At 74.6% G+C, this 56580-nt stretch carries 50 protein-coding genes and 1 riboswitch (2 of these 51 cut by a window edge); of the genes, 27 read left to right on the forward strand and 23 right to left on the reverse strand.

Annotated elements, in window-relative coordinates:
• Both K1Y72_RS06935 and K1Y72_RS06940 read left to right on the forward strand, forming a co-directional pair.
• On the forward strand, positions 1-556 hold the 3' portion of the coding sequence (locus tag K1Y72_RS06935; protein WP_220164339.1) for a hypothetical protein. 533 nt of this gene lie to the left of the window's left edge; 556 of the gene's 1089 nt are visible here — the last part of the coding sequence; its start codon lies beyond the left edge, outside the window; it ends in the stop codon at positions 554-556.
• Positions 553-1362, forward strand: a complete 810-nt coding sequence (locus tag K1Y72_RS06940; RefSeq protein ID WP_220164341.1) for an alpha/beta fold hydrolase — start codon at positions 553-555, stop codon at positions 1360-1362. The genes K1Y72_RS06935 and K1Y72_RS06940 overlap by 4 nt, the downstream gene beginning before the upstream one ends.
• On the opposite strand, the gene K1Y72_RS06945 is transcribed toward K1Y72_RS06940, so the two are convergent.
• Entirely contained in the window at positions 1287-1688 is a 402-nt protein-coding gene (locus K1Y72_RS06945) for a VOC family protein (protein ID WP_220164343.1), read from the reverse strand. The genes K1Y72_RS06940 and K1Y72_RS06945 overlap by 76 nt on opposite strands.
• 167 nt (positions 1689-1855) lie before the next feature.
• Here K1Y72_RS06945 and K1Y72_RS06950 point away from each other — a divergent pair, with 167 nt between their 5' ends.
• On the forward strand, positions 1856-2557 hold the full coding sequence (locus tag K1Y72_RS06950; RefSeq protein WP_220164345.1) for a hypothetical protein: 702 nt from the start codon (positions 1856-1858) through the stop codon (positions 2555-2557).
• A gap of 146 nt (positions 2558-2703) precedes the next feature.
• Entirely contained in the window at positions 2704-3201 is a 498-nt protein-coding gene (locus K1Y72_RS06955; RefSeq protein ID WP_220164347.1) for a tetratricopeptide repeat protein, read from the forward strand.
• On the opposite strand, the gene K1Y72_RS06960 is transcribed toward K1Y72_RS06955, so the two are convergent.
• Positions 3198-4082: a hypothetical protein gene (locus K1Y72_RS06960; RefSeq protein WP_220164349.1), complete on the reverse strand. Its 885-nt coding sequence runs from the start codon at positions 4080-4082 to the stop codon at positions 3198-3200. The two genes, K1Y72_RS06955 and K1Y72_RS06960, sit on opposite strands and share 4 nt — an antisense overlap.
• Positions 4083-4297: 215 nt before the next feature.
• On the opposite strand from K1Y72_RS06960, the gene K1Y72_RS06965 reads away from it, so the two are divergent.
• The 5 genes from K1Y72_RS06965 to K1Y72_RS06985 all read left to right on the forward strand — a co-directional run bounded on the left by K1Y72_RS06965 (position 4298) and on the right by K1Y72_RS06985 (position 10743).
• Entirely contained in the window at positions 4298-5332 is a 1035-nt protein-coding gene (locus K1Y72_RS06965) for a hypothetical protein (protein ID WP_220164351.1), read from the forward strand.
• Positions 5333-6129: 797 nt separating this feature from the next.
• Complete coding sequence (locus K1Y72_RS06970; RefSeq protein WP_220164353.1) at positions 6130-7446, forward strand: extracellular solute-binding protein; 1317 nt, start codon at positions 6130-6132, stop codon at positions 7444-7446.
• Between the two features lie 13 nt (positions 7447-7459).
• On the forward strand, positions 7460-8392 hold the full coding sequence (locus tag K1Y72_RS06975) for a carbohydrate ABC transporter permease (protein WP_220164355.1): 933 nt from the start codon (positions 7460-7462) through the stop codon (positions 8390-8392).
• Positions 8392-9222 (forward strand): carbohydrate ABC transporter permease, encoded by an 831-nt coding sequence (locus K1Y72_RS06980; protein ID WP_220164357.1) that lies wholly within the window; start codon positions 8392-8394, stop codon positions 9220-9222. Before K1Y72_RS06975 ends, K1Y72_RS06980 begins: the two co-directional genes overlap by 1 nt.
• Before the next feature lie 12 nt (positions 9223-9234).
• Positions 9235-10743, forward strand: coding sequence for an ABC transporter ATP-binding protein (locus K1Y72_RS06985; protein ID WP_220164358.1), 1509 nt, complete (start codon positions 9235-9237; stop codon positions 10741-10743).
• 73 nt (positions 10744-10816) lie between these two features.
• Here K1Y72_RS06985 and K1Y72_RS06990 read toward each other — a convergent pair whose 3' ends face one another.
• Positions 10817-11395 (reverse strand): TetR/AcrR family transcriptional regulator, encoded by a 579-nt coding sequence (locus tag K1Y72_RS06990; RefSeq protein WP_220164361.1) that lies wholly within the window; start codon positions 11393-11395, stop codon positions 10817-10819.
• 111 nt (positions 11396-11506) lie between these two features.
• Between K1Y72_RS06990 and K1Y72_RS06995 the strand changes: the two genes are divergently transcribed.
• Both K1Y72_RS06995 and K1Y72_RS07000 read left to right on the forward strand, forming a co-directional pair.
• Positions 11507-13090, forward strand: coding sequence for an MFS transporter (locus K1Y72_RS06995; RefSeq protein ID WP_504739482.1), 1584 nt, complete (start codon positions 11507-11509; stop codon positions 13088-13090).
• A 220-nt stretch (positions 13091-13310) separates the two neighbouring features.
• Positions 13311-13850 carry a GrpB family protein gene (locus tag K1Y72_RS07000; protein WP_220164362.1) on the forward strand — a complete coding sequence of 180 codons (540 nt, stop codon included), beginning with the start codon at positions 13311-13313 and terminating at the stop codon, positions 13848-13850.
• On the opposite strand, the gene K1Y72_RS07005 is transcribed toward K1Y72_RS07000, so the two are convergent.
• Positions 13837-14643 (reverse strand): PhzF family phenazine biosynthesis protein, encoded by an 807-nt coding sequence (locus tag K1Y72_RS07005; RefSeq protein ID WP_220164364.1) that lies wholly within the window; start codon positions 14641-14643, stop codon positions 13837-13839. The two genes, K1Y72_RS07000 and K1Y72_RS07005, sit on opposite strands and share 14 nt — an antisense overlap.
• Positions 14644-14776: 133 nt before the next feature.
• Entirely contained in the window at positions 14777-15709 is a 933-nt protein-coding gene (locus K1Y72_RS07010; protein ID WP_220164367.1) for a pyridoxamine 5'-phosphate oxidase family protein, read from the reverse strand.
• Between the two features lie 233 nt (positions 15710-15942).
• Here K1Y72_RS07010 and K1Y72_RS07015 point away from each other — a divergent pair, with 233 nt between their 5' ends.
• Complete coding sequence (locus K1Y72_RS07015) at positions 15943-17340, forward strand: DUF2079 domain-containing protein (RefSeq protein ID WP_220164369.1); 1398 nt, start codon at positions 15943-15945, stop codon at positions 17338-17340.
• 7 nt (positions 17341-17347) lie between these two features.
• On the opposite strand, the gene K1Y72_RS07020 is transcribed toward K1Y72_RS07015, so the two are convergent.
• A complete protein-coding gene (locus K1Y72_RS07020) occupies positions 17348-17686 on the reverse strand; it encodes a DUF488 domain-containing protein (RefSeq protein WP_258572001.1) in 339 nt (112 codons plus the stop codon).
• Positions 17687-17794: 108 nt separating this feature from the next.
• Here K1Y72_RS07020 and K1Y72_RS07025 point away from each other — a divergent pair, with 108 nt between their 5' ends.
• Positions 17795-19528, forward strand: coding sequence for a pyruvate dehydrogenase (locus K1Y72_RS07025; RefSeq protein ID WP_220164373.1), 1734 nt, complete (start codon positions 17795-17797; stop codon positions 19526-19528).
• Between the two features lie 52 nt (positions 19529-19580).
• Here the strand turns inward: K1Y72_RS07025 and K1Y72_RS07030 are convergent, their stop codons facing one another.
• The 3 genes from K1Y72_RS07030 to K1Y72_RS07040 all read right to left on the reverse strand — a co-directional run bounded on the left by K1Y72_RS07030 (position 19581) and on the right by K1Y72_RS07040 (position 22849).
• Positions 19581-19988, reverse strand: coding sequence for a DoxX family protein (locus K1Y72_RS07030; RefSeq protein WP_220164375.1), 408 nt, complete (start codon positions 19986-19988; stop codon positions 19581-19583).
• Between the two features lie 170 nt (positions 19989-20158).
• Complete coding sequence (locus K1Y72_RS07035; protein ID WP_220164377.1) at positions 20159-21538, reverse strand: carboxypeptidase-like regulatory domain-containing protein; 1380 nt, start codon at positions 21536-21538, stop codon at positions 20159-20161.
• Positions 21539-21628: 90 nt separating this feature from the next.
• On the reverse strand, positions 21629-22849 hold the full coding sequence (locus K1Y72_RS07040) for a PucR family transcriptional regulator (protein WP_220164379.1): 1221 nt from the start codon (positions 22847-22849) through the stop codon (positions 21629-21631).
• A gap of 726 nt (positions 22850-23575) precedes the next feature.
• Between K1Y72_RS07040 and K1Y72_RS07045 the strand changes: the two genes are divergently transcribed.
• The 7 genes from K1Y72_RS07045 to K1Y72_RS07075 all read left to right on the forward strand — a co-directional run bounded on the left by K1Y72_RS07045 (position 23576) and on the right by K1Y72_RS07075 (position 33593).
• Positions 23576-24835: a DUF6801 domain-containing protein gene (locus tag K1Y72_RS07045; RefSeq protein WP_308286937.1), complete on the forward strand. Its 1260-nt coding sequence runs from the start codon at positions 23576-23578 to the stop codon at positions 24833-24835.
• 70 nt (positions 24836-24905) lie between these two features.
• Positions 24906-27500, forward strand: coding sequence for a fibronectin type III domain-containing protein (locus K1Y72_RS37015; RefSeq protein WP_308286941.1), 2595 nt, complete (start codon positions 24906-24908; stop codon positions 27498-27500).
• Positions 27501-27563: 63 nt separating this feature from the next.
• Entirely contained in the window at positions 27564-28661 is a 1098-nt protein-coding gene (locus K1Y72_RS07055; RefSeq protein WP_220164383.1) for a DUF6801 domain-containing protein, read from the forward strand.
• Positions 28658-29857: a lipase family protein gene (locus K1Y72_RS07060; protein ID WP_220164385.1), complete on the forward strand. Its 1200-nt coding sequence runs from the start codon at positions 28658-28660 to the stop codon at positions 29855-29857. The genes K1Y72_RS07055 and K1Y72_RS07060 overlap by 4 nt, the downstream gene beginning before the upstream one ends.
• Before the next feature lie 11 nt (positions 29858-29868).
• Complete coding sequence (locus K1Y72_RS07065) at positions 29869-30411, forward strand: hypothetical protein (RefSeq protein WP_220164387.1); 543 nt, start codon at positions 29869-29871, stop codon at positions 30409-30411.
• Between the two features lie 256 nt (positions 30412-30667).
• A complete protein-coding gene (locus K1Y72_RS07070) occupies positions 30668-31867 on the forward strand; it encodes an RsbRD N-terminal domain-containing protein (protein ID WP_258572002.1) in 1200 nt (399 codons plus the stop codon).
• Between the two features lie 121 nt (positions 31868-31988).
• Positions 31989-33593 carry an AMP-binding protein gene (locus K1Y72_RS07075; RefSeq protein WP_220164391.1) on the forward strand — a complete coding sequence of 535 codons (1605 nt, stop codon included), beginning with the start codon at positions 31989-31991 and terminating at the stop codon, positions 33591-33593.
• Between the two features lie 96 nt (positions 33594-33689).
• Here K1Y72_RS07075 and K1Y72_RS07080 read toward each other — a convergent pair whose 3' ends face one another.
• Complete coding sequence (locus K1Y72_RS07080) at positions 33690-34085, reverse strand: ATP-binding protein (RefSeq protein WP_308286938.1); 396 nt, start codon at positions 34083-34085, stop codon at positions 33690-33692.
• 451 nt (positions 34086-34536) lie between these two features.
• Here K1Y72_RS07080 and K1Y72_RS07085 point away from each other — a divergent pair, with 451 nt between their 5' ends.
• Positions 34537-35619: a hypothetical protein gene (locus K1Y72_RS07085; RefSeq protein ID WP_220164393.1), complete on the forward strand. Its 1083-nt coding sequence runs from the start codon at positions 34537-34539 to the stop codon at positions 35617-35619.
• A gap of 4 nt (positions 35620-35623) precedes the next feature.
• Here the strand turns inward: K1Y72_RS07085 and K1Y72_RS07090 are convergent, their stop codons facing one another.
• Complete coding sequence (locus K1Y72_RS07090) at positions 35624-36244, reverse strand: hypothetical protein (protein ID WP_220164395.1); 621 nt, start codon at positions 36242-36244, stop codon at positions 35624-35626.
• Between the two features lie 51 nt (positions 36245-36295).
• Positions 36296-38893 carry a helix-turn-helix transcriptional regulator gene (locus K1Y72_RS37020; RefSeq protein WP_220164397.1) on the reverse strand — a complete coding sequence of 866 codons (2598 nt, stop codon included), beginning with the start codon at positions 38891-38893 and terminating at the stop codon, positions 36296-36298.
• Between the two features lie 434 nt (positions 38894-39327).
• Between K1Y72_RS37020 and K1Y72_RS07100 the strand changes: the two genes are divergently transcribed.
• Positions 39328-40482, forward strand: a complete 1155-nt coding sequence (locus tag K1Y72_RS07100; protein WP_220164399.1) for a PucR family transcriptional regulator — start codon at positions 39328-39330, stop codon at positions 40480-40482.
• Positions 40483-40640: 158 nt separating this feature from the next.
• Here K1Y72_RS07100 and K1Y72_RS07105 read toward each other — a convergent pair whose 3' ends face one another.
• Entirely contained in the window at positions 40641-42047 is a 1407-nt protein-coding gene (locus K1Y72_RS07105) for a VWA domain-containing protein (protein ID WP_220164401.1), read from the reverse strand.
• 16 nt (positions 42048-42063) lie between these two features.
• Positions 42064-42951: an alpha/beta hydrolase family protein gene (locus tag K1Y72_RS07110; protein WP_220164403.1), complete on the reverse strand. Its 888-nt coding sequence runs from the start codon at positions 42949-42951 to the stop codon at positions 42064-42066.
• A 269-nt stretch (positions 42952-43220) separates the two neighbouring features.
• Between K1Y72_RS07110 and K1Y72_RS07115 the strand changes: the two genes are divergently transcribed.
• Positions 43221-44378, forward strand: a complete 1158-nt coding sequence (locus K1Y72_RS07115) for an FAD-dependent monooxygenase (protein ID WP_220164405.1) — start codon at positions 43221-43223, stop codon at positions 44376-44378.
• A gap of 110 nt (positions 44379-44488) precedes the next feature.
• On the opposite strand, the gene K1Y72_RS07120 is transcribed toward K1Y72_RS07115, so the two are convergent.
• From K1Y72_RS07120 to K1Y72_RS07130, 3 genes are all read right to left on the reverse strand, one after another.
• Positions 44489-45007, reverse strand: a complete 519-nt coding sequence (locus K1Y72_RS07120) for an NUDIX hydrolase (RefSeq protein WP_220164407.1) — start codon at positions 45005-45007, stop codon at positions 44489-44491.
• A complete protein-coding gene (cobN, locus tag K1Y72_RS07125; protein ID WP_220164521.1) occupies positions 45004-48555 on the reverse strand; it encodes a cobaltochelatase subunit CobN in 3552 nt (1183 codons plus the stop codon). Before cobN ends, K1Y72_RS07120 begins: the two co-directional genes overlap by 4 nt.
• Positions 48556-48615: 60 nt before the next feature.
• Positions 48616-48733, reverse strand: a riboswitch (cobalamin riboswitch).
• A gap of 69 nt (positions 48734-48802) precedes the next feature.
• Positions 48803-49291, reverse strand: a complete 489-nt coding sequence (locus K1Y72_RS07130) for a MarR family winged helix-turn-helix transcriptional regulator (RefSeq protein ID WP_220164409.1) — start codon at positions 49289-49291, stop codon at positions 48803-48805.
• Positions 49292-49390: 99 nt separating this feature from the next.
• Here K1Y72_RS07130 and K1Y72_RS07135 point away from each other — a divergent pair, with 99 nt between their 5' ends.
• Positions 49391-51004, forward strand: a complete 1614-nt coding sequence (locus K1Y72_RS07135; RefSeq protein WP_220164412.1) for a DHA2 family efflux MFS transporter permease subunit — start codon at positions 49391-49393, stop codon at positions 51002-51004.
• Positions 51005-51634: 630 nt separating this feature from the next.
• Here the strand turns inward: K1Y72_RS07135 and K1Y72_RS07140 are convergent.
• The 4 genes from K1Y72_RS07140 to K1Y72_RS07155 all read right to left on the reverse strand — a co-directional run bounded on the left by K1Y72_RS07140 (position 51635) and on the right by K1Y72_RS07155 (position 53725).
• Positions 51635-52129, reverse strand: a complete 495-nt coding sequence (locus K1Y72_RS07140) for a hypothetical protein (protein ID WP_220164414.1) — start codon at positions 52127-52129, stop codon at positions 51635-51637.
• Positions 52130-52354: 225 nt separating this feature from the next.
• On the reverse strand, positions 52355-52564 hold the full coding sequence (locus K1Y72_RS07145) for a DUF397 domain-containing protein (RefSeq protein ID WP_220164416.1): 210 nt from the start codon (positions 52562-52564) through the stop codon (positions 52355-52357).
• Positions 52565-52616: 52 nt separating this feature from the next.
• Positions 52617-52907: a DUF397 domain-containing protein gene (locus K1Y72_RS07150; RefSeq protein ID WP_220164523.1), complete on the reverse strand. Its 291-nt coding sequence runs from the start codon at positions 52905-52907 to the stop codon at positions 52617-52619.
• 11 nt (positions 52908-52918) lie between these two features.
• The gene (locus K1Y72_RS07155; RefSeq protein WP_220164418.1) at positions 52919-53725 is read right to left on the reverse strand and encodes a helix-turn-helix domain-containing protein; all 807 of its coding nucleotides are present in this window, start codon (positions 53723-53725) and stop codon (positions 52919-52921) included.
• Between the two features lie 150 nt (positions 53726-53875).
• Here K1Y72_RS07155 and K1Y72_RS07160 point away from each other — a divergent pair, with 150 nt between their 5' ends.
• From K1Y72_RS07160 to K1Y72_RS07170, 3 genes are all read left to right on the forward strand, one after another.
• Entirely contained in the window at positions 53876-54115 is a 240-nt protein-coding gene (locus K1Y72_RS07160) for a hypothetical protein (RefSeq protein ID WP_220164421.1), read from the forward strand.
• 332 nt (positions 54116-54447) lie between these two features.
• On the forward strand, positions 54448-54639 hold the full coding sequence (locus tag K1Y72_RS07165; RefSeq protein ID WP_220164423.1) for a hypothetical protein: 192 nt from the start codon (positions 54448-54450) through the stop codon (positions 54637-54639).
• 228 nt (positions 54640-54867) lie between these two features.
• Positions 54868-55932, forward strand: a complete 1065-nt coding sequence (locus K1Y72_RS07170) for a serine hydrolase domain-containing protein (RefSeq protein WP_220164425.1) — start codon at positions 54868-54870, stop codon at positions 55930-55932.
• A gap of 55 nt (positions 55933-55987) precedes the next feature.
• On the opposite strand, the gene K1Y72_RS07175 is transcribed toward K1Y72_RS07170, so the two are convergent.
• Both K1Y72_RS07175 and K1Y72_RS07180 read right to left on the reverse strand, forming a co-directional pair.
• Positions 55988-56239 (reverse strand): hypothetical protein, encoded by a 252-nt coding sequence (locus K1Y72_RS07175; RefSeq protein ID WP_220164427.1) that lies wholly within the window; start codon positions 56237-56239, stop codon positions 55988-55990.
• Positions 56236-56580, reverse strand: the end of a protein-coding gene (locus K1Y72_RS07180) for a hypothetical protein (protein WP_220164429.1). Its footprint extends 507 nt past the window's final position; only the last 345 of its 852 coding nucleotides appear in the window; its start codon lies off the right edge, out of view — the gene reads right to left on this strand; it ends in the stop codon at positions 56236-56238. Before K1Y72_RS07180 ends, K1Y72_RS07175 begins: the two co-directional genes overlap by 4 nt.

Raw genomic sequence — 56580 nt, forward strand, 5'->3', positions numbered from 1 at the left:
CGGCCACCTGCGCCGCCTCGCCGCGACCCTCCAGGACTACGTGGACACCGACGTCGAGGCCGCCGAGGCGCCGCCGGGGCGGCTGCGCCGCTGGTCGCACGCCGTCGCGCACTGGGCGGGACGCTTCTTCACCGCCGCCCGGCTGCGCGTCCTGCTCACCCTCGGCACCGGCCTGCTCGGCGCCCTCGCCCTCGCCGACCTCCTCGCCGTCGCCTGGGTCCTGGCGGACTCCTGGGACGGCACGACCGGCACCCTCGCGCACGCCCTCCAGGACCTCGCGGGCATCGACGTGGACGGGCGCGGCGCCGTCATCGTCGTCCTCGTGCGGGGCGCCCTGGACGGCGTCGCCGGGGCGCTGCTGCTCGTCGCGGCGTTCCTGATCGGCACCGGCCGGACGGGGTTCGCGACGGCCCTCGCCGGCTACGCCCTGCTGTTCCTGATCAGCGTGGTGGACCTGCTGGTCTTCTACTCGGCCCAGTTCGCCGCCGCGGCCGCCGCGGCGGCCCAGTTCGTCCTGCTCGCCGGGGTGCGCAGGTACCGGAGGATCGCCGAATGACCGCCGAGATCGTCCAGCGCCGGATCGGCCGCCTGAACGTGCGCGAGACCGGGCCGCCGGACGCGCCGCCCGTCGTCCTCGTGCAGGGCCTCGGCCTGTCCGGCGCCTACCTGGTGCCGCTGGCGCGGCGCCTCGCCGCCGCGCACCGCGTCCTCGTCCCCGACCTGCCGGGCCTCGGCCGGACGCCGCGCCCGCCCCGCCCGATGGGCGTGACCGGGCTCGCGGGGGCGCTCGCCACCTGGCTGGACGCGGCGCGGCTGCACCGCGTCGCGCTCGTCGGGCACTCGATCGGCGCGCAGGTCGCGGCGGTCGTCGCGGCGAACGCGCCCGCCCGCGTGGACCGCCTCGTCCTCGCCGCCCCGAACGGCGACCCGGACGCCCGCGCGCCCTGGCACCAGGCGCTCGACCTGCTCCGCGACGCGCCGCGCGAGGCGCCGTCGCTCGTCCCGCTCGCCGTGGCCGACTACCTGCACGCCGGGCCGTGGCGCATGTGGCGGACGCTGCGGACGTCGGCCCGCCTCGACCTGGCCGGCTACCTGCGCCGGGTGCAGGCCCCGGCGCTGGCCGTGCGCGGCGAGCACGACCCGCTGGTGTCGGAGGAGTGGATTCGGACGATCGCCGGACTGCTCCCGGCGGGCGCCGCGCTCACCGTCCCCGGCGCCCCGCACGGCATCGCCTACACCGCCGCCGCCGACCTGGCGGCCCACCTGATCCCGTTCCTGCGCCAGGATCAGCCGGTGTGCCCGACCTCCTGGACGAGCCAGCCGTTGCCGTCGGGGTCGGTGAAGGACAGGAACGTCTCGTAGTCGCCGCGGCCGGGGGACGCACCGTCCGTCTGGCCGCCGCCCGCGTAGTGGTAGGGGCCGGTGACGTCGACGCCGCGCCCGGCGAGGTCGGCGCGGGCGGCCTCGGCGTCGGTCACGACCAGGTGGACGCCCTGGAGCGTCCCGGCCCGGTCCGGCTGCTCCAGGAGGGTGATGGAGCAGGCCGAGCCGGGCGGGGTGAGCTGCACCAGGCGCAGCGGTTCGCGGATGTCGACGTCGACGGCGAACCCGGCGCGGCCGGCGTAGAAGTCGCGGGAGGCGGTCACGTCGGTGACGGGCACGACGACGAGTTCCAGCTTGTAGTCCATGCTGCTTCGACCTGCGGCGGCGCCGGAACTCATCGCGCCGGGCAAGGGGTCCGCCAATTCCTGGCGATGAGTGGTCCGGGGGGCGGACGGGCGCCGGATGGGCGGGAACAATCCGCGGCACGGGCGCCGCGGCCGTCGGCGCCCGCGTCGACGGACGGGGGCGGGCGATGGGCGTGGGACGCGGCCTGGCGGCGGTGGCCGCCGCGCTGCTGGCGGTGGCCGGGGGGCCGGGGGCGGGCGCGGCGCGCGCCTCGGCGGAGCCGGCGGCGTCCAGCACGGGCGGGCGGGTGCGGATCACCGACATCCCGGCGCTCGGCCAGAACGGCTTCACCGGCCGGGGCGGCGCGGTCGCGGTCGGGGCCGAGGGCGGGGAGCGGCGGGCCGACTTCAACGACCTGACCGAGGGGACGGGCGACTACCTGAGCTTCACCGGCCCGACGGGCGCCGTCTACGGCGAGCCGCTCGGGCCTGTCCGGGAGGCGGTCAGCGATCCGGGCGCGGTCGCGGCCAAGCTCAACCCGAACGGGCGGGCGCTGGTCGTGCTGCCCGAGGTGTACACGCGGGCGCGGTGCGCGCCGCCGGAGGCGCCGCTGACGCGGAACGCCGTCGCCCGCGCGTCCGTCGCGGGCCACCGGGTCGGCGCGGGCACCACCCGCGTCCGGGCGGGCGCGGCCTATCTGGGCCTCGCCCGGGTCGCGCGCGGGGAGCTGAAGGTGCGGCTCGTCCAGGTCAGGCGGACGTCGCCGGGCGCCGCCGAGTCCCGCGTCGAGGTCACCGTCAGCGGCGCCCTCTACGACCGCAAGGGCAAGCGCCTCTACAAGGGCCCCCTCATGAAGCTGACCGCCGCCGACGTCCGCGTCCGCTGCTGACCCTCCGGTCACTGAAAGTTGAGATGCGGCGTGTTGGGCACTTTCGATCGTCGGAGTGCCCAACACGCCGCATCTCGACATTGCGCGACCACCTGGTCATGGGGTCGGCGATCGGGGGCCGGACGGCGTCCTGGCAGGGTGGGGGGATGGAACGGGAGATCCCGCAGGAATGGGAGCGGCGCTGCGCCGCGCTCTGGGACGCCTTCGACGACCACGAGCCGGACGCGTTCCGCGCCGCGATGGCGGGCCTCGCGGGCGAGCTGCCCGCCGGGCACCCCGCCGGGGTGTTCGAGCGGGCGTCCGCCGCCGATGCCACCGACCGCGAGGCGGAGGCCGTCGCCCTCTATCGGGAGGCCCTCGACGCGGGGCTGGACGGGGCGCGGCGCCGCCAGGCCGTCATCCAGCTCGCCAGCACGCTGCGGGCCGTCGGCGACGCCGCGGCCGCCGCCGCCCTGCTGGAGGAGGAGCGGGACCGCTGCTCGGACGCCCTGGACGGCGCCGTCCTCGCGTTCCTCGCGCTCGCCTACAGCGACCTCGGCCGCGAGCGCGAGGCCACCGCGCTCGCGCTCGGCGCCCTCGCCCCGCACCTGCCCGCCTACCGGAAGTCGGTGGCCCGCTACGCCGAGGCCCTCACCCGTCCCTAGCCGAGCAGGCCCCGCAGGGTCGCGCGGGCGGCCTGCCGGGCGGGGGACAGGACGTTGACGCGCGTCCACCGCCACGGCGCGACGACGAGCCCGCGCCAGGCCGGGCGGACGATCGTCACGTACAGCCAGCGCACCGGGACCACCACGAGCACCCGGCCCAGCCAGGCGAGGACGCGCCCCGCCAGCCGCCACACCGCCGCCAGGAAGCGCCCGGCCGGCGCCAGCACGTACCCGTACAGCGCGACGAGCGGCACGACGACGAGCGTCCGGAACAGCCAGGCGGCGCCGCGGCAGGCCGGCCACAGCAGGTACCGCCACGCCAGCTTCGCCGGCAGCACGACCAGCGTGCGCAGCGCCCACACCAGCCCGCGCCACAGGTGGACGAGCGGCTCCACGATCAGGTAGGCGAGCGTCCAGGCGAGGACGCGCCCGGCGAGGCGCCACGCGGCGGCCAGGAACCGGCCGACCGGCGCCAGCACGTACTCGAACAGGTACGCCAGCGGCACGAGCACCAGCACCCGCAGGACCCAGCCGACGGCGCGGCAGACCGGCCACAGCACGTACCGGCCGAGCAGCACGAACGGAATGGCCAGCAGCTTCAGCAGCGCGAGCAGCGCGCGGCCCGTCCAGCCGAGCGCACACCAGAGCGCGACCGCGACCGCGCGGACCGGCGTCCAGATCAGCGTCGTCCACACCCACGCGAGCGCGACGGCCAGCGGGTGCAGCACGTAGCGGCCGAGCAGGCGGCCCGCGAACGCGACGGCCTCCCACGCCAGCCGGAGCGGCAGGATCACGACCAGCGCGAGCGCCCGCAGCGGCGCGACGAGGCAGCCCGCAGCGGCGGGTTGCGGCGGTTCGGGACGGGCCGGGGTGATGCTCACGGTGCTTCTCGTTCCTCGTGCTCGGTGGCGCTGTGCTCGGTGGCGCTCCCCCTGTATGAGTGGCCCCCGGCCCCCCAGGTTCCCGCCGAACCCGACATTCGTGATCACCGGGGCGGTTGAACCCGCTCCCGCGGGCCCCGCGTACTGCTGCTCGATCCGGGAGGGCGGTGCGGCCGCTCCGCCTCGATCGACCGAGCAGCGAGAGAGGACACGAGATGGAATACCGACGCTGGGCGATCCCCGCCGTGGCCGCCCTGACCGCGACCGGGATCACGCTCACCGCCTGCGGCACCGAGAACGGCAGGCAGCGCAACACCGGGGCCGGATCCGCTGTCACCCCGGCCGCCGACCCGTCCGAGCAGCCGACCGCGAGCCCCGACAGCACGCCGGCGACGCTGGAGGTGGCCGCCGTCACCAAGATCGGGAAGGTGGTCACCGACGGCGAGGGCCGCACGCTCTACCGGTTCGACAACGACACCGCCCGGCCGCCCGCCTCCACCTGCGAGGACCAGTGCGCCACGACCTGGCCGCCGGTCTGGGCGTCGACCCAGGACGTGCGGGTGAAGGGCGTCGACAAGAACCTCGTCGGCAAGGTCAAGCGGCCCGACGGCAAGTGGCAGGTCACCCTCGGCGGCTGGCCGCTCTACACCTACGCCAAGGACGAGAGCCCCGGCGACGCGAAGGGGCAGGGCGTCGGCGGCACCTGGTACGCCGCCGCGCCCGACGGCAAGAAGGCCGGCGCGAAGAAGGCCGCCGCGCCCGCGCCCACCCCGACGACGCCGAGCACCGGCCGCTGGGCCGGATGGACCGTCATCAAAGCCCGCCAGGACCCCAAGCTGGGCCTCATCCTCACCGACGCGCGCGGCCGCACGATGTACCGCTTCGACAAGGACAAGGCCAAGCCGCCGACGTCCACCTGCTTCAAGGCGTGCAAGAAGGCGTGGCCGCCGGTCGTCTTCAACGGCTGGAAGCACCTGAAGCTCACCGGTGTGAAGCGCAGCGCGGTGAAGTTCATCGAGCGCACCGACGACGGCAAGTGCCAGCTCACCATCAACGGCTGGCCGATGTACTTCTACGCCAAGGACACGAAGGCGGGCGACACCAAGGGCCAGGGGGTCGGCGGCGTCTGGTTCGCCAGCACCCCCGAGGGCAAGAAGGCCAAGGCCGCCGCCGGCTCGGACGCGGGCGGCTCGGACGCGGGCGGCTCGGACGCGGGCGGCGCGGACGGCGGCTACGGCGGCGGCTACTGACCCCGGCGCCCCCGGCCTCCTCAGGCGCGGGGGCGCCCCCGGCCCCGGGCTCGGTCCGGGCGAAAGCGCGCGGAGCCAGTCCTCGATCATCCCGGCGGCCTCGCGGTAGGCCGTGGCCTCACCCCAGGAGAACTGCACCTCACCGCACGCCCCGCCCCCCGCGTTCCGCACGCCCCCCGCGTTCCGCACGCCCCGCGCATCCCGCGCGTCCCGCACCCCTGCCCCGCGCGTCCCGCGTGCGTGACGCGGGGTGTGCGGGGGTTTTCTTGTTGGAGGCGAGGGTCGTGCGCGGTCGCAAGGCGAGGAGGCGCGCTTGTGTGGGTGTCGCGGCCTGTTGCGGCCATCGGCCGGCGATCGTCGAGGGCGGTGGGGCGGTGGGGAGCGTCCAGAGACGGCGGCGGTCGGGGGCGCGGCGGTGGCTTGCAGGGTGACCGCCTGGTCGTTTGGCGTTGACTTGCGGCGTGTTGCCTGAATGAATCGTTTCAAAGGGGCAACACGCCGCAAGTCAACGAAGGGTGACCGGGTGGTCGTGGAGTGGCGGGGGCTGGGGTTCCCGGCTCCGCCGGGTTGCTTGGCGGGTTTTGGGGAGCGGTGGGGAAACGGTGCGGGGCGTTTCGGGGGTGGGGTGAATGCGTCCTAAACATATCTAGCGTTTCGGGTGTGTTGCGTTTGTTGCACAATGCCGTAATTGGTGCTCGACACGAGGTGTGTCCGGTGCTCGAATGGGGGACGGTCCCGCCACCCCCCACGCGGCCCGCAGAAGTGCCCGCTGCAGGTGGGACCTTCCGGGAGGCCCGATGGAGCGCACGAGGAAGCGGTACCGCGGCCCCGCCCGCCACGCCCGTGGCGCGGTGGCACTGGCCCTGCTGGCGAGCGGCCTGGCCGCGTGCGGCGGCAGCGGGGGGACGCCCACGCTGCGCTGGTACATCAACCCCGACGACGGTGGCCAGGCGAAACTCGCCGCCTCGTGCAGCGCGGCGTCCGGCGGGCGCTACAAGATCGAGACGTCGGTGCTGCCGACGGACGCGACGCAGCAGCGCGAGCAGCTCGTCCGCCGGCTCGCCGCCAAGGACGGCGGCCTCGACATCATGTCGCTGGACCCGGTATTCGTCCCCGAGGCCGCCGACGCCGGATTCCTGCGGCCCTTCCCCGCGTCCGAGGCGGGCCAATTCACCCAGGGCGTCTTTCCGGCGGCCGTGCAGAGCTCGACCTGGAAGGGCCGCCTCGTCGCGGCGCCATTCTGGGCGAACACGCAGATCCTCTGGTACCGCAAATCGGTCGCCCAGAAAGCCGGGGTGAACCCGAACGCACCCGATTTCACCTGGGACAAGATGATCGACGCGGCGCTGCGCACCAACACCACGGTCGGCGTGCAGGGCAACAAGTACGAGGGCTACATGGTGTGGGTGAACGCCCTCGTCGAGTCGGCCGGCGGGCACGTCATGACGCAGGTGGAGAAGGGCTCGGACGCCTCCATTGACATCGACTCCCCGGCCGGCAAGGCCGCGGCGACGATCATCTCGAAGCTGGCGCGGTCGAAGGCGGCGAGCCCGTCGCTGTCGACCGACGACGAGGAGAAGGCCCGCTCGCTGCTGAACGGCTCGCGCGGCGGCTTCATGGTCAACTGGGGCTACATCTGGCGGGCCGAGAACGGCGACGCCAAGGACGGCGTGATCGACAAGTCGATCCCCGGCGACCTCGGCTGGGCGCCCTACCCCGGCGTCAACGCGGGCCAGAAGGGCAAGCCGCCGTTCGGCGGCATCGAGCTCGGCATCGGCAACTTCGGCAAGTACAAGGACACCCTCGCCGTCGACGCCGTCAAGTGCATCACCTCGGCCGAGAACCAGAAGAAGTACATGATCGACTCCGGTAATCCGGCGGCCCGCCCCGAGGTCTTCAGCGACCCCGAGGTCGTCAAGGAGTTCCCGATGGCCGGGCTGATCCGCGACTCGATCGACGCCGCGGCGCCGCGCCCCCTCACGCCGTACTACACCGACGTGTCCGGCGCGATCCAGAGCCGCTGGCACCCCCCGGCGTCGGTGAACCCCGACACGACGCCGCACAAGACGGACGTGTTCATCCACCAGGTCCTGCGCGACCAGGCGCTGCTGTGAGGAGGCGGAACCCATGACCGCTGTGGAGAGCGCGCCCGCGGCACGCGCGAAGGGGCGCCCCGAGATCTCCGACCGGGGCCGCTCCGAGCGGAGGCTCGGGCTGCTGCTGTCGGCGCCCGCCGTCGTCGTCATGCTGCTCGTGACGGCGTACCCGCTGGTCAACGCGGTGTACCTGTCGCTGTTCAGCTACCGGCTCACCGCCCCCGACGACAAGCGCTTCGTCGGGCTCGGCAACTACGCCACCGCCCTCACCGACCCGCTGTTCTGGCAGGACGTCCTCACCACCTTCGCCGTCACCCTCGTCACGGTGGCGATCGAGCTGGTGATCGGGTTCGGGTTCGCGCTGGTGATGCACAAGGTCGTCTTCGGCAAGCGGACGGTGCGCACCGCGATCCTGCTGCCCTACGGCATCGTCACCGTCATCTCGGCGTTCGCCTGGCGGTTCGCGTTCGACCTGGACTCGGGGTTCGTCAACCACTGGTTCGGGCTCGGCGACTACGCCTGGTTCTCCGGCCGCTGGTCGTCGCTGACCGTCATCATCCTGTCGGAGATCTGGAAGACGACGCCGTTCGTGTCGCTGCTGCTGCTCGCCGGCCTCGCCCAGGTGCCCGGCGAGCTGAGCGAGGCCGCGACGGTGGACGGCGCGACCGCCTGGCAGCGGCTCCGCCGGGTCACCATCCCGAACATGAAGGCCGCGATCATGGTGGCGGTGCTGTTCCGCACCCTGGACGCCTGGCGGATCTTCGACAACGTGTTCGTGATGACCAAGGGGCAGCAGAACACCGAGACGCTGTCGTTCCTCACCTACCGGCAGACCATCACCCGGACCGCGATCGGCCTCGGCGACGCCGTCGGCGTGCTGCTGTTCCTGTCGGTGGTGCTGATCGCCGCGGTGTTCATCAAGGGGTTCCGGGTGGACCTGTCGCAGGTCAGGGGTGATCGCTGATGGAGTCGAACCGGTCCCGCGCGACGCTGGTCGCCGTCTCGCTGCTCATCCTGGTCTGGACGGTGTTCCCGGTCCTGTGGATCGTGATGCTGTCGTTCAAGCAGCCCGGCGAGGTCGGCAACTCGCAGAGCTTCCTGCCCGAGCACTGGACCTGGGACAACTACCGGACGGTGTTCAAGACCGACCTGTTCACCTCGGCGCTGATCAACTCGATCGGCATCTCGCTGATCGCGACGCTGATCGGGGTGGTGTTCGCGACGCTGGTCGCCTACGCCATCGCCCGGCTGGAGTTCCCCGGCAAGAAGATCATCCTGTCGTTCGCGCTGGCCATCGCGATGTTCCCGGTGGTCTCGCTGGTCGGCCCGCTGTTCAACCTGTGGCGCGACATCGGCCTCTACGACACCTGGCCGGGCCTCATCATCCCCTACATCTCCTTCGCGCTGCCGCTCGCGATCTGGACGCTGTCGGCGTTCTTCCGCGAGATCCCGTGGGAGATGGAGCAGGCCGCGCAGGTCGACGGCGCGACGCCCTGGCAGGCGTTCCGGCGCGTCATCGTGCCGCTCGCCGCGCCCGGCGTGTTCACCGCGGCGATCCTGACGTTCTTCTTCTGCTGGAACGACTTCGTCTTCGGGATCTCGCTCACCTCGACCGACAGCGCCCGGCCCGTCCCGGCGGCGCTGGCGTTCTTCACCGGCGCCTCGCAGTTCCAGCAGCCCACCACCGCCATCAGCGCGGCGGCCGTGGTGGTCACCGTGCCCGTCATCGTCATCGTCCTGCTGTTCCAGCGCCGCATCGTGGCCGGGCTGACGTCCGGCGCCGTCAAGGGCTAGAGGGAGCGTCCAATGGCCGCCATCACCATGCAGAACATCGTCAAGAAGTACGGCGACGGCTTCCCGGCCGTGAACGACGTCTCGCTGGACGTGCAGGACGGCGAGTTCATGATCCTGGTCGGGCCGTCGGGCTGCGGCAAGTCCACCCTGCTCCGCATGATCGTCGGGCTGGAGGACATCACCTCCGGCGACATGCGGATCGGCGACCGGGTGGTCAACAAGGTCGCGCCGCGCGAGCGCAACCTCGCGATGGTCTTCCAGAACTACGCGCTGTACCCGCACCTCACCGTCTACGAGAACATCGCGTTCCCGCTGCGCCTCGCCAAGGCCGAGAACGAGGAGGTGCGCCGCCGCGTCACCGAGACCGCCGAGCTGCTGGAGCTCACCGAGCACCTGGAGCGCAAGCCCGCGAACCTGTCGGGCGGGCAGCGGCAGCGCGTCGCGATGGGCCGCGCGATCGTCCGCGACGCCGACGCCTTCCTGTTCGACGAGCCCCTGTCGAACCTGGACGCCAAGCTGCGCGGGCAGATGCGCACCGAGATCGCCCGCCTCCAGCGGCGGCTCGGCACCACCACCGTCTACGTCACCCACGACCAGACCGAGGCGATGACGCTCGGCGACCGCGTCGCGGTGCTGCGCAAGGGCGAGCTCCAGCAGGTCGGCAGCCCGCGCGAGCTGTACGAGCAGCCGGTCAACCTGTTCGTCGCCGGGTTCATCGGCTCGCCGTCGATGAACTTCCTGCCCGCCTCGGTCGACGGCACCCACCTGGAGACCCCGATCGGCCGGTTCGACATCCACGACCGGGCCAAGGCGGACGCCGTCGGCGACCGGGAGGTCGTGCTCGTCGGCATCCGCCCCGAGGACTTCGAGGACGCCGCGCTCGTCAGCGAGGAGAAGAAGGCCCGCGGCGCGGTCGTGCGCGTGAAGGTGGACGTCACCGAGTGGCTCGGCAACGAGCAGTACGCCTACGTCCCCTATGAGGCGCCCGCCGACCTCGCCGCGCAGCTGCGCGAGCTGTCCCGCGAGCTCGACAGCGACCAGCTCCGCACGCAGGCCGTCGTCGCGCTCGACGCGTCCAGCCTGGTCGCGGCGGGCGACGAGATCGACCTGTGGATCGACACCGGCCGGCTGCACCTGTTCGACCCGGCGACGGGCGCGAACCTGACCCGCGACGAGGAGCGCGTCGCCGAGCTCGGCCGGCACGCCGAGCGGGCCCGCACCGGGCGGCGCGGCGGCGCGGGGGTGTCCGGCGGCGATCACGGGGCAGGGACCGGTCCGGGATCGACCGCCGAGAACGTGGAGGGCACCGTGGCCGGACCGGAGAAGGACGAGCGCGAGGCGGGGGCGGGCGAGGCGCCGCTCACCGGCGTCGCCGCCGAGGGGGCGGCGCGGGCCGGCGAGCCGCAGCGCGCGCCGGACGCCGAGGCTGCCGAGACCGACGGCGAGCGCGCCGAGGAGGCGCGCGCCGCCGAGGCCTCGGCGGAGGAGCGCCCGGCGCCCCCGCCGCCCGCCGCCGAGTAGGCGGCTCGTTCCGGGCGCGGCGGACCTGCGGGTCCGCCGCGCCCGGCGTCGTTCCACGGCCCGGCGCCGCCGCTCACTGGAAGGGGCGGGCCATCTCGGCGAGGGTGCGCTCCACCACCTCGGCGCGGGTGCGCGCCTGGTCCTCGGTCCACAGGTTCAGGCCGAGCCGGATGCCGGTGAGGAACGCCGCCGCCATGACGCGCGGGCGCGGCGAGTCCGGCGGCGTCCCCTCCCGCTCGGCGATGAGCTCGGCGAGGCGCTGCTCCAGCGCGGCGAAGTGGCCGAGCTGGCGGGCCAGTAGGGACGGGTGGCGGCGCATGAGGAACCCGCGGACCGCCCAGTCGCGGTCCTCGTCGGGGGCCTCCAGGAACGCGCCGTGCACGGCGAGGGTGAGGGCCGTCCAGGCGGGCTCGCGCGCGGGGCGCGCGGCGAAGGCGTCCAGCAGGTCGCGCATGCGCTCGCGGTCGCCGTACAGGACCGCGTCCTCCTTGCCCTCGAAGTAGTTGGAGAAGGTGCGGCGCGAGACGCCCACCGCGTCGGCGATGGCCTCGACCGTGACGCCGTCCAGGCCGTGCTCGGTCGCCAGCCGGACGGCGGCCTCGTGCAGGGCCCGCCGGGTGGCTTCCTTCTTGCGCTCGCGGAGTCCGACCATGATGCCGACCAGCCTACAATATTGCCCGTTGAGAAATTTTTCCCGTTGGGCATAGATGGCGCCGGTCCGGTGTTACGTCTTCCGTCCCGCTCCCACCGCTAGGAGGTCCCGTTGAGCGCACACCCGCAGCGCGGTGCGGCGCCGATGAGCCACCGGCAGACCCTGGAGGCCCTGAGCGGCCTCCTGCTCGCGCTGTTCGTGGCCATGTTGAGCTCCACCGTGGTCTCCACGGCGCTGCCGCAGATCATCGGCTCGCTGCACGGCAGCCAGTCGGCCTATACCTGGGTCGTCACCGCGACCCTGCTCGTCTCCACCGCCACCACCCCGATCTGGGGCAAGCTCGCCGACCTGTACAGCAAGAAGACGCTCGTCCAGGTCGCCATCGTGATCTTCACGCTGGGGTCGCTGGTCTCGGGCCTGGCGCAGAGCACCGGCCAGCTCATCGCCGCCCGCGCCTTCCAGGGCCTCGGCCTCGGCGGGCTGCAGATCCTGGTGCAGATCGCCATCGCCGCGATGATCAGCCCGCGGGACCGCGGCCGCTACTACGGCATCCTCGGCGCCGTCATGGCCGTCGCCACCGTCGGCGGCCCGCTGCTCGGCGGACTCATCGTCGACAGCGCGCTCGGCTGGCGCTGGTGCTTCTTCGTCGGCGTGCCCTTCACCGTCGTGGCGTTCGTCCTCCTGCAGAAGACCCTGAAGCTGCCGACCCTGGCCCGCGAGGTGAAGATCGACTACCTGGGCGCCACGCTCGTCGCGGCCGCCGTCAGCGTGCTGCTCATCTGGGTCACCTTCGTCGACGACAAGTTCGGCTGGATCTCCTGGCAGACCGGCGCCATGGTCGGCGGCACGGTCGTGCTGACCGCGCTCGCGCTCTGGCGCGAGGCGGTGGCCCCCGAGCCGATCATCCCGCTCGGCGTCGTCGCCCGCCGCAACACCGCCCTCGCGATCGTCGCGAGCCTCGCGGTCGGCATGGCGATGTTCGGCGGCGCGGTCTTCCTCGGCCAGTACTTCCAGATCGGCCGCGGCTACAGCCCGACCCACGCCGGGCTGCTGACCATCCCGATGATGGCGGGCGTCCTCATCTGCTCGACCGTCGCGGGCCGGCTGTCCACCGCGACTGGCAAGGTCAAGCCCTACATCGTCACCGGCACGGTCGTGCTCACCGCCGGCTTCGCCGTCCTCGCCACCATCGACCACGCGACCTCGCTGTACCTCGTCGGGTTCGGCATGTTCCTGGTCGGCGCGGGCGTCGGCATGTCGATGCAGAACCTCATGCTGGTCGTGCAGAACTCGGTCCCGCTGAAGGAGATCGGCGCCGCGTCCGGCGTCGTCACCTTCTTCCGCTCGATGGGCGGCACGATGGGCGTGTCCATCCTCGGCGCCGTCCTCGCCAACCGGGTCGCGGGCAGCATCGCCGACGGCCTCGCCAAGCTCGGCGTCCAGCCGGGGCAGAGCTCCGGCGCGGGCAGCAGCCTGGACGTCAAGCACCTGCCCGGCCCCATCCAGGAGATCGTCCGCGCCGCCTACGGGGACGCGACCGGCCACATCTTCCTGATCTCGGCCGCGATCGCGGTGGTCGGCATCGTCGCCGCCGCCTTCCTCAAGCCGGTCATGCTCCGCGACAGCCTCGACCTGCCCGCCGAGCCCGCGGGCACCCCCGCCGGGGAGCCCGCCTCCTCGACGACCGCCTCCTGACCCGACGACCCCCGACGGCGGGGCCGCGCGCCACCCGGCGCGCGGCCCCGCCGTCCGCGCTCGGGGCGCGGGCCGAGTGGCGGGGGTGCCGCGGCCGGTCCCGGGTGATCGGTGTGCCGGCGGCGGCGCGCCGAAACCTGCGCCTCCGCGCAGGCGGTGGCCGGTTCAGGCGACCGGTCGCCCGTCCCGGCGGGCCGTTCCTTCGCGGTATGCAGGACGCATGACCTTTCCGTGGGGTGAGGATCGGGTCGGACTGCACAAGGACGTCGTTCGGGTCGCCGAGCCCGACCCGCTGTGGGCGGAGGTGTTCGCGTGGGCGGCGCGGCGCCTGCGGCCCGCCCTGGACGGGCTCGCCGTCGCCGTCGAGCACGTCGGGTCCACGTCGGTGCCGGGGCTGCCCGCCAAGCCGATCGTGGACATCGCCGTCGGGCTCTCCGGGACCGCCACCGAGGCGGCCGTCGAGGCGGCCCTCGCGCCGCTCGGGTACCGCTACCTCGGCGACGCGGGCGACGATGGCGGCTGGCTGTACGTGCTGGAGACGCGGCCCGCGTTCCGCGTCCTGCACCTGCACGGCGTGCGCTACGGCGACCAGCGGTGGCACGACTACCTGCGGTTCCGCGGCGTCCTGCGGCGGAGCGCCGCCGCCCGGGACGCCTACGAGCACCTCAAGCGGGACCTCGCCGCCCGCCACGCCGCCGACCGGCCCGGCTACACCGCCGCCAAGACCGGCTTCGTCACCCGCTGCGTCAGGGGAGGGTGAGGACGCGGCCGACGCGGGCGGTGCCGCCGACGCGCAGCGGGCCGGTCCGCGCCGTGATGGTGGCGGGCTCGCCCAGGGAGTCGCCCATGTCGACGGTGACGGGCGCGCCGAGGACGGCGGCCAGGCAGGCGGTGCTGTTGGCGTTGGCGATGTCCTCGGGAACGCCGATCGACGGCGCGAACATGCGGGCGGCGGCACGGCCGTCCTCGGGGACGGTGTGGACGTAGCAGCCGAGCAGGCCCGCGCGGTCGCAGGCGTCGCGGAGCCGGTCCGGGTCGGGGGCGAGGGCGGCGAGGGCCCGCCGGTCCGGGACGGGGACGAGCAGGCGCGGGCGCCCCACCGACGCGACGCGGCAGCCCGCCGCGGCGTCCGGGGACGTGACGCCGAGCGCCGCCAGGACGGGACCGGGGTCGGCCGGGCGCCGGACGTCCACGGGGCCGGGGTCGAAGAACGCGCCCCCGGCCCCGGCGCGCCCGGTGAAGGAACGGCCGCCCGCCTGAAGCGGCACCTCGCCGTCACGGGCCAGGAGGGCGAGGGCCGCGACGGTGCCGTGGCCGCAGGCGGGCAGCTCCCCGGCGGACGTGAAGAACCGCAGCGACACCGCCGCGTCCGTGACCGCGACGAACACCGCGTGCGACGTCCCGGCGGCGGCGGGGATCCGGCGCCGCTCGGCGTCGCTCAGCGGCGCGTCGGGCAGGACGGCGGTCGGGCTGCCGCCGCGCCCGTCGCGCAGGCAGGCGTGCACGATCGTGACGGCCGGGCCGTCCGGGACGGGGTCAGAGCCGCTCGGCATAGGCGCTCCGCCGGCCGGGCGCGGGCTCGGCGCCCGGTTCGGCGTCCCGGTCGCGGGCCTCGATCCGCCGCCACGGCGCGGCGATGACATCGGCGGGTTCCATACCCCCGAGGGTCGCATCCGGGTCCGACAGTCAGCCCGTCCCCGTGAGGTCGACGCCGGCGCGGGCGGCGCTGCGGCGGCCGACGCGCATCGCCACGCCCATGCCGACCTTGCGGGCGAGGCGGCTCGGCGGCATCCGGTAGGCGACGCGGGTGTGCGGGGCGTAGCGGACGGGCGGGCCGCCGTCCAGCCAGCCGGTGTGGACGTGCTGCTCCTGGCCGATGATGTAGCGGGTGAAGGAGTGCGCGGTGAGCCCGGCGCGGCGGCCGCCCTCGGGCAGGAGGCCGGGCGCGGCGTCCAGGCGCATCCCGCCCTCGTCGGCGCCGTCCACCCGGACCGGGACGCTGACGGGGAAGCCGTCGCCGCCGACCCAGCCGAGCAGCGCGTCCGGCAGCCGGGCCGCCGACCGGGCGGCGCGCGTGTGGTCGAGGCGGGGCCCGGCGCCCTTGGCGGGCGCGGCCTGCGCGGCGGGCGGCGCGGGCAGCGGCGGCCCGTGCACCTCGGGGGCGCCCGCGCAGCGCAGGTCGGGCCAGACGACGATCCGCTCCACGGCGACCTCGATCAGCATGCGAACGTAGTAGTCGCGCAGCCAGCGCCCCCAGACGGGGCCGGTGGCGCGCGGCAGGTCGAACCGCTCCCAGCCCGCGCCGAGCGTCTCGGGGTAGTCGGCGACCGGCCCGGTCACCGTCGCGGTGCCCTGCACGAGGACGTACTCGGGCCGGTCGGCGTAGCCGTGCGCGCGGGTGTGGAAGGCGAGCGCGACGTGCGGGTCGCGCTTGATCCGCTCCAGCTTCTTCCAGCCGCCGAGGGCGCTGTTGAAGGTGAGGGTGCCGGCGTCGCGGTCGCGCACCCCGAAGTTGGTGACCGGCACCTGCACCACGCCCCTGGCGGGGGTGACGCCCGCCAGCATCACCGCCTGGTCGCTCCCGAAGATCTCGTCCACCCCGTCGGGCCAGGTGACCATGCCCGTTCCCCCTCCGCTCGGCGCCGCCCACCAGAAGGATCACGCACCGGGCCGCTCCCGCGCGCCCCTCGGCCGCACCTGGACACCGCCCGGCCCCGCGCCGCGCCGGGGGACCTGCGGGGACCCGTCGCGGCGATAGGTGCTTAACGGGGCGAAAGGTGCATATGGTGTGGTGATCGTTCCGGGTGCGGCCGGAGCGATCGGCCAGCCAGCGCATCCGGACGGGGATCCCCTTGACCGTCGAGCACCACCCGCCGCCCGTGCCGGCGGCGGACCGTCCGGACGCCGCCCCCGCCCCCCGGGCGTGGCCGCCCTACGCCCTCGCCCTCGGGTTCGCGGTCCTGTACGGGGCGGTGTCGGTGACCCGGTACCTGCGGTACGCGTCGATGTCCTGGGACCTCGGGATCTTCACCGAGGTCGTCCGGTCCTACGCGCGGTTCCAGGTGCCGGTCGCCGACCTGAAGGGGCCGGGCTTCCGCATCCTCGGCGACCACTTCAGCCCCGTCCTCGCGCTGCTCGGCCCGGTCTTCCGGGTCTTCCCGAGCGCGGTGACGCTGCTCGTCGCGCAGGCGCTCCTCGTCGGGGTCTCGGCGGTGCCGGTGACGCGGGCGGCGCGGCGGCTGCTCGGCGCCCGGCCCGGCCTCGCGATCGGCCTCGCCTACGGCGCGTCCTGGGGCCTGCAGAAGGCCGTGGACTTCGACTTCCACGAGATCTGCTTCGCCGTCCCGCTCATCGCGTTCGCGCTGGAGGCGGTGCTCGCCGAGCGGTGGATCCCCGCGCTGCTGTGGGCCGCGCCGCTCGTCACCGTCAAGGAGGACCTCGGCGTGACGGTCGCCGCGATCGCGCTGGTCGTCGCGGTGCGGGCGCGGCGCGCCGGGACGCCGACGGTGGCCGCGGCGGTGGGCGTCGGGCTGTTCGGGGCCGCCGCGTCGGCGCTCACCCTGCTCGTCCTCATCCCGGCGGTGAGCGGCGGCTACGACTACTGGTCGAAGATGGGCGGCGGGGGTGGGGCGGGCCTGCTGGACGGCTGGTCGCAGAAGGTCCGGACGGTCCTCTGGGTGCTGCTCCCCACGTCGGGAATGCTCGCGCTCGGCTCGCCGCTGCTGCTCGTCGCGCTGCCGACGCTCGGCTGGCGGCTGCTGTCGAGCGACCCCAACTACTGGGGCACCGACTGGCACTACAGCGCCGTGCTCATGCCCGTCGTGGCGCTCGCCCTCGTCGACGTGCTCGCCCGCGCCCGGTCCACCCGGCTGTGGGAGGTGCTCCAGCACATGCCCGCCGCGGTGCTCGCGGCGTCCGTCGCGCTCAGCACGACGCTGCCGTTCGGCACGCTGACGCGGGCGGGGACCTGGATCCCCGACGCCGAGGCGCGCGCGGCCGCGCGCGCCCTCGCGACCATCCCCGACGGCGCGACCGTCGAGTCCGACGTCCGTCCCGCCGCCCACCTCGCCCAGCGCTGCACCGTCTACTGGATCGGCGACACCCCCGGCGTGCTGCCCCGCTACCTCGTCTACTTCGGCCCGGACCTGCCCGGATCGGCGATGCTCGACTACGCGACGCGGCTGCACCCGGGGGAGCGCTACGCCGTGCAGGCCGAGGAGGAGGGCTTCTGGGTGCTGCGGCGCCTCTGACGGCAGGTCAAGCGCGGCCCTCCAGACGCTCCAGCAGGATCGGGACGTGCCCGGCCGCCGGATCCTTCACCGACGTCAGCAGCGTCACCCGGCCCGCCGCCGCCTCGGCGCGGAGCCGCTCGACGGCCGGCCCGTCGTCGTCCAGTTCGGCGAGGTAGCGCGCGCGGAACTCGGCGTGCTTCGCCGGGTCGTGCCCGTACCAGCGGCGCAGCTCGGTGGACGGCGCCACGTCCTTCGCCCACTCGTCGAGGGCGGCCTTCTCCTTGGCGATCCCGCGCGGCCAGAGCCGGTCCACCAGGACGCGGAACCCGTCGTCCGGTTCCGGCGCAGCGTAAATCCGGCGCATGCGGAAACCCGCGTTCTCCCCCATACAGGGCGGATACCCGGTCCCGCCGGGGTTAGAACGATCACCAGTGGGCTATCCAGGACGTGACGACGTCTCAGGGGGGACCGCATGGCCACGCTCGCCGACCAACTCGTGCAGGTGCTCAAGCAGGCCGGGGTGCAGCGCATCTACGGCGTTGTGGGCGACAGCCTGAACCCCGTCGTGGACGCGCTCCGCCGGGACGGCACCATCGAGTGGGTCTACGTGCGCAACGAGGAGGCCGGCGCGTTCGCCGCCGCCGCCGAGGCGCAGCTCACCGGACGCCTCGCGGTCTGCGCGGGCTCGTGCGGGCCGGGCAACACCCACCTGGTCAACGGCCTGTACGACGCGCATCGCTCCGGCGCGCCCGTCCTCGCGATCGCCTCGCAGATCCCGAGCGTGCAGCTCGGCACCGGCTACTTCCAGGAGACCCACCCCGAGCGGCTGTTCACCGAGTGCAGCAGCTACTGCGAGCTGATCAGCACGCCGGCGCAGATGCCGCGGGTGCTGCGCACCGCCGTCCAGCACGCCGTCGGCGGCGAGGGCGTCGCGGTGGTGGTGCTGCCCGGCGACGTCGCCGAGGCCGAGGCGGTGCAGCCGGTCGGGCGGCACGACCTGCTGACCGTCAAGGGCGCCGTCCGGCCGCCCGCCGGGCAGGTCGAGGAGCTCGCCAAGGCGCTGAACGCCGCCGAGAAGGTCACTCTGTTCTGCGGCGCGGGCGTCCGCGGCGCGCACGCGGAGGTCATCGAGCTGGCGCACCGGCTGCTCGCGCCGATCGGCCACTCGCTGCGCGGCAAGGAGTGGATCCAGTACGACAACCCCTTCGACGTCGGGATGAGCGGCCTGCTCGGCTACGGCGCCTGCTACGAGGCGATGCACGAGGCCGACCTCGTCGTGCTGCTCGGCACCGACTTCCCCTACGACCCGTTCCTGCCGGGCCGCAACACCATCCAGATCGACCACGACGCGACCCGCCTCGGCCGCCGTACCCCGCTCGACCTCGCCGTCCACGGCGACGTCGGCGAGACGCTGCGGGCGGCGCTGCCGCTCGTGAAGCAGAAGGGCGGCGGGCGGTTCCTCGGCGACATCCTGAAGCGGCACACCAGGTCGCTGGAGAAGGTCGTCGACGCCTACACCCGCAAGATCGAGAAGCACGTGCCGATCCACCCCGAGTACGCCGCCGCGCTGCTCGACGAGCTCGCCGACGACGACGCCGTCTTCACCGTCGACACCGGCATGTGCAACGTGTGGGCCGCCCGCTACCTCACCCCGAACGGCAAGCGGCGCGTCATGGGGTCGTTCGTGCACGGGTCGATGGCGAACGCGCTGCCGCACGCCATCGGCGCGCAGCTCGCCGACCGCCGCCGCCAGGTGGTCTCGATGTCGGGGGACGGCGGCCTCGGCATGCTCATGGGCGAGCTGCTCACCGTGAAGCTGCACGACCTGCCGGTGAAGATCGTGGTGTTCAACAACGCCTCGCTCGGCATGGTGAAGCTGGAGATGCTGGTGGACGGCATGCCCGACTTCGAGACCGACCACGCGGGCGTGGACTTCGCCGCCATCGCCAAGGCCGCCGGGATCGAGTCGGTGCGGGTGGAGAAGCCGAAGCAGGTGCGGTCCGCGCTGGAGAAGGCGTTCGCGCACGACGGCCCGTACCTGGTCGAGCTGGTCACCGACCCGAACGCGCTGTCCATCCCGCCGCACATCACCGCCGACCAGCTCAAGGGCTTCGCCCTCGCGGCCGGGCGGACGGTGCTCACCGGCGGCGTCGGCAAGATGGTCGACCTCGCGCGCAGCAACCTGCGCAACATCCCCCGCCCGTAGGGACGCGGACGGCCCGCGACCGGTCTCCCGGTCGCGGGCCGTCCGCGGGCGTTCAGCGGCGCAGCAGCGCGAGCGTGTCGGCGCGGCGCCGCCAGGCCACGACGGCGAACAGGACGCCCAGGGCGAGGGGGAACGCCGCGCCCGCCACCGAGCCCAGCACGGTGACCTGGACGACGGCCGCGCCGATCATCAGCGCGATCAGCCCGGTGGCCGCCGCACCCGCCAGCCGCGGGACCATCAGGCCGATCGCCCCGGCCGCCTCGAAGAACCCGGTGACGTAGCGCAGCCACTGACCCCAGCCGATCTCGGCGATCACCCGAACGGCGTCGCTCTGCCCCACGAACTTGGGGATCGCCGACCCGATCAGCAGGAACAGCCCCACCAGGATCTGCAACGCCCACAGGACGCGCGTCCCGGCGGAGGTGGAAGAGGTGGCGGCGGGGGTCTGGATCGCGGTCATGATGTTCTCCTTCGCAAGGCGCTCGGTCGTGCTCTCACCCCTGCGTCGAACGCCCCCGCCCCCGATCGACACCGCGCCTGAGAACTTTCCGGATTTCTTTTCCGGCGCCCGGACGTGCGACCGCCCCCGCACCGGGCCGGGTGCGGGGGCGGTGCTGCGTCAGGGCGGCGTCAGGGACGCGGCGCCACGGTGACCGGGCGCGGTCCGGCGAGGTCGCCGGGGCCGGTCGCGGTCAGCGCGTAGGTGTTGATGCCGGCCAGGTTCGGCGACCCGACCGACCAGGTGTCCTTGCCGCCGAGGAACTGCACGGCGATGTACCCGTCGCCGTACGCCTTGGCCTTGCGGCTGAAGCGGCCCTTCTTGTCGGTCTTGGCCCACGCCAGGTGGTACCAGGTCTTCTTGCCCTTGAACCGGAAGATGATCTCGACCTTCTGGCCGGCGTAGGGCGCCGCCTTCTTCTGCTTGGTGCTGGAGTAGCGGTACAGCGCGCCGGTGACGCGCGTGTACTTGTTGCGGCGCAGCTTCTTCGGCGCCGCCTTGATCTTGGACATCTTGGTCGTCCAGCGCCAGAGCTTGCGGACGGGGCTGGTGCCGGGCTGGATGCCGGCGTCGCCCTGGAACCGTGCCCGGTAGAAGGCCGAGCTGTCGGTGGTGAAGGTCGTGTTGAAGCCGTCGTCGCGGACGCTGAGGGTCTTCAGCGCCTTCCAGCCGGACGTGCCGTTCCAGGACCGCTCCAGGACGACCTTGCCGCCGTCCGCGGCGCTGTCGCCGAAGGAGTTCGCGGCGGGCAGCACCCAGCCGCTGAGCTGGACCTTGCCGAACGGGTCCATGGTGCCGTTCAGCACGACGTTGGCCTTCGCCCGCACCTTCACCGTCGCCGAGGCGGTGGTCTGCTCGTACGGCTGGCCCGCGGCGAACGCGGTCGCGCCGTTGAACCAGACGACGGAGCACGTCGGCGTGAACGAGGCGGTGTAGGTGCCGTCGGCGGCGGTCTTCAGCGCGACGACCGGGGACGGCTGCCCGCAGTAGGACTGCGACATCTCGATCTTCAGCGGCGCGCCCGCCAGGTCGCGCGCGCCGGTGGACGACCGCCACTGGAGGCGGCCGCTGACGACGGCCTTCTGCCCCTGGTCGTAGCGGGCCTTGTCGGTGGCGAGGGTGAAGTCGACGGGCGCCGGGGTGACGCCGATGTAGGAGCTGCCGCCGCCCGCGTACCGGTCGTCGGTCTCGTCGGTGGCGACGAACACGTCGCCGGCGAAGCCGTGCGAGTCGTAGGCGGCGGTGAAGCCGCCCGTCTCGTCGGTGGTGGCGTCGGCGACGGTGCTGCCGGCGGGGCCGCGCAGGTGCACGGCGGTGCCGGCGACGGGGTGCGCGTCGTCGCCCGCGGTGACGCGGCCGGTCAGGACGGAGGTCAGGTGCTCGGCGTCGAGCACGGCCGGGGCCGACGACAGCGCGATGGTCACCGCGGCCTTCGGGTCCGCCGCGGCCGGGGCGGACAGGAGGGGGAGCGCGAGCACGGCCGTCAGGCCGAGCGCGAGGGAACGCTTCACGTATCACCTTCGGAGAGGCGGGCGCGACCGGTGGGGCGCCCGCGGGGAGAGGGCATGACAATACCGGTCAGAACGGTGATGATCCATCCCTTACCGGCAGGCCGGGCGCGGCGGCGGGACGGACCGCTCGCGCAGCTCCATCGCCCGCAGGACGGCCTCGATGCCGAAGCGGGCCTCGGGGTCGCCGAGGCGGTCGCCGAGGGCCTGCTCGATGCGGCGCATGCGGTAGCGGACGGTCTGCGGGTGGATGTGCAGGTGGCGGGCGATCTCGGCGGCGGTGCCGCGGGTGACGAGCCAGGTCCGCAGCGTCTCGGTGATGCGGTCCTGCTGGCCGGGGGTCATCGCGTCCAGGACGTCGAGGAACCGCCCGGCGACCTGGTCCAGCAGCGGCCGGTCGCCCATCAGCCAGAGCGTGACCAGGTGGTCCTCGCAGCGGATCACCGCGCCGCCGTCGAGGACGCCCTCGGCGGCGAGGGCGAGCGCCTGGCGCGCCCAGCGGAGCGCGTCGCCGGTGCGGCCGGGCGGGACGGGCGGCCCGGCGGCGAGCCGGCGGCCCGGGAAGGCGGCCTCCAGCATCGCGGCGCGGGCGGTGTCGAGCGGTCCGGGCAGCATCAGCGCCGGCTCGGGGTGCTCCAGGTCGGCGAGGACGTCGCCGTCGAGGGCGCCGCGCAGGCTGCGCGCGCCCGGCCGGAGCGCGACGACGGTGACGGTGGACGGCATCGGCCAGCCCGCCGCGGCCGCGAGGTCCAGCAGCGCGGGCCCGGGGACGGCCGCCGGGTCGAGCAGGGTGCGCAGCAGGCGGCGGCGCCGCTCCTCCAGCGCCGCGCCGGGGTGGGCGCGCGCCTCCAGGTAGCCGTCCAGCGACTGGGCGGCGAGCTCGTCCAGGTAGACGAACAGGGCGTCGGCGAGCCGCGACATGATCGACGAGGAGATGTCGTAGCGCGGCGCGACCCGCATGATGCGCCGCCAGGCGACCTGCCCGCCGATCCGGTAGGCGGCCTGAAGGCAGTCCATGCTGCGGCCCTCGCGGGCCTCGTACTGGCCGAGGCGGCGGGGCCCGTCGTTCGGCGCGGCGGCGTCGCCGCCCGCGACGCGGTCCACGAACGCGGCGAGGTTCTGCTGGACGGCGGCGCGCAGCACCTGCCCGTACGGGCCGTCCAGCGGCCGGGCGTACTCGGGCACCGCGCGGCGGATCTCGGCGATGATCTCGTCGCTCAGGCTGGGCAGCTCGGGCCGCATGAGCTGCGCCAGCCGGCGGGGCAGCGGCGCCGACGGCTCGGTGAGCGGGCCGGCGTCGAGGGCTGAAGTCATGTCGGTGCACCTCCTCCACCGCCGTCCCGCCCGCCGGGGAGGACGCCGGCGGGCGGAGCGGGGCGGCTCCGCGCCTCCGGCCCGGCGGGCGGGCGGGGGGTAGCGCGCGGACCACGCCGGGGGGTGGGACGCGCGTTCGAACCGAACCCCTGCGCGCCGTGCCTGACGTGATCCAGGACACCGCGACGGTAACCGCGGAACGGGCCGCCGGTCCGTACGTGCGAGGCACAAACCGGAGGCGCCCGCTGCTCACCCGCTGACAATCGGAACGGCATTCCCGGAAACCATGCACCCGGGTGAGCGAACGGCGCCCCGGAATTCGTCGGCGATGCAGAAAACCGCCCGGACGGGCGCCGCGTCCGGGCGCGCGGTTTCCTCCCCGATTGGCCTCCGTTGATAGTCGCCCGCGCCGCCGACGCTCACTACTGATGAAATTTTCCGGGCCCCGGAAGAATGTATGGACTTGCCTTCCGGCGCCGGATAGCTTGCGCCTTCGTAGCCCCCGAACGATGCGGCAGAAATGATCGCGGGCCAGGTCGAACGGCGGAGGACCAGCGGGTATCTGGTGTTCCGCGTCCCGGCTCCGGCGAAATCGGCTGCCCTTCGACATCGCCGTACACGCATTTCCCACCCCATCCTCGGCCGCCCGACGGAGGTGAATGGCGGTCCCGAGGGCCGGCGAGATGCTCCGGTCTCCATCGCTTACGTGAGAGGTAACACGTGAACGTGAAAAGCAAGTCCGCAAAGGTCCGCCTGGCGCTCGCCGGCACCGCCGCCGCCGGTCTGGTGACCGGGTTCGTCGGGGTGGCGGGCGTGGGCCCCGCGTCCGCCGACCCGGTGTCGCTGTCGCTGAAGTACACCTGCGTCTTCCCGCTGATCGGCGAGCAGACCGTCACCGCGGCCATCAAGTCCGACATCCCGAAGTCGGTGCCGGTCAACACCCCCATCCCCAAGATCGTCATCGACGTGACCTCGACGCAGAACGAGGACACCTGGTCGGGCCTGAACCTGGTCGGCGCCTCCACCCTGGAGGGCACCGCCACGGCGAACTCGACGGTCATCGCGCCGCAGGGCAACGTCGCCGTCAAGGTGCCGGTCGTCCTCGACAAGACGACGCTGCCGGTCAGCGACACCCCCGTGCCGTTCGACATGCACGGCTCGGGCCAGGCCCCGGCGATCCGGTTCTCCAAGGCCGGCCACGCCAAGATCACCGTCGGGGACCTGAAGCTCAACATCACCCCGCGCGACAGCACCGGCGCCGAGGTCGAGATCCCCGACCCGAGCGCCGACATCCACAACGTCGCGTGCACGCTCCTGCCGGGGCAGAACACCAGCCTCGCCGAGTTCGACATCACCGACGGCGGCACCACGCCGACGCCGACGCCGACCGACACCCCGACCCCCACGCCCACCCCCACGCCGACGGACACGCCGACGCCGACCCCGACGCCGACCGACACCGGTGGCGGCGGCACCGTGAAGTACGGCTACACCCTCAAGGGCTCGACGTTCGTCAAGGCCCCGAACGGCACCGCGCCGCTGAACGGGTCGATCGACGCGAACCTGAAGCTGTCCACCGGCGAGTTCACCGCCGACCTGGCGCTGGACCCGACCAAGGGCGACTTCCAGATCCTCGGGTTCCTGCCGGTCCAGGCCGGGATCCAGCTCGTGCCGCAGGGCAAGACGACCGGCAAGCTCGACCCGTCCACCAAGATCCTCACGACGCACTCGCAGGTGATCACCAAGCTGCCGAGCTTCACCCTGTTCGGGATCCCGCTCGGCGGCGGCGACCAGTGCCAGACGGCGACGCCGTCGGACATCACGCTGACCTCGACCGGCGTGTTCGCGCCGACCAAGGGCGGCGACATCAAGGGCACCTACGACCTGTCCGAGATCAAGGACTGCAACATCCTGACGCCGATCCTCAGCGCGTTCACCGCGGGCAAGGGCAACACCATCACCGCGACCCTCACCCCCAAGAAGTAACCCCCACCCTCCGCCGGCCCCGGGCTCCCGTGCGAGCCCGGGGCCGTTCCCGAAAGGCGCCCCCTTGAACGTGAAGAGCAAGGCCGGCAAGGTCCGGCTCGCCCTGGCGGCCACCGCGGCCGGCGGCCTGGTCGCCGGGCTGCTGGCGGCCCCGCCCGCGTCGGCCGACCCGGTGTCGCTGACGCTGAAGTACAACTGCACCTTCCCGCTGATCGGCGAGCAGGTGGTGACCGCGGCGATCAAGTCCGACATCCCGAAGTCGGTGCCGGTCAACACCCCCATCCCCAAGATCATCATCGACGTGACCTCGACCCAGAACGAGGACACCTGGTCGGGCCTGAACCTGGTCGGCGCGACCACGCTGGAGGGCACCGCGACCGCCAACTCCACCGTCATCGCCCCGCAGGGCAACGTGGCCGTGAAGGTCCCGGTCATCCTGGACAAGACGACGCTGCCGGTCAGCGACACCCCGGTGCCGTTCGACCTGCACGGGTCCGGCCAGGCGCCGGCGATCCGGTTCTCCAAGGCCGGCCACGCCAAGATCACCGTCGGGGACCTCAAGCTCAACATCACGCCCCGCGACAGCGACGGCAACGAGGTCGAGATCCCCGACCCGACGGCCGACATCCACAACGTCGCCTGCACCCTCGTGCCCGGCCAGAACACCAGCCTCGCCGAGTTCGACATCACCGCGGCGGGCAGCGCGCCCACCAAGCCCGGCACGCCGACCGGCACCACCACCAAGGACTCCGCGACGCTGACGTGGGGCGCGTCCACCGACGCCGACGGCGACCTGGCGGGCTACGACGTCTACGGCGCCGACGGCAAGGTCGTCGCGTCGACCAACGCGACCACCACCAGCGCCACCATCAGCGGGCTGTCCGCCGACACCGACTACACCTACACGGTGAAGGCCAAGGACGCCGCGGGCCGCACGTCCGACGCCTCCGACGCCGTCACCGTCCACACCCAGAAGGGCGCCCCGCAGGCCAGCGCGCCCACCAAGCCCGGCACGCCGACCGGCACCACCACCGAGAACTCCGCGACGCTGACGTGGGGCGCGTCCACCGACGCCGACGGCGACCTGGCCGGCTACGACGTCTACAGCGGCGCGACCAAGGTCGCCTCGACCGGCGCCGACGCCACCACCGCGACGATCAGCGGGCTGTCCGCCGACACCGACTACACCTACACGGTGAAGGCGCGCGACGCCGCCGGGCACGAGTCGGACGCCTCCGACGCCGTCACCGTCCACACCGAGCAGGCCCAGCCGGTCGACCACCCGCCGACCAAGCCGGGCGCGCCGAGCGGCACCACCACCGAGAACACCGCGACCGTCAGCTGGGGCGCCTCCAGCGACGAGGACGGCGACCTCGCCGGCTACGACGTGTACGGCGCCGACGGCAAGGTCGTCGCGTCCACCGACGCGGCCACCACCACCGCGACGATCGCGGGCCTGACCGCCGACACCGACTACACCTTCACCGTCAAGGCCAAGGACGCGAAGGGCAACGCCTCGGCGGCGTCCGACGCGGTCACCCTGCACACCGAGAAGGGCCAGGAGCCCGAGGGCACCGCGCCCACCGCGCCCGGCAAGCCGGCCGGCACCGCCACCCAGGACTCGGTGGCGCTGTCGTGGGCGGCGTCCACCGACGCCGACGGCGACCTCGCCGGCTACGACGTCTACCGGGGCGACCAGGTGGTCGCCTCGACCGGCGCCACCGAGACCACCGCGACGATCACCGGGCTGGACGCCGACACCGACTACACCTTCACGGTGCAGGCCAAGGACGCCAAGGGCCACGTGTCCGAGGCGTCCCCCGCCGGGACCGTGCGCACCCAGCCGAAGCCCGTCGAGCAGCACGCCCCGACGGCGCCCGGCAACCTGGCCGCCGGCACCGCGACCAAGAACAGCGTGCCGCTGACCTGGACCGCCGCCACCGACCAGGACGGCGACCTCGCCGGCTACGAGGTGTACGGCGCGGACGGCAAGGTCGTCGCGACCGCCGGCGCCGACGCCACCGGCGTCTCGGTCACCGGCCTCGCCGCCGACACCGACTACGCCTTCACCGTCAAGGCCAAGGACGCCAAGGGCAACCTGTCCGCGGCCGCCGGGCCCGTCGCGGCGCACACCGCCAAGGACGAGGGCGGCACCGTCAGCTACGGCTACACCCTCAAGGGCTCGACGTTCGTCAAGACCCCGAACGGGACCGCCCCGCTGAACGGCTCCATCAACGCCAACCTGAAGCTGTCCACCGGCGAGTTCACCGCCGACCTGGCGCTGGACCCGACCAAGGGCGACTTCAAGCTGCTCGGCTTCCTGCCCGCGCAGGCCCAGATCCAGCTGGTCCCGCAGGGCAAGACCACCGGGAGGCTCGACCCGACCACCAAGATCCTCACCTCGCACTCGCAGGTGATCGCCAAGCTGCCGAGCTTCACCCTGTTCGGCATCCCGCTCGGCGGCGGCGACCAGTGCCAGACCGCCAAGCCGTCCGACATCACGCTGACCTCGACCGGCGTGTTCGCGCCGACCAAGGGCGGCGACGTCAAGGGCGCCTACGACCTGTCCGCCATCCAGAACTGCGGCGCGCTGACGCCCCTGCTCAGCGCGTTCACCGCGGGCAAGGGCAACACCATCACCGCGACCCTCACCCCCAAGAAGTAGCCGCGCGACGGTCCCGGGCCCGCGCGGCCCGGGGCCGTCCGCCCCTCCCGGCAAGGTGGCACGTTGAGAACCAAGGCATTCCTCGCCGCCGCCGCGCTCGCCCTGCCCGGCCTCGCCGCCCTCGGCGGCCCGGCGGCGGCGGACCCGGTGTCGCTGACCCTGACCTACCGGTGCCAGTTCCCGCTGCTCGGCGCGCAGCCGGTCAAGGTCACCATCGCCTCCGACGTGCCCGCCGCGGTGGACGTCGGCGCCGCGCTGCCGCCCATCGTGGTGGACGCGGACGCCGTCGTCGGCGCCGCGTCCGTGCAAGGCCTGCACGAGGTCGGCGCGACGACGCTGGAGGGCACCGCGTCGGCCGCCGTCACCGTCGCCGCCCCCCAGGGCGACGTGAAGATCAAGGCGCCGAACGCCATCGCCCGCACCGACCTGCCCGCGTCCGGCGACACGACGGTGCGCGCGCACGGGCAGACGCCGTCGATCCGCTTCACCAAGGCGGGCACCGCGACGATCGGCCTCGGCGACCTCGTCCTCACCCTCACGCCCCGGCTGGCGGACGGCACCCTCACCGGTCTCGACACCTTCGAGTCCGAGTGCGTGCAGGACCCCGGCCAGGACGCCACCCTCGCCACCGTTCGCATCGGCGGCGGGACGCCGCAGCACCACGACTACGACGTGAAGGGCACCGCCGCCGTCAAGGCCGCCGGCGGCGCCCTGCCGGTCACCGGCGCCGCCGCCGCCGACCTCGACGCCGCCGGGAACTTCACCGCCGCGCTCACCCTCGCCTCAGCCAAGGGCACCGTGAAGCTGCTCGGCTTCCTGCCCGTCGACGCATCCGTCACGCCCGTCCCGCAAGGCCCCGCCACCGGGACGCTGAAGGACGGCACCCTCACCGGCAAGGCGAGCGTCCTCACCCGCTTCACCGCCTTCACCCTGTTCGGGCTGCCGGTCGGCGGCGGCGACACCTGCCAGACGGCCGCGCCGTCGGACGTCGCGCTCTCCTCGCAGGGCGCGTTCGACCCGGCCGCCGGGGGACGCGTCACCGGCACGTTCGAGCTGGCCGCCCTCACCGGCTGCGGCGCGCTGACCGGGCTGCTCGGCTCGTCGGTCAGCGGCCCCGGCAACACCCTCGACGTCCAGCTCACCAGGAGGGCCGACGGATGAACGGCACCCGCGCCCGGCGGCTCGCCGCCCTGCTCGCCCTCGCCGCGGCCGCCCTGTGCGGCGCCCCCGCGCACGCCGCGCCCGGCGACCCGGCGCCCGCCGGCGACGCCTTCTACGTCCCGCCGAGCCCGCTGCCCGACGGAAAGCCCGGCGACGTCATCCGCTGGCGCCCGTCCAAGGCCGGCCCGCCGACCGCGCGCGGCCTCGCCGACGCCTGGCAGGTCATGTACCTGTCCACGGACGGTCTCGGCCGCCCCGACGCCGTCACCGGCACCGTCCTCGTCCCGAAGTCCGCCGACCGCGCCACCGCGCCGATCGTCGGGTTCGCGCCCGGGACGAGCGGCCCGGCGTTCCGCTGCGCGCCGTCCAAGTTCATCGACCAGGGCGCCTTCTACGAGCAGCCCGCGATCAACGACATGCTGCGCGCCGGGTACGCCGTCGCCGCCACCGACTACGAGGGCTACCACCCCGACCCGAAGACCACCTACATGACGGGCCGGTCCATGGGGCCCGCCCTCATGGACGCCGTCCGCGCGGCGCAGCGGCTGCCCGCCGCCGGGCTGTCGGCCGACGCCGAGGTCGCGTTCCGCGGCTACTCGCAGGGCGGCGGCGCGTCCATGTGGGCGGGGGAGATGCAGCCGACGTACGCGCCCGAGCTGAAGCTCGCCGGCGTCGTCGGCGGCGGCGTCCCGGCCGACCTCGTCCAGGTCGCGCTGCCGCTGAACGGCAAGCGCGGCTCGGGGTTCCTGTTCGACGCCATGATCGGCCTGGACAACGCCTACCCCGAGCTGGCCCTCGACTCCTACCTCAAGGACGCCGGCCGCACCGCGTTCGCCGACCTCAACGCCAACGCCTGCACGCTCGAACTGCTGACGCAGTACAGCGGCAAGCTCATCACGCCCTACATGACGAAGTCGCCGTTCTCCGACCCCGCCTGGCAGGCGCGCGTCACCGAGAACCGGCTGGGCGGCTCCCCGATCAAGGTGCCGGTCCTGCACTACCACGGCACCAAGGACGACATCGTGGCCATCGGCCAGGACCGGACGCTGCGCGGCAAGTACTGCGCGCTCGGCGTCCAGGACACCTGGACGACCTACGACGTCGACCACATCACCGGCGTCGCGCGCGGCAACGCCGACGCCCTGGCCTTCATCGCCGACAGGTTCGCCGGCAAGGCACCCACCCCGAATTGCTGAAGGAGCACCCGATGAAGCGCATCGCCCTCACCGTCCTGCTCGCCGCCGCCCTGCCGCTCGCCGGCTGCGGCTCCGACAAGAAGGACGACGGCGGCCCGAAGGGCCCCGAGGTCGCCTGGGCCGGCAAGGTCTGCGACTCGGTCAACCAGAGCGCCGCCCAACTGCGGCTGCCCGCCGTGAACGCCGACGCCAAGGTCTACAAGAAGAACGTCGTGACGTTCCTCGGCGACGTCGACGCCCGCCTGGAGTCGATGGAGATCGGCCTCACCAAGGTCGGCACGCCGCCCGCGTCGGTGTCCGGCGGGCAGGCGTCGGTGCAGCGGACGCTGGCACGGCTGCGCGCCACCCGCGCCTCGCTGGCGCAGGCCCGGACCCGGCTCGCCAAGGCCAAGGTCAGCGACCAGGCGTCGCTGCGCCGGGAGCTGACCTCGCTCAACAAGATCATGGTCGCCTCGGCCACCTACAAGGGCCCCGCCCAGGACCTGCAGAAGGCCAACCCGGCGCTGGACAAGGCGTTCGACTCGGCGGCGTCCTGCGCGAAGCAGAAGGCGTAGCCCCCGGCGTTCGGCCCCGGCGCGGACGCGCGCGCCGGGGCCTCGCGTTTTTCGGAACACCCCCGGAAATGACCGGGTGGTCTTATTAAACGGCCCGAGATTTCACGGCCGAAGGTATTTCCCTCCGCACAATCGGCGAGGGCCTGATTACGTGATCCTTGACGGGTCGGAATTCCACGCGATGCGGGAGTCCCCTTTGCCCACTGCACCCCTGCCCGAAACGCCTTCGCCCGCCGCGCCCCTTTCGGTCGCGCCCTTGGACCTCCGCCCGTTCGACGCCATTCCCGCATGGGTCGGCGCGCGATTGCGGCTCGCCCTCGACGGCGCCGCCGACGACCTGATCCACGAACTGCTCGGCCACGGGCACGGGCCCCCGCTCGACCCGCCGGCCCGCGACGAGGACGGCCTCCGCGCCGTCGTCCGCGCGGGCCTCCGCCACTTCTGCGACCTGCTGGAGGACCCCGCCACCGGCTGGGACGGCGTCGCGGCCCGCTACCGCGACGTCGGCCGCGCCATGGCGCGCAACGGCCGCGACCCGGCGGAGGCGCACCGGGCGCTCCGCCGCGCCGCGCTCGCCGCCTGGCGCGGCATCGGCTCCTTCACCGCCGTCCTGGACCTCGACCAGGACGTCCTCGGGCAGCTCATGGAGGCCCAGTTCGGCTACCTGGACGCGCTGTCGTCCCTGGTCACCGCCGGGTACCAGGCCGAGTACCAGGAGGCCGCCGAGACGGTGCGGCGGCACCGCACCCGGCTGCTCGCGCTGCTCCTCGCCGAGCCCGCCGCCGCGCCGCACGAGACCGGCGCGCTCGCCGCGCGGGCGCGCTGGCCGCTGCCGCGGACCGTCGCGGCCGCCGCCGTCCGCCCCCGCCACGGCGGCGCGTCCCGCCTCGCCGTCCCCGACGACCTGCTCGTCGACTTCGGCGGCCCCGAACCGCACATGCTGCTGCCCGGCGACGGCAGCGGCCGCGGCGGCGACGGCGCGGCCGCCCTGGAGGCGCTCGCGCCCGACTGGATCGTCGCGGTCGGCCCGGCCGTCCCGACGGCCCGCGCCCGGGAGTCCCTGCGCTGGGCCCGCGACACGCTGACGCTCGCGGTGCGCGGCGTCGTCCCCTCCGCCGGGCTCGTGCGGAGCGCCGAGCACCTGGCGCCGCTGGTGGTGTTCCGCGCCGGCGAGCTGATCGACGACGCGGCCGGCGCGCGCCTCGCGCCGCTCAGCCGCCTCGCGCCCGCGCAGCGCGACCGCCTCACCCGCACCCTGCTGGCGCTGCTGGAGAGCAACTTCAACGCCGCGCAGGCCAGCAAGCGGCTGAGCGTGCACCCGCAGACCGTCCGCTACCGGCTCCGGCAGCTCGAAGGGCTGTTCGGCGACGGCCTGCGCGACCCGCGCCGCTGCCTGGAACTGGAGCTGATCCTGCACGCCCGGCTCGCGGCGCGCGCGGCGGGCGGCCCGTTGTGAACCGGCTGACAAAACCGGCGGGGAACCCCTCCCCCCGCACAGGAGCCTTCGAGCGGCCGGTCCCCGTACCGTGCCGTGACCACCGGATGATCTGCGACGACGGACGACGGGTGAGCACCTCATGATCGGACCAGCGGAGTTCGGCGACCGGACGCGGGCGGCCGCCCGCGTCGGCGGGATGTTCGCCCGCAGCGGCCTCTGGCGGCCCGGCCCGCCCGTGCGGGTCGCCCGCCAGCTCGCCCAGCTGCGCAAGTGGGGCACCCTGCTCGGCGGCACCGTGGCCTCGGCCGCCGCCCGCGACCCGGCCCGCCCCGCGCTCGTCGACGAGCGCGGCACCGTCGGCTACGCCGAGCTGGACCGGCGCACCGACCGGCTCGCCCTCGCCCTCGGCCGGTTCGGCGACCCGGCCCGCGTCGCGGTGCTCTGCCGCAACCACCGCGGCATGGTCGAGACGCTCGTGGCGTGCAGCAAGCGCGGCGCCGACGTCGTCCTGCTGAACACCGGCATGAGCACCGACCAGCTCCTCGGCGTGCTGGAACAGCAGCACGTGGACGTCGTCGTCGCCGACTCCGGCTTCGCCGACTTCCTCGCCGCCGTGCCCGCCAAGGTGCGGGCGGTGGTGGCCGACGACGGCGGCCTGGACGCGCTCGTCCGCGACGCCCCCGACGCCGACGTCGCCCCGCCCGGCCACGCCGGCCGCACCATCATGCTGAGCTCGGGCACCACCGGCGCCCCGAAGGGCGCCGACCGGCACAGCAGGCCGGGCCTCAGCCCGCTCGCCTCGATCCTGTCGCGCATCCCGCTCCGCGTGCACGAGCGGATGCTCATCGAGGCGCCGCTCTTCCACACCTGGGGCTACGCGATGCTCCAGGCGGCGATCTCGCTGCGCGCCACCGTCGTCCTGCGCGAGCGGTTCGACCCCGCCGGGACGCTCGCCGCGCTCCGCGACCACGCCTGCACCGCGCTCATCGCCGTCCCGGTGATGCTCCAGCGGATGCTGGAGCTGGCGCCCGAGACGATCGGCGCCTTCGACCACTCCGCGCTCCGCATCACCGCCGTCAGCGGCTCGGCGCTGCCCGGCGCCCTCGCGACCGCCTACATGGACGCCTTCGGCGACGGCCTCTACAACCTGTACGGGTCGACGGAGGCGTCCTGGGTGACCATCGCGACGCCCGCCGACCTGCGGCGGCGGCCCGACACCGCCGGCACCCCGCCGCCCGGCACCCGGCTGGCGATCCTGGACGCGGCGGGCGAGCCCGTCCCGACCGGCGTCACCGGCCGCATCTTCGCCGCCAACGAGCTGCTGTTCGCCGGCTACACCAGCGGCGGCGGCAAGGAGATGCGGGACGGCCTGATGAGCCTCGGCGACCTCGGGCACCTCGACGGCGACGGGCGGCTGTTCGTGGACGGCCGCGACGACGACATGATCGTGTCGGGCGGGGAGAACATCTTCCCCGGCGCCGTCGAGGAGGTGCTGCTGCGCATGCCGCAGCTCCGCGAGGCCGCCGTGCTGGGCGTCCCCGACGCCGAGTTCGGCGAGCGGCTCGCCGCCTACGTCGTCCTCGCCGAGGGCGCGGCGGCGACCGTGGACGACGTCCGCGCGCACGTCCGCGAGCACCTGGCGCGCTTCGCCGTCCCGCGCGACGTGCACTTCCTGCCCGAGCTGCCGCGCAACGCCACCGGCAAGGTCCTGCGCCGCGACCTCCCCCGCACCGAACCCGCCTGACCCCCTGGTCACCCCTCGTCGAGATGCGGCGTGTTGGCCTCTGGGAGCGCTCCCAGAGGCCAACACGCCGCAAGTCAACGAGGGACGACCGGGTGGTCAGGGGGCGGGGGCCTCCACGGTGAACCACAGGTTGGTCTCGTCGGGGCTCTGCTCCAGGCCCCATTCGGCGGCCAGCGCGTCGATGACGGCGAGGCCGCGGCCGTGGTCGAGGCGGTGGTGCGCGCCCTCCTCGCGCGGGGTCGGGCCGCCGTCGCGGACCTCGACGCGGACCCGCCGGTCGCCGCCGCGCACCGCGACCCGGATGAGGCCCGACCCGTGCAGCACCGCGTTGGCGATGGCCTCGGCCGCCATCAGCTCGACGTCGTCGAGGGCCTCGGCATCGGCCAGCACCTTGGCGGCGCGCTCGCGGACGGTGCGGCGGGCGGCCTGCCCGGACTCGCGGCCCGCCGTCACCAGCAGCGGCTCGCCGATCGGGTGCAGGGCCGCGGTCACGGCCGCCCGCCCGGATGGACGGCGCGGGTGCGGGCGGTCGGGCCGATTATCACGGGATCACCACACTGAACGGGTCGGGGTGCGGCCGTCCTGGACAGGGACGGGCGGGACGCCACGGCCGGTGCGCGCGGCCGGCCGGGACCGGTCCACGATAAGCCGAATCGGGGCCGCGCGTGCCGAACCTCGGCCAGATGGCGCGGACGGATGTGCCGCCGGGTGCGCAGAGGGGACGGAACGCCCGCCGCGCCTCCTCCGGGCCTCCCTCCATAGCGCGACGAAGCGCTATCTCCGCCGATTTTCTGCGCATCGTGTGACAGCTATCGGCGCTCTCCGCCCGAATGCTCAGCCGGACCCACAACGCGCCCGGATTCTCCGTCGCCGACCGGGATTTCCCGCGCGCCGCGTTATGCCAGCATCCGGGACAACGCCCCTTCCCACCCCGGAGGCGCCCGTGCCCGCGTTCGTGCCCGAGCCCGCATTCGCGCTGTCCCTCGCCTGCGGCGCGCAGGCCGCCTTCGTCGTCGCCTTCGCCCTGTTCAAGTCCGCGGCGGCGCGGATGCCGCCGCTCAGCGCGCGGCGGCCGCTGCTCGCCGTCGCCGACATCCTCGGCGAGCGCCGCTGGCTCGGCGGGTTCGCCGTGCTGATGGCGGGCTTCTCGATGGCCGACGTCGCGCTGCTCACCCTGCCCATCGTCACGGCGCTGCCCGCGCACGCGTGCAGCCTGCTCCTGCTGCTCGGGGTGAGCGCCCGCCGGTTCGGCGAGCGGCTGACCCGCCGGGAGGGCGCGGCGCTGCTCGTCACCGTCGCGGCGATGGCGGTGGCGGCGCTGTCGCTCGCCCTCGCCCCGGGCGCGCCGCTGTCGGTCGGCGCCCGGCCGCCGCTCGCCGCGCAGCCGCCGTGGTGGGGGATCGCGCTCGTCGCCGTGCCGTCGCTGCTGGTCCCGCTCTGGCTGTTCGCCGCCCGCGACCGGCTGCTCCCGGGCCGGCACGCCCGGCGCCTCACCGGCGTCGCCTACGGCATCGGGGCGGGCGTGCTGCTCGGCACCGCCGAGACGTGCGGGCTCGGCATGGCGCTCACCGCGCGCGCCGGGCGGCCGGGGGTGTTCACCTCCTCGTTCCTGCCGATCTTCCTGGTGGCGGGGGTGCTCGGCCTCGGGCTGCTGTCGATCGGGCTGCAGCGCTGCCGGCTCACGGTGCTGGCGACCGTCCTCACCGTCACCGCCAAGATCCACCTGCTGCTGGCGGCGACGCTGCTGTACGGCGAGCCGTGGCCGCGCGACTGGACGGCCGCGGGCGTCCGGGCCGCCGCCGTCCTCGTCGCGGTCCTCGCCGTGCTCGCCTTCCCCCGCTACGAGCGGAAGCCTCGCCCGGCCGTCCCGCCGGCGCCCGCCGCCCCGGCGCGTCCCGGCTACGTCGGGCGGCGCCGCCGGAGCGCGCAGACGCCCGTCCACGGCATCCCCGTCCAGCCCCCGGCCCAGCCTTCGGCGTTGCCGCAGGCCCTCCGGGACGGCCGCTGGTACGCCGGGCGGCCCTGACCGCTCACTCCTCGGCGGCCTGCCAGAGGCGGTGCAGCGCGTCCGGCCAGAACCGGCTCGGCACGATCATCGTGGCGTCGGTGCCGGGATGGGTGAGCAGCGGGAACGTCCCGGCGCTGAGGCGCCGCCGCGGCAGGTGCCGGCGGACGACGAGGACGGTCGTGGCGTAGACGGGCGCGCTGCCGACGAGCGCGCGCGGCAGCGGCAGCCGGACCGACCGCCGCCGGGACCGCTCGGCGAGCATCCGGGCGAGCTCGCGGAGCGCCGGGTCGGCGGGCTCGGTGTCGCGGACGGCGAACAGCCGCGCGGCGACGTCCTGCAGCTCGTCGGGCATGTCGTCGAACATCGCGTCGGGGCTGTAGATGACGACGGCGGGCAGGTCGCGGCGGCCCGGGTGCAGCAGCGGCGCGTGCGCCTGCACGACGCAGCCCCACACCGCGCGGCCCTCGGCGAGCAGCAGGTCCTGGGCGTCGATCACTTGGCGGAGGGCGTCGGCGCCGCCGAGCCGGAGCCAGAGCGGGACGCCGCTGCGCAGCCCCCGGGCGGTCCGCGGGTCGAACGCCCGCGGCGGCGGCCCGAGGTTGTCGCGGCAGCCCTCGATGATCTCCCGCCCCACCTTCGTCATGATTCTGGACGATAGCCCGCAAAGGCGGGTGCGGGGCCCGCGGGGCGGCCGTCAGGAGAGCTGGAGCCGGGCCAGGTCGACGCGCGAGCGCAGCCCGAGGCGGCTGAAGATGTTGCGCAGGTGGTGGTCGACGGTGCGGGGGCTGATGACGAGCCGGGCGGCGATCTCCCGGTTGGTGGCGCCGCTCGCGACGAGCCGGGCGATCTGCTGTTGCTGGGCGGTGAGGCCGCCGAGCGACCCGGACGGCGCGGCGACGGCGTCGCCCGCCGCGCGCAGCTCGGCGGTCGCCTGCTCGGCCCAGCGCGGCGCGCCGCAGTGCGCGAAGGCGTGCGCGGCGTTGCGCAGGTGCTCGCGGGCGTCGCGGGGGCGCCGCTCGCGGCGGAGCCACTGCCCGTACAGCAGCTCGGTGCGGGCGAGCTCGAACTCCGAGTCGGCGGACTCGTGCAGCCGGAGCGCGGCGGCGAAGCGGCCCTCGGCGTCGCCGGCGTCACCCGCGACCAGGGCGCGGCAGCGGGCGGCGAGCGCCCGGCGGGCGGGGCTGCGGGCGAGCGCCGCCCAGCGCTCGAACGCGGCGGCGGCGCGTTCCGCCGCGCCCGCCCGCCCGGACCGCACGGCCGCCTCCACGAAGTGCGGCGCGGCCTGCATGCGGACCGTCGGATGGATCGGCGCGGCGCCGGCGGGCGTCCGCAGCCGCGCGGCGGCGTCGGCGGGCCGGTCGCCCGCCAGGTCGAGGGCGGCGAGCGCCCAGGACGCCATCGCGGCGGCGCGGGTGAGGCCGCGCCGCCCCGCCTCCTCGGTGACGCCCGCCAGGTGCGCGAGCGCGGCCCGCTCGTCGCCGGCGAAGGCGGCGAGCAGGCCGAGCATCGCGCGCTGCTCGACGACCCGGTTGCGCTGCCCGGCGCAGCGGGCGAGCCGCATCCCCTCCGCCGCGGCCGCCTGCGCCGCCGGGTAGCGCCCGAGGGCCATCTCGCAGTGCGCCAGGACGGCGAGCGCGCGCGGTTCCAGCAGCGCGTCGCCGGTGCGGCGGGCGCCCGCGACGGCCTGCGCGGCCAGGTCGCGGGCCAGCCGGTCGTCGCCGAGGGTGAGCGCGGCGACGGCGGCGGACGCCCGCGTCGCGGGGTCGCGGTCGGCGGCGAGCTCCAGCACCCTGCCGAGGTGCCCGGCGGCCTCGTCGTAGCGGCCCTGGTGCGCCTCGGCCATGCCGGTGGCGTGCGCGACGAGCAGCGCCGTCGCGGGCGTCGCGGGCCGCTCCAGGCGCGCCGCGCGGGCGCCGACGGCGAGCCGGACCTGCGGGTCGCCCATGAGGTCGGCGGCCTCGCCGGCCTGGACGAGCGCGGCGAGCGCCCGCGTCCGGTCGCGGGCGGCGAGCAGGTCGGCGGCCTCCAGCATCATCCAGACCGCGACGACCGGCCGCCCGTCGCACAGCTCGATCTCGCCGCGCAGCAGGTCGGCCTCGGGGTCGCTCGGTGGGACGCGGCGGAGCAGCGCGCGGGCCCGGCGCGTCCGGCCGTCCGCCCAGGCGCGGCGGGCGGCGGCGAGGAGCCGCCGGGTGCGGGTGCGCGGGTCGGTGGCGAGCTCGGCGGCGCGCTGCCAGTCGCGGGCGGTGGCGGCGGACGCGGCGAGCTCGTCGGCGAGGGCGTCGTCGGGACCGTCGGCGAGGGCCGCGCGGTGCCGGGCGCTGCCGAGGGCGCCCGCGAGCGCGCGGTGGGCGTCCCGCCGCCCGGCCTCCCCGGCCTCGGCGCGCACCGACGACCGGAGCAGCGGCCCCGGCACCTCGGCGCGGCCGTCGCGGACCTTGAGCAGCCCGGCGGCGCACGCCTCGTCCACGGCGGCGCGCCGCTTGCCGGGCGTCCCGCCGGTGGCCGCGGCCAGGGCGGGCAGCGGCAGCGGCTCCTCGGCGACGGCGGCGAGCAGCACCGCGTGCCGGGCGGGCGCCGCCAGCCGCCCGTACCGCTCGCGGTGGCGGGCCCGCACGAGCCCGTCCTCGGGGGCGGCGGCGGGCGGCGGCGCCGTTCCGGCGAGCTGCTCAAGAGTCAGCGACGACGCCAGTTCCGTGAGGGCGAGCGGGCTGCCTTCGGCGAGGTCGGCGAGCTCTACGGCGAGGTCGACGCCGAGCGTCCCGCCTGTAGCGGAGTGCAGGACGTGCAGTGCGGCCTCGTCGTCGAGCGGCGGCAGCGGGAGCCGCGGTAGATCGGCGAGGCACGGCGGGACGGGGTCGGCCGACGCGAACAGCAGGACGGCCGGGACGTCGCGGAGGCGCCGCGCGGTGAAGGCGAGCGCGGCGAGCGAGTCGGCGTCCAGCAGGTCGGCGTCGTCGACGCGGCAGAGCAGCGGCCGCTCGGCGGCGGCGCCGGTGAGCGCCGAGCAGGCCGCGAACGGCGTGCGCGACGGCGGCCGCGCCGGATGCAGCAGCCGGTGCAGGCCCGCGTAGGGCAGCCACCGCTCGGCCGCGACGCCCGCGGTGTCGAGGACGCGCATCCCGTCCGCGGGCACCGCCCGCAGCAGCGCCGACCGCCCGGACCCGGGCGGCGCCGTGACGACCAGCGCCCCGCCGTGCCCGGCCCGCGCCCCGTCCAGGAGCGCGGCGAGCACCCCCAGCTCCCGCTCCCGCCCGTGCAGCACCCGCCCGGAAACCCCGGATCCCGGCACCGCCGGCACCTCGGAGAGCACCTGCGGCCCGCCGGGTGAGGACGGGCGCGGCACGCCGGCCGCAGTCACATGCGGCTCGTGAGACGCGGGCACGTGCGGCCCGCCGGGCGCGGGCGGGCGCGGCGCGCCGCCTGCGGGCGGGCGCGGCTCGACGGCCGCCGCCGCGTGCGGCACGGCGCCCGAGGTCACGTGCGGCGGGGCGTGCGGGGCGGGGGTGGGCAAGGACGGCGGGGGCACCGCTGCCTCCTCGTGGGGGTGGGAGGCATAGCGCAGCACGGCGCGCGGCGGCGATCCAGGGGGCCGCCGCGACTGAGGGGACGGCGGCAACGCCGCCGGGAGCGGGTTGTGGCGGAGCACAATCCGGCGTCCCCGCGCTGGCCCGAACCGGGTTCGGGTGACACGATGGTCCGCCACCCCCGGCGTTGGAGGTGCCCATGCCGCACTCCGGCAGCTCGACCATGCGGCGCGCGGTCGCCCGGATGTCCGGGCGGATGCCCGAGCTGGCCGACCGGCTGGCCGCGCAGATCCTCGCCGGCGAGGAGTACCGCCGTCCCGCCGAGCTGCGCGACGACCTCTGGCAGGTGTGCCGGATCGGCCTCACCCACGGCGTCGAGTCGATCCTGGAGCCCGGCCGGGGCCGCACCGACCTGGAGTGGGCGGCGCGGCTCGGGCGCCGCCGCGCCGAGCAGGGCCAGCCCCTGGACCGGCTGCTGCGCGGCTACCGGCTCGCCGGCTGCGTGTTCTGGGAGGCGGTCGTGGACGCCGTCGCGCAGGACGAGCCGGAGAGCGTGCCCGCGCTCGTCCGGCACGCCACCCGCACGTGGCACACCATCGACGAGCAGTCGACCGCCGCGTCCGCCGCCTACCACCGCACCGTCTACGACCTGCTGCGCCGCAGCGAGGAGCGCTCGCAAGCGGTGCTGGACGCGCTGCTGGAGGGCAACGGCACCGACGCGACGCTGCTCGCGGCCGCCGCCGAGGTCCTGGACCTGCCCGAGCACGGCCGGTACGCGGTGGTGGTGGCGAGCGGCCCCGAGCCGCCGATCCGCGAGGCGTGGCCGGTGGACGGGCTGCGGCTGCTCTGGCGGGTCCGCGCCGACACCCAGGTCGCGCTCGCCGTCCTCGGCGGCGCCGACCTGGACGACCTCGTCGCGGCGCTCCGCCCGCACGTGCGCGTCCCGGCGGGGGTGAGCCCGGTCGTGGAGTCGCTCGCCGACCTCGCCGGCGCCCGCCGCCTCGCCGACCTGGCGCGCCGCGCGGCGGGCGAGGGCGTCGTCCTGCTCGACCGCAAGCTGCCGGACGCGCTCGTGCTGTCGCAGCCGCGCCTCGCCGCGCGCCTCGGGCAGGTCGCGCTCGGGCCCGTCCTGGAGGTCGAGGACGGCTACCGCGACGTCCTCCTGGACACCCTCGGCACCTGGCTGGACTGCGACGGCTCGACGGCGCGCGCCGCCGCGCTGCTGTACTGCCACCCCAACACGGTCCTCAACCGGCTCCGCCGCGTCGAGCGCCTGACCGGCCGCGACCTCGCCAAGCCCCGCGACATGATCGAGCTGGCCCTCGCCCTCTCCGCCACCCGCCTCCTCCCCTGACCCCCCGGTCACCCGATGTGAGGCGCCTCCGGGCATCGCGTGACCGGGAGGTCATCTGTCGTCGACTTGCGGCGTGTTGGCCTCTTGGAACGTTCCAAGAGGCCAACACGCCGCAAGTTGACGAAGCGTGACCCCCCGGTCACCCGACTGGCGGGGCGTCAGCAGGAGGGGGCGCAGACGCGGCGGGCCATCGCCTGGGCGAAGATGCGGCGGATGTCGGCCGGGCGCTCGGCGACGTAGACGCCGCCGTGGGTGGCCTCGCCGATCCGGCGGAGCGCGGCGGTGTCGACGTCCGGCCCGAACCCGACCGTGATCACCTGGACCGGCCGGGCCGGGTCGTAGTCGCGCCGCAGCTCGGCGACGGTGGCGTCCAGGGACGGCCCGGCGGGGTCGGCGTCGCGGCCGCCGGTGAACACCAGCACCGTGTTCACCATCTCGGGTCGGTAGCCGCGGGCGAGCGCGTGGAACGCCGCGAGGATCGAGGCGTACAGCCGCGTCCCGCCGCCGTCCTCGGCGCGCAGCGCGGCGAGCGTGCCGAGCAGCGCCTGCCGCCGCGTCGAGGACCCGAGGCGCTCGCCGAGCGGCCCGAGCGGGACGGTCCGCCGCCACCGGCCGGCGAACACCCACTGGCCGAGCTCGGTGTCGTCGGGCTGCAGCGCGAGGCCCTCCTGCGACACCCGCGCGATCATGCGCAGGCGGGGCGCCATCGGCGCCGACACGTCGATGAGCGACAGCATCCGGGAGCCGAGCGCGAGCCGGTCGAAGGACTGCAGGACGGCGCGGACCCGCGCGGCGGGCGGCGCGCTCCCGGCGGCCGGGGCGCGGAACCCCGCCGCGGCGAGCACCGGCGAGCCGAGCAGCGACCGCTCGAAGCGGGCGGCGCCGGCGGACGGCCGCAGCGTCACGAGCGGGTAGTCCAGCACCGGCGACCCGTCCTGCGGCAGCCGGAACGCGGCCCGGCGGGCGCGGGCGGCCTGCTCGCTCAGCACCGTCGCGGACGCCGCCGGGACGACGCCCTGGCGGAGCCGCCGGGCGGCCGCCGCGAACGCCGTCTCGTCCATCGACGTGCGGGCCCGCATCAGCACCGCGAGGCCGACCGCCGAGCGGCCGGGGTCGGGGATCCGCAGCCGGACGCGGCCCGCGAGCGCGTCCCGCCACGCGCCGGGCCCGGTCATCCCGATCGGGCTGCTCGCGACGGACCGGCCGTCCACCCCCGCCTGCCGCGTCCAGAGGGTGGAGTCGGGCAGCCACACGTCGGGGCGCGGCCCGCCGCCGGGCAGGCGTCCGGTGAGCAGCGCCGTCACCGTCTCGGGCGCGGCGGTCCGGACGCTGACGCGGGTGCAGGGCCCGGCGTCCGCGCCGGCCGCCGCCGCGGCGGCGATCTCGGGGGCGGCGGCGACGTCCAGCGTCCGCACGCCGTCCCCGCACGAGCGGGCGACGTGCACGACGTAGGCGGAGGTGGACAGGGCGAGCAGCAGCGCGGCGGCGGCGGCCCGCAGGACGCCGCCGCCGCGTGTGCGGCCGCTCCGGTGCCGCCCGGCGGGGGGAACGGCCGGCGGGGTCATCGGTCTCCCGGGGCGGTCAGGAGTTCGGGCAGGTGTTGCGGTACTGGGAGATGGCGCCGGTCGCCGCGGGCGGCGGGCAGAGGAACTGGTCGTAGCGCGTGTCGTTGTCGATGTAGCGCTTCAGCCAGGCGATGGAGTACTTGGCGATGGTGGTGTTGGCGGTGTTCGGCGCGAAGTGCGACTGCCCCGCCAGCTCCAGGTACGCCTTCTCCGACGACGCCGGGATCGAGTTGTAGAACGGGATGGAGTGCACCAGCACCGGCGCGATCGTGTCGGCCTGCGCACCGATGATCAGCGTCGGGACGCGGTCGGCGGAGAAGTTGGTGTTGAGGTCCCAGGGCGTCATCGGGATCGCGGCCTGCAGCGACGGCCGGTCGAGGGACGCCTCCAGGGTGCCGCCGCCGCCCATCGAGTGGCCCATGACGCCGAGGCGGGTCGCGTCGATGCGGGTGCGGACGGTGCTGCGCTGCGTCAGGTAGTCGAGCGCGGCCTCCAGCTCGTCGCCGCGCTGGTTCGGCTGGTCGGCGGTGGTGAGGGTGTCGATGATGAACACCACGAAGCCCTGCGAGGCGAGGCGCGGGCCGAGCCAGGACAGGCTGGACTGGTAGGCGGTGAACCCGGGCGCCATCGCGATCGCGCCGAACGTGCCGGCGGAGGTGGACGTCGGGTAGTAGATCGTGCCGCCGCCGAACCCGAGGACGGTGCCGGGCAGCACGACCGTCGAGGACGTGGCGAACGAGCCGCGCAGCGCCTCGATGCTCGCGTTGGTGGGGGCGGGACCGCGCTCGTAGGGGTTGTCGGCGGCCTGCGCGGCGGGGGCGGCGCCGAGGCCGGTCAGCGCGAGGCCGAGGGCGAGGGCGGCGGCCGCGGTGGCGCGGCGCTTCCTGCGGGGGGTGGGGGCCATGTCGACGCGCTCCTTCGGGGGAGGAGGCGGAACCGGCGTCAGGGGTGGTGTCCGGTCCGCTTCGGGGGGATATCGACGCCTGCATGGTGCGCGCGGGCCCCCGTCCCGCACATCGGCGATATCGCCCGTCTTGTCGGACGGCCCGTCCGATAACGCCTTACCGGACGCGGCGGGCGGCGGTGCGCGGGCCGTCAGCGCCCGGTCAGCGGTCCCGGCGAACCTTTCCCTCGTGAGCCCGCGACGGCGGGCCGGAACTGAGGAGAGACACCATGACGAAGGTTCTGATCTCGGGCGGCAGCATCGGCGGCCCGGCCCTCGCCTACTGGCTGGTCCGGTACGGCTTCGAGGTGACGATCGTGGAGACGGCGCCCGCGCTCCGCCTCGGCGGCCAGGCGGTGGACGTGCGCGGCCCGGCCCTGGAGGTCGCCGAGCGGATGGGCGTCCTGGACGCGGTGCGCGCCGCCCGGGTGCGGATGCGCGGCATGTCGATGGTCGACGGCGACGGCGACGAGCTGTACCGCAGCGAGGAGCACACCATCACCGGCGGCGACCTGGCCGGCCCCGACGTGGAGATCCTCCGCGAGGACCTGTCGGTCCTGCTGGCGGACGCGGCGGGCGGCGTCGACGGCGGCCCGGTGGAGTGGCTGTTCGACGACTCGATCGCGGCGCTGGAGGACACCGGCGACGCCGTCCGGGTGGTGTTCCGCGGCGGCGCCGTCCGCGACTTCGACATCGTCGTCGGCGCCGACGGCCTGCACTCCAACACCCGCCGCCTCGCGTTCGGGCCCGAGGAGGACTGCATCCGCCACCTCGGCACCTACATGGGCGTGTGGGCGGCGCCGAACACCCTCGGCCTGGACGAGTGGCAGGTCTTCCACCAGGCGCCGGGCGGCTCGTGGGGCGGCGGCGTCATGACGGTCCGCGAGAACCGCGAGCTGCGCGTCTACCTCGGCTTCGAGGCGCCCGAGCCGATCGCCTACGACCACCGCGACCGCCGCGCCCAGCAGGCCCTGCTGCGCGAGCGCCTCGCCAACGCGGGCTGGGAGATCCCGAACCTGCTGGACGCCATGGACGCCGACCCCGGCTTCCACTTCGACGCGATGGCGCAGATCCACCTGGACTCCTGGTCGCGCGGCCGCGTCGTCCTGCTCGGCGACGCCGGGTACTGCGGGTCGCCGCTGTCGGGCCAGGGCACCAGCATGGCGATGGTCGGCGCGTACGTCCTGGCGGGCGAGCTGAAGGCGGCGGGCGGCGATCACCGGGCGGCGTTCGCGGCCTACGAGCGGGAGCTGCGCCCCTACGCCACCGCCAACCAGGAGCTCGCCCTCACCAACCGGGCCCGCGCCGAGGCCCAGCAGGCCGGCGAGGACGCCGGCGTCCCCGACTTCGCCGAGGTCGTCGCGGGCATCGACCTCACGTCCTACTGACCCCCGCCCCATGACCACCCGGTCGCCGAAGGTTGAGATGCGGCGTGTTGGGCTCTGGGAGCGCTCCCAGAGCCCAACACGCCGCATCTCAACGTCGAGTGACCAGATGGTCACGAGGTGCCGGCGAGCAGCGCCTCGTAAAGGGGCAGCCAGGGCTGCGGGCCGCAGCGGGCGGCGACGTCGGCGCGGCCCGCCCACGCGGCCTCCGCGGCCTCGAAGCCCGCGGCGGGCCGCGTCGGCGCGCCGTCGCCGTCGACGCGGGCGGCGTAGAAGGCCATGAAGGTGCGCGGCGGGTAGCCGTAGGCGGCGGGCGCGTCCTCCAGCAGGGTGATCGCGAGGCCGCCGAGCAGGCGGAGCCGGCCGGGCGGCAGGACGAGGCCGGTCTCCTCGGCCAGCTCGCGGGCCGCCGCCCGGACGGGCGTCTCGCCCGGTTCGACGTGGCCGCCGGGCACCTCCCAGGACCGGCCGGGCCGCTCCACCCGCGTCAGCAGGGTGCGGCCGGCGCCATCCACCGCCAGCACGAACGCCGAGGTGACGGGGCGGTCGCCGGGCAGGGCGCCGGTGAGCAGGACGTCCACGCGGTGCCGGGGTGCGATCCACGGCACCGTCACCGACGCGAGCAGGGTCATGCGCCGTCCTCCAGGTCGCCCTCCACCTCCAGGTAGAGGCGCTTGAGGGCGTCGAGCGTCTCCGCGTCGGGATGCTCCCACAGGTTCCGGTCGGCCGCTTCGAGCAGGCGCTCGGCGATGCCGTGCAGCGCCCACGGGTTCGACGCCTCGAAGAACGCGCGGTTCTCGGGGTCCAGGGCGTAGGTGTGCGCGAGCTTCTCGTACATCCAGTCGGCGACGACGCCGGCGGTCGCGTCGTAGCCGAACAGGTAGTCGACGGTGGCGGCCAGCTCGAACGCGCCCTTGTAGCCGTGCCGGCGCATCGCGGCGAGCCACCGCGGGTTGACGACGCGGGCGCGGAACACCCGGGACGTCTCCTCGTGCAGCGTCCGGGTGCGGACCGCGTCGGGCCGGGTGCTGTCGCCGATGTAGGCGCGCGGCGCCTGCCCGGTCAGCGCCCGCACCGTCGCGATCATGCCGCCGTGGTATTGGAAGTAGTCGTCGGAGTCGGCGATGTCGTGCTCGCGGGTGTCGGTGTTCTTGGCCGCGACGCTGATCCGCCGGTAGGCGCTCTCCATGTCGGCGCGCGCCGGGACGCCGTCCAGGCCGCGCCCGTAGGCGTAGCCGCCCCACACCGCGTACACCTCGGCGAGGTCGGCGTCGTCGCGCCAGTTGCGGCTGTCGATCAGCGGCAGGATGCCGGCGCCGTACGCGCCCGGCCGCGACCCGAACACCCGCATCGTCGCGCGCCGCTCGTCGCCGTGCGCGGCGCGGTCGGCGTCCACGTGCGCGCGCACGAGGTTGTCGGCGGGATCCTCGGCCAGCGCGGCGACGAGCCGGACGGCGTCGTCCAGCATCGCCACGACGTGCGGGAACGCGTCGCGGAAGAAACCGCTGATGCGGACCGTCACGTCGATGCGGGGGCGGCCCAGCTCTTCGAGGGGGATCGGCTCCAGGCCGGTGACGCGGCGCGAGGCGTCGTCCCAGACGGGGCGGACGCCGAGCAGCGCGAGCACCTCGGCGATGTCGTCGCCGGACGTGCGCATCGCGCTCGTCCCCCACACCGACAGGCCCACCGAGTCGGGCCAGGTTCCCGTCTCCTCGCGGTAGCGGGACAGGAGCGAGTCGGCCATGGCGCGGCCGGTCTCCCAGGCCAGCCGCGACGGGACGGCCTTCGGGTCGACGGAGTAGAAGTTGCGGCCGGTCGGCAGCACGTTCACCAGCCCGCGCAGCGGCGACCCCGACGGGCCCGCCGGCACGTAGCCGCCGTCCAGGGCGTGCAGCACCATGCCGATCTCGTCGGTGGTGCGGGCGAGGCGCGGCACGACCTCCTCCGCCGCGAACCGCAGCACGTCCGCGACCTTGCCCTCGGCGACGTCGTCCGCCGCCTCGGGCGCCCAGCCGCGCTCCTCCATCGCGAGGACGAGCGCGCGGGCCCGCTCCTCGAACGCGTCCACGGCGCCGCGGTCGGTGGACTCCTCGTCCAGGCCGAGCGCCTCGCGGAGGCCCGGCAGCGTCACCGAACCGCCCCACATCTGCCGGGCGCGCAGCATCGCGAGGACGAGATCGGCGCGGCCCGCCCCCTGCGGCGCCTCGCCGAGGACGTGCAGGCCGTCGCGGATCTGGACGTCCTTGACCTCGCAGAGCCAGCCGTCCACGTGCAGCAGGAAGTCGTCGAACCCGTCGTCGCCGGGGCGGGCGTCCAGGCCGAGGTCGTGGTCCAGGCGGGCGGCCTGGATCAGCGTCCAGATCTGCGCGCGGATCGCGGGCAGCTTCGCGGGGTCGAGCGCGGCGATGCTCGCGTGCTCGTCGAGGAGCTGTTCGAGGCGGGCGATGTCGCCGTAGGTGTCGGCGCGCGCCATCGGCGGGATCAGGTGGTCGACCAGCGTCGCGTGCGCGCGGCGCTTCGCCTGCGTGCCCTCGCCAGGGTCGTTGACGAGGAACGGGTAGATGAGGGGGAGGTCGCCGAGCGCGGCGTCCGGGCCGCACGACGCCGACATCCCGGCGGCCTTGCCGGGCAGCCACTCCAGGTTGCCGTGCTTGCCGACGTGGACGACGGCGTGCGCGCCGAACTCGTCCTGCAACCAGCGGTAGGCGGCGAGGTAGTGGTGGCTCGGCGGCAGGTCGGGGTCGTGGTAGATCGCGACGGGGTTCGCGCCGAACCCGCGCGGCGGCTGCACCATCACCACGACGTTGCCGGAGCGCAGCGCGGCGAGGACGATCTCGCCGCCGGGGTCGCGGGAGCCGTCCACGAACAGGCTGCCGGGGGCCTCGCCCCAGTGCTCCTCGATCCCGTCGCGCAGGTCCTGCGGGAGCGTCGCGTACCACGCGCGGTAGCGGGCGGCGGGGATGCGGACGGGGTTGCCGGCGAGCTGCTCCTCGGTCAGCCAGTTCTCGTCCTGGCCGCCTGCGGCGATGAGCGCGTGCATGAGCGCGTCGCCCTCATCGGGCAGCTCTTCGCCGACGTCGTAGCCCGCCGCGCGCATGGCCTCCAGCAGGCGGACGACGCTCTTGGGGGTGTCGAGGCCGACGGCGTTGCCGATGCGGGCGTGCTTGGTCGGGTAGGCGCTGAGCATGAGCGCGACGCGCTTCTCATCCTGCGGCACGTGCCGCAGCGCGGCGTGCCGGACGGCGATGCCCGCGACGCGGGCGGCGCGCTCCTCGTCGGCGACGTAGACGCTGAGACCGTCCTTGTCGATCTGCTTGAAGGAGAACGGGACGGTGATGAGGCGGCCGTCGAACTCGGGGACGGCGACCTGCGTCGCGGTGTCGAGCGGCGACAGGCCGTCGTCGTTGGCCTCCCACGCGGCGCGCTCGCTCGTCAGGCAGAGCCCTTGCAGGATGGGGACGTCGAGCGCGGCGAGCGCGCCGACGTCCCACGCCTCGTCGTCCCCGCCGGCGCTCGCGGTCGCGGGCTTGGTGCCGCCCGCAGCGAGCACCGTCACGACGAGCGCGTCCGCCTTGCCGAGCTGCTCCAGCAGGCCCGCGTCGGCCGTCCGCAGCGAGGCGCAGAAGATCGGCAGCGCCCGGCCGCCCGCGTCCTCGATCGCCCGGCAGAGCGCCTCGACGAACGCGGTGTTCCCGGCGAGGTGGTGCGCCCGGTAGTAGAGGACGCCGACGACGGGTCCGGCTTCCTCTTGGGACTCCCGCTCCAGCAGCCCCCAGGCGGGCGTCTCCTGCGGCGGCGCGAACCCGTGCCCCGTCAGCAGCACGGTGTCCGACAGGAACCCGAACAGCTCGCGCAGGTTGCCCGGCCCCCCGTACGCCAGGTAGGCGTGCGCCTCCGCGCTCACCCCCGCCGGGACGGTGGACAGCTCCATCAGCTCGGCGTCCGGCTGCTGTTCACCGCTCAGCACCACCACCGGGCGCGGCCCGGCGAGCAGCGCGTCCAGGCCCTCCTCCCAGGCCCGGCGCCCGCCGAGCAGCCGCACGACGACGAGGTCGGCGCCGTCCGTCAGCGCGGGCAACTCCTCGACGGGGACGCGCGCGGGGTTCGCGAGCCGGAAGCCCGCGCCGCTGGCGCGCGCCGAAAGAAGGTCGGTGTCCGAAGTGGACAGCAGCAGGATCACGCCGTCGGTCCTCACCCGGGGTATCCACGCCCCGAATAGCAGGGATGCACGGCGACGGGGAGTCTCCTGGCTCCCGGATCGACGCTCGCCCCGGCCTTCCCGCTCGCACGGTGGCCTTCGCTGGGGTCCGCTCCCCGGTGACAGTGGCGGGACCGCGCCGGATTCGCACCGGCTTCCTCCCTGATGTCGCCACCGTCCACCCTACCGACGCGCCCGCCGGCGTCCACCCGCCGCGCGCGAGCCGGGGTCAGCGCTCGGACGGCGGGCCGGGCGGGCCGGCGGCGAGCTGGGCGTCCATCGCGCCGCGCAGGTCGGTCAGGAACGTCTCGAACCGTTCGAGCAGGTCGGGGGCGTAGGCCGCCATGACCGTGTCCACCCGGTCGGCGAGGGGGCCGAAGAACTCGTCCGCCAGGCGCTGGACGTGCGCGCTGCTGTGCAGGGTGACGACGCGGCGGTCGGTGTGCTCGCGGGCGCGGACGACGTGCCCGGCCTGCTCCAGGCGGTTGAGCAGGGCGGTGGTGGCGCCCGACGTCAGGGCGATGCGCTCGCTGAGCCGGGCCGGGGACAGCGGGACGCCCCGCTCCTCGGCGCCGAGGATCTCGATGAGGGCCTCGGCGTCGGTGGAGTGCAGGCCCAGCCAGGCCGCGAACCGGCGGCTGAACTCCCGGTAGTTGGCGCCGTAGCCGCGCAGGCTCTCCAGCAGCCGCTCGTACTGCGGCCGGAGCGGCTCGCTCATGCGGTCCTCGCCCTTCCTGCTCCCGGTGTCGCCGTCGGTTGACAACCTACCGCCCACGAAATAGCTTCACGATAAAGCTACTTCACTGTGGAGGTATTCATGGGCGAGGCGTCGACCGTCCGCCGCTGGCTCGGCCTCATCGCCATCGCGCTCGGGGTGGCGCTGATCGTGGTCGACACCACGATCGTCAACGTGATCATCCCCTCGGTCATCGAGGATCTGGACGCGGGCTCCACGCAGGCGCAGTGGATCCAGGAGTCCTACGCCATCGTGTTCGCGGCGCTGCTGCTGGTCGTCGGACGGGTCGCCGACATCGTCGGGGCGCGCCGCGTCTTCGCCGCCGGCGTCGTGGTGTTCGGCGCGACCAGCGTCCTCGCCGGGCTCGCGCCCGGCGGCGGCCTCCTCATCGCGGCCCGCTTCCTGCAAGGCGCGGGCGCGGCGATGCTGCTGCCGACCTCGCTGTCGCTGCTGAACGCCAACTTCACCGGCAAGGCCCGCGGCCAGGCGTTCGCGGTCTGGGGCTCGACCATCGGCGCCGCCGCCGCGCTCGGGCCGCTGCTGGGCGGCTGGCTCGCCGAGCACGCCTCCTGGCGGTGGGCGTTCGGCATCAACGTGCCGCTCGCGGTCGTCATCCTCGCCGGCGTCCTCGCCTGGATCGCGCCCTCGCCCCGCACCGGCGGGCGCGTCGACGCCCTCGGCGCGGTCCTGTCGGTGGCCGGCCTCGGGCTGCTGGCCTTCGGGCTGGTCGAGGGGCGCACCTACGGCTGGATCACGACCGTCCGCCCCCTGGAGATCGGCGGGTTCACCTGGGACGGCGACCCCTCGCCCGTCCTCGCCGCCCTGATCGGCGCGGCGGTCGCGCTGGCCGCGTTCGCCTGGCGCCAGGCGGCGCTGCGCCGCGGCCCGGACCCGGACAAGGCGCTGATGGACCTCGGCCTGTTCTCGCGGGCGTCGTTCCGCAACGGCAACATCGCCACCCTCATCATCGGGCTCGGCGAGTTCGGGATCGTGGCCGTGCTGCCGCTGTGGTTGCAGTTCACGCTCGGCTACAGCGCCCTCCAGGCGGGCCTCGCGCTGCTCCCGGTCGCCGTCGGCAGCTTCATCGCCAGCGGCGCGAGCTTCGGCATGGCGGGCAAGGCGTCGGCGCTGTCGATGCTCCGCCTCGGCCTCCTCCTGGAGGCCGCCGGGCTCGGCGCGCTCGGCCTGTTCGCCGCCACGGACAGCCCGTGGTGGTCGATCGCGCTGATCCTCTGCGTGTACGGCGCGGGCGTCGGGTTCGCGACGGCGCAGGTCACCAACGTGGTCCTCGACGGCATCCCGGAGAGCAGCAGCGGGCAGGCGTCCGGCATCCAGAGCACGTTCCGCCAGCTCGGCTCCGCCCTCGGCATCGCGGTCCTGACCACGGTGTTCTTCACCACCCTCGGCTCCCGGGCGCACGACGAGATCAGGAGCGCGGGCGCGACGGCGGCCCAGGCCGGCGAGTACAGCCACGCCATCACCGACAGCGCGGGCGCGGCCATCGAGGGCTTCGCGGCCCGCCCGCAGACCCGCGAGGTCGCCGAAGCCGGCCGCACCGCGATGACCGACGGCATCACCCTGGGCGGCTACCTCGCCGCGGGCTTCGTCCTGCTCGGCCTGCTCGCCACCGCCCTGATCCCCAAGCCCGAGCACGAGGACCAGGACGCGCCCACGTCACCCACCGCACACGTATGACCCCTGGCGCGGTCGGGGCCACCCCCTGGCCCCGGCCGCCGGGCGGCGCCCAAGGGGCGACCACCCGCACCGCCTCAACGGCCCGGGGCCGGCCCCGGACCGCCGTGGACGCCCCAAGCCAACCGATCGAGTCACCTCAGCGGCCCGGCGGGGACGCTCCAAGGCAACCGACGAGCCACCTCAGCCGCCCAGCGGGGGGCGCCCCAGGACAACCGGCCGGGCCGCCTCGGCGGGTCGGCCGGTCCCGCACGCCGAAAAACGCCCGCATGCCCGCGCCGAGAACGACGCGCCGCCCCCCAGGAGGCCGATCGCGCCACCGCCACCGCTGCCGCCCCGTCCCCACCTGTGACCCCTTGGTCACCGCTCGTTGACTTGCGGCGTGTTGCGCTATTGGAACGATCCAAGGAGGCAACACGCCGCAAGTCAACGATGAGTGACCAGAGGGTCATGCCGGGGCGGTCTAGAGAAGGACGTGCCGTGCCGCGATGAGCGGCCGGGTCGGACGGGAGGGGCGGGGGCGGTGCGTTGGACTGCGGCCGCCAGACCGTTGAATCCTTCTGGTACTTGCTCGGTGCCCGGTCGGGGACGCGGGCGGCGGCCGTTCGCCGGCCGGGCCGTCGGCGCGGCGTCCTAGAGCGGGTCGGCGTCCCACCCGTCTTCGGTGCAGCGCTCGCAGACGCGCTGCCCGGCCTGCCACCGGTCGGCCGTGACCCAGTGGCCGCACTCGCCGACGACCTGGCCGGGCCGCCCAGGGATCTCGCTGCCCGGCACCGGCTGGACGGCGGTCTTGGGGCCGTCCCGTAGCATCGCCCACACCACCACGGGCGCCTCGCGGTATGTCGCGGACACCTCGTAGAAGGTGCCGTCCGCCCCGGCGGTGGTCTCGATCCGCTCGGCGAGGAAGGCGCTCCATGCGGTGAGGGCGGCCATGACCTCGCCGGCCTGCTCGTCATCGCCGTCGGCCAGGGACCTGCGGAAGATCTGCCCGTTCAGCTCGCCGTCCTCGTCGTCGGCGATGGTCCATTCGGCGGCGGGGAGGTCGTGCTCCAGCAGTTGCGCGAGCGCGAGCACGGCGGTGCGCTGCTGCCCGCGCGGGGAGTCGTCGTGGGGGAGTTCGGGCGTCATGGCCGGTACTTCCTTCCTGGTCGCCGGCCATTGTGGCCGCCGTCCCAGGATCGTGCAGTGCCGCAGCCCTGGCGCGGTTGGGCGATGCGGCTCAGGGGGGCCGACTCGTCCCTCGCATGTGCGATGGGCCCCGTCCTCGTCCCGCGCGTCGAAGTGGTCCGCGCGGTCGGTCGGGGACGGCCTGGTGGGCTAGGGATCGGTCGGGGTGCGCCTTGTGGTGGTGCGTCAGGCGAGGTCGAGGGCGCCGGTCTTGATGCGCTTGGCGAGCGCGCTCCAGGCGGCCCCCTTGAGCGCGAGCCTCGGCCCGTCGGGGTCGACCGAATCGCGTACAGCCACGTACTCGGGCAAAGAGGCGACCTCTACGCACGTGTCGGCGTTCTGGCTCCTGCTGCTCTTGCGCCAACCGACATCGGCCGGATCGTGTGGAGCGGACATGGAAGGACCCGGTGGGCTCGGGATCGGTCGGGATGCGCCTTGTGGTGGTGTGTCAGGCGAGGTCGAGGGCGCCGGTCTTGATGCGCTCGGCGAGCGCGCTCCAGGCGGCCCCCTTGAGCGCGAGCCTCGGCCCCTCGGGGTCCTTGGAGTCGCGTACCGCGACGACGGACGCCAGGTCGGCGACCTCGACGCATTCGCCGCCCTGGTGCGCGCTGCGGCTGGACTTGCGCCACTGGGCCTCGAGGGCGGGGGCGAGGTCGGCGACCTCGACGCAGTCGCCACCCGAGTGCCCGCTACGGCTGGACTTGCGCCACTGGATGATCGTCGGGTCGAGCGTTGCCATGTTCACCGTGGTCACAGCTCCTTCAAGATCGACTCGATCAGCGTCGGCGACTCGGTGACGGTGAGCGCGTGGTCACCGATCAAGTCATAGCGTACGAGAAAGTCCTTCACCTGGTGCGGCGCCTGGAAGAGCATTCCGGAGCCCGTCGCCTCCACGTAGGCAACGTGGGCCATGCTCTCCTGGAAGCCGAGGATGGTGAAGCTTCCTTCGAGTCCCTCGTAGTAGCCGCTGCCCTGCGGGACGACGCGCAGGGACACGAAGGGGTTGCGGCTCGCGTCGAGCAGGTGCCGGAGCTGGCCGCGCATGACCTCCCTCCCGCCGATCGTGTCGCGCAGCACCCGCTCGTCCAGGGTGAGCCAGACGTGCTCCAGCCCCTCGCGGGTGAGGACCTTCTGCCGGTCGAGGCGCTTGGCGAGCAGCGCGTCCGCGTTGGCCGGGTTGCTCGCCTCCAGGACGGCCCGCGCGTAGTCCTCGGTCTGGAACAGGCCGTTGACCAGCAGTGCGCTGAACACGCGCAGCGTCGTCGCGTGCCCCTCGTGGTCCACGTACTGGGCGAAGCCGGGCGGGAGCACCGTCATGAGGTCGACCTCGGCGGCCAGCTCGCAGAGCATCGTGAACTTCTCGCCGGTGCCGAAGTGGGTGTCGAGGTCGATGGCGCTCGCCTCGGAGAGCTTGCGGCCGTTCTCCAGGGTGCTGACCCAGCCGTCCGAGCACCCGAGGGTGCGGGCGAGCTCGTTCTGCGTCACGCCGGCTGCCTCGCGCAGGCGCCGGAGCTCGGCGCCGAAGCGGACGCGGGCGGGGTTCTCGGTGGTCGTCACAGCGATCTCCTTCGGGGGTTGTCCGGGCGGCGGGTGAAGTGGATCTGCCGCCCGGTCGGGTGGGGGTGCTGCCCGGTCTCTTCCGGAGCCCGGGCACTGACTGTGACTCTGTCTGCACTTTGGGTCAGAAGTCGAGTAGGGGAATTTCAGATGGCGGCACACATCGCTCATCCCGATGACCAGGCGCTCATGCGGCTGCGCGCGGAGTTCACGGGTCACCGCATCTGGCGGTCCGTCCGGTCGGACGGGCTGCTCGGCGACTGGTGCGCGACGCTCCACGACCCGGCCGCCGGCGTCGAGCCGACCGTGATCCGGGACGACGCCGCCGCGCTGCGCGCCGCGCTCGTCCGCGAGGCGGCCACGCGGTCCGCCTCCGGGAGTCACGCGTGAGGCGGCGCGCCCGGCCGCCTGCCGAACACCGCCCGCCCGGTTCTCCGCGGGTGACCGCTCGGCCCTGCGCGTGCTTCGGTGAAGCGGTGCAGGCCGTCCGCCGCCGAGAGTCAGGCGAGCGCCGCTCGTTCGGTTCATGCCTCGCGGTCACCATGTGTCTTTCGCGCCTTGGCGGAGCGGTGCAGGTGGTCTGCGGGCGAAAGGCCGGTGGGCGTCGCATGAAGCGGGACGCCCGGCCGCCCGTCTTCGTTCGCTTCCATACGGCGCGGTTGGAGCGGGAGCTGCGCCGCCGGGGGTGGCCCGTCGAGCGTCGCCCGGACGGTTCGCTGCGGGTGTCCGTCCCGCAGCTCGCGCCGCTCGGCGAAACGGTGTGGACGGCCGCCGACCCCACCGGCTGGTGGTTCCACTCCTCGGCGGGCGGCCGGTTGGCGCGGTGCAGGCGGCCGAAGGACGCCGCCGCGCAGGTCTGCGGGCTGCTGTCGGCCTGCGCGGCGCTCGCCGTCGTCCCGCATCCTCCGGAGTGACGCCGGAGGCGCGGCGGCGGGCCGTCCTACGCGATCTGCACGCCGCCTTCCCAGGTGCGGTGTGCTGGTGGGGGAGCCACACCCGGCGGTGGTGGGCGTGGCTCCCGGGCGGGCCGCTCGGGAGCCTGCTGGAAGCGCCCACCCCCGAAGAACTCGCCGCCCTCCTCGCCCGCTCCGGGGCGGAAAACCGTTGGCTCGGGCGGTCCGGGGCGGGTTAGCGTGCGCGGCATGGCAGAGGTGCAGGGTCACTGTGAAGCTCGCTTCGAGAAGGTGGCCGAGGCGCTCGCGGCCTCGCTGGACGCCGACGACGTGGGCGCGTCGGCGGCCGTGTACGTCGACGGTGAGCCCGTCGTGGACATCTGGGGCGGCCACACCGACGCCGCCCGCACCACCCCCTGGCAGCGCGACACGATCACGGGTGTCTGGTCCACGACCAAGGTGATGACGGCGCTCTGCGCGCTGGTCCTCGCTGATCGCGGCGACCTCGACCTGGACGCGCCCGTCGCCCGCTACTGGCCCGAGTTCGCGGCGGCCGGCAAGGACGGCGTCCTCGTCCGGCACCTCCTCGGCCACACCGCCGGCCTGCCCGACTGGGACGGCCCCGTCACCGCCGAGGAGCTGTACGACCGGCCCGCCGTCACCGCCCGCCTCGCCGCGCAGGCCCCGCAGTGGGCACCGGGTACGGCGGGCGGCTACCACTCCGTCACCTTCGGGTTCCTGATCGGCGAGGTCGTGCGCCGCGTCACCGGCCGCGGCGTCGGCGCGTTCTTCGCCGACGAGATCGCCGGGCCGCTCGGCGCCGACTTCCACATCACCCTGCCGCCCGAGCACGACGACCGCGTCGCCCCGCTGATCCCCGACCCGAAGGGCGACAAGCCGGACGGCTTCCTCGTTGGGGTCGCGGACGCCGCCACCCCGCAGTGGCGGCGCGCCGAGCTGCCCGCCATCGGCGGCTACGGCAACGCCCGATCCGTCGCCCTCGTGCAGTCGGCGCTGGCCTGCGGCGGCGAGGCCGGCGGCGTCCGGCTGCTGTCGGAGGCCGGCGCGGCGCGCATCTTCGAGGAGCAGTTCAGCGGCACGGACCGCGTCCTCGGCATCCCCGTCCGCTGGGGCCTCGGCTACCGCCTGGAGGGCGCCACCGCGTCCTGGGGCGGCTGGGGCGGCTCGGTGGTCCTCGTCGATCCCGGCAACCGCATGACCGTCTCGTACGTGATGAACCAGGTGCTCTGGGACGACGGCTACGCCCGCGGCCTCGGCGTCGTCATGGCCGCCTACGAGTCCCTCACCGCCTGACCGTCCCCGCCGTCCCGTCCTCGCGGTGCGAGGACGGGACGGCGGGGACGGCCGCTCAGGCGAAGATCTCGTCGGCGCGCACCGCGTTGGCGGCGCGGACGAGCCAGTCGCGGAGCTGCTCAAGGTCGTCGCACTCGACGACGCGCTTTCGCTGCTCGGCGGAGAGCCGTACGTCGCGCGCCTCCAACACGTTGAGAAGCACGCTGAGCGCGCCGCTCACCTGGCCGGCGCGGTAGTACTTCCTGGCGAAGTAGCTGTCGAAGGGATGGTCGACGCGGGTCGTGGAGTCCTCCCCGTCGCGCGTCACGCGAAGAGCTCGTCGGCGCAGATCGCCCTGGCGGCGCGGCCGAGCCAGTCGTCGAGCTGTTCGAGGTCCTCGCATTCGACGATGCGCTTGCGCTCGTCGGCGGAAAGCTGCACATCGCGGCTTTCGAGGACCTTGAGCAGGCAGCGAATCGCACGGTTCACCTCGCCGGCGCCGTAGTGCTTCTTGGCGAAGTTGCTGTTGACGGGCCAGTCGACGCGAGCCATGAGAGCCTCCAGTGTCCTCTGAGTGGAGCGGTCGATGATGCCGAATGCGTGTTCAAGATATCGCTTACGGTCACCATCGGGTAGGGAGTCCAACCCCTGCATGTAGGCGCGGTCGAC

The organism is Actinomadura parmotrematis (assembly GCF_019458805.1).
Classification (GTDB): domain Bacteria; phylum Actinomycetota; class Actinomycetes; order Streptosporangiales; family Streptosporangiaceae; genus Spirillospora; species Spirillospora parmotrematis.

Bases quoted from the DNA above. Each gene is read 5' to 3' on its own strand.
- K1Y72_RS07025 (WP_220164373.1), top strand. From the start codon at position 17,795: ATGGCCACGCTCGCCGACCAACTCGTGCAGGTGCTCAAGCAGGCCGGG.
- K1Y72_RS06945 (WP_220164343.1), bottom strand. From the start codon at position 1,688: ATGGACTACAAGCTGGAACTCGTCGTCGTGCCCGTCACCGACGTGACC.
- K1Y72_RS06955 (WP_220164347.1), top strand. From the start codon at position 2,704: ATGGAACGGGAGATCCCGCAGGAATGGGAGCGGCGCTGCGCCGCGCTC.
- K1Y72_RS07170 (WP_220164425.1), top strand. From the start codon at position 54,868: ATGGCAGAGGTGCAGGGTCACTGTGAAGCTCGCTTCGAGAAGGTGGCC.
- K1Y72_RS07135 (WP_220164412.1), top strand. From the start codon at position 49,391: ATGGGCGAGGCGTCGACCGTCCGCCGCTGGCTCGGCCTCATCGCCATC.
- K1Y72_RS07120 (WP_220164407.1), bottom strand. From the start codon at position 45,007: ATGACCCTGCTCGCGTCGGTGACGGTGCCGTGGATCGCACCCCGGCAC.
- K1Y72_RS07110 (WP_220164403.1), bottom strand. From the start codon at position 42,951: ATGGCCCCCACCCCCCGCAGGAAGCGCCGCGCCACCGCGGCCGCCGCC.
- K1Y72_RS07150 (WP_220164523.1), bottom strand. From the start codon at position 52,907: ATGGCAACGCTCGACCCGACGATCATCCAGTGGCGCAAGTCCAGCCGT.
- K1Y72_RS06980 (WP_220164357.1), top strand. From the start codon at position 8,392: ATGGAGTCGAACCGGTCCCGCGCGACGCTGGTCGCCGTCTCGCTGCTC.
- K1Y72_RS07115 (WP_220164405.1), top strand. From the start codon at position 43,221: ATGACGAAGGTTCTGATCTCGGGCGGCAGCATCGGCGGCCCGGCCCTC.
- K1Y72_RS06985 (WP_220164358.1), top strand. From the start codon at position 9,235: ATGGCCGCCATCACCATGCAGAACATCGTCAAGAAGTACGGCGACGGC.
- K1Y72_RS07065 (WP_220164387.1), top strand. From the start codon at position 29,869: ATGAAGCGCATCGCCCTCACCGTCCTGCTCGCCGCCGCCCTGCCGCTC.
- K1Y72_RS07090 (WP_220164395.1), bottom strand. From the start codon at position 36,244: ATGACGAAGGTGGGGCGGGAGATCATCGAGGGCTGCCGCGACAACCTC.
- K1Y72_RS06950 (WP_220164345.1), top strand. From the start codon at position 1,856: ATGGGCGTGGGACGCGGCCTGGCGGCGGTGGCCGCCGCGCTGCTGGCG.
- K1Y72_RS06940 (WP_220164341.1), top strand. From the start codon at position 553: ATGACCGCCGAGATCGTCCAGCGCCGGATCGGCCGCCTGAACGTGCGC.
- K1Y72_RS07010 (WP_220164367.1), bottom strand. From the start codon at position 15,709: ATGGTCACCTGGCCCGACGGGGTGGACGAGATCTTCGGGAGCGACCAG.
- K1Y72_RS06990 (WP_220164361.1), bottom strand. From the start codon at position 11,395: ATGGTCGGACTCCGCGAGCGCAAGAAGGAAGCCACCCGGCGGGCCCTG.
- K1Y72_RS07005 (WP_220164364.1), bottom strand. From the start codon at position 14,643: ATGCCGAGCGGCTCTGACCCCGTCCCGGACGGCCCGGCCGTCACGATC.
- K1Y72_RS06970 (WP_220164353.1), top strand. From the start codon at position 6,130: ATGGAGCGCACGAGGAAGCGGTACCGCGGCCCCGCCCGCCACGCCCGT.
- K1Y72_RS06975 (WP_220164355.1), top strand. From the start codon at position 7,460: ATGACCGCTGTGGAGAGCGCGCCCGCGGCACGCGCGAAGGGGCGCCCC.
- K1Y72_RS07000 (WP_220164362.1), top strand. From the start codon at position 13,311: ATGACCTTTCCGTGGGGTGAGGATCGGGTCGGACTGCACAAGGACGTC.
- K1Y72_RS07060 (WP_220164385.1), top strand. From the start codon at position 28,658: ATGAACGGCACCCGCGCCCGGCGGCTCGCCGCCCTGCTCGCCCTCGCC.
- K1Y72_RS07020 (WP_258572001.1), bottom strand. From the start codon at position 17,686: ATGCGCCGGATTTACGCTGCGCCGGAACCGGACGACGGGTTCCGCGTC.
- K1Y72_RS07040 (WP_220164379.1), bottom strand. From the start codon at position 22,849: ATGACTTCAGCCCTCGACGCCGGCCCGCTCACCGAGCCGTCGGCGCCG.
- K1Y72_RS07160 (WP_220164421.1), top strand. From the start codon at position 53,876: ATGGCGGCACACATCGCTCATCCCGATGACCAGGCGCTCATGCGGCTG.
- K1Y72_RS07140 (WP_220164414.1), bottom strand. From the start codon at position 52,129: ATGACGCCCGAACTCCCCCACGACGACTCCCCGCGCGGGCAGCAGCGC.
- K1Y72_RS07075 (WP_220164391.1), top strand. From the start codon at position 31,989: ATGATCGGACCAGCGGAGTTCGGCGACCGGACGCGGGCGGCCGCCCGC.
- K1Y72_RS07030 (WP_220164375.1), bottom strand. From the start codon at position 19,988: ATGACCGCGATCCAGACCCCCGCCGCCACCTCTTCCACCTCCGCCGGG.
- K1Y72_RS07145 (WP_220164416.1), bottom strand. From the start codon at position 52,564: ATGTCCGCTCCACACGATCCGGCCGATGTCGGTTGGCGCAAGAGCAGC.
- K1Y72_RS07105 (WP_220164401.1), bottom strand. From the start codon at position 42,047: ATGACCCCGCCGGCCGTTCCCCCCGCCGGGCGGCACCGGAGCGGCCGC.
- K1Y72_RS07100 (WP_220164399.1), top strand. From the start codon at position 39,328: ATGCCGCACTCCGGCAGCTCGACCATGCGGCGCGCGGTCGCCCGGATG.
- K1Y72_RS07130 (WP_220164409.1), bottom strand. From the start codon at position 49,291: ATGAGCGAGCCGCTCCGGCCGCAGTACGAGCGGCTGCTGGAGAGCCTG.
- K1Y72_RS06965 (WP_220164351.1), top strand. From the start codon at position 4,298: ATGGAATACCGACGCTGGGCGATCCCCGCCGTGGCCGCCCTGACCGCG.